Below are 57,671 nucleotides of genomic sequence, written 5' to 3'. Positions count from 1 at the left end.
GGGATGGGGGCATGCCTCACGGGAGATGGTCACGTCCGTATCCCCTCTGACCTCGCTGGCTTCAGCAGGTTCGCGTGTCAGCTGAACCCCGGGTGCCCGCTGGGTGCACCAGGGGGATGGTCCCAGGGACCAAGGGGAGAGGTTTCAGCCCCGATTGCCGGGACCTCTCCCCCTGGCCGTGCGCGAACCGCAAAACGCGCGCCGCATAGTCCCAGTTCAGAGCGTTGCCATGCAACCTGCACGCAACTCGGACGCATCCCTTCTGCGGCGAAACTTTGCGGGTTCGCCCGCCGACTCCCGCGCTCGCCTACGGTTGGCTTACGGGTAAGCCACAAGGGAGGGAGCCGGAATGTCAGAGCCGCATGGCCGCTGCAGGTGGGAGGGGCGCGGAAGCGCCATGACCAACTTCCACGACGAGGTATGGGGGCACCCCACGCACGATGATGGGAAGCTCTTTGAGCTCATGTGCATCGAGACCCAGCGCAGCGGGCTCAGCTGGTCGCTTGCGGTGAGCCGGTGGTGCGAGCTCCGCCGCGCCTACGCCGGCTTCGATCCCAACGTCCTGGCCACCTGGACCGAGAACGACGTCGACTTCGTGCTGGGCATGCCGGGCGTGATCCGCAACCGGTGGAAGGCCCGCGCCATGATCGGCAACGCCCAGGCGTTTCTGCGCGTGCAGGAGGAGAGGGGAAGCTTTGCCAACTACCTCTGGGGCTTTGCGGGCGGAGAGGTGATTGACCGCTGCCCCCAGGCCCTCCGTGACATACCGGTGCGTACGGACACATCGGACGAGCTGGCGCTGGACATGAAGCGCCGGGGCTTCAAGTACTTTGGCCCCGCCAACGCCTACTCGTACCTGCAGACCACGGGCGTGGTGAACGACCACCTGGCCTCCTGCTGCCTTCGCGAGCATGCCTAGCGAATCCTGGGCCACCCACCGCTACCGTTGCGACAGGCGGCCCGTCCCCCCTGCGGGCGGGGGGACGGGCGCCACGCCTCGTCCCCGCTCGTCTCCCCCAGCCCCTATACTTGCGTGAAAGCGAAAAGAGGGGGAGAGATGCCAGACATCCGAGACGTCGCACGTCACATGAAGCTCGAGAGCCCCGAGATGGCCTCGGTCAGCCTGCAGGTGCGCAACGACGCCCTCCTGCGCATCAAGCAGGCGCTGCAGGAGAGCAAGGAGCGAATCTTTGCCGCCAACGCCAAGGACCTTGCGGCGGCGGACGAGGCGAACGTGGCCCCGGCGGTTCGCAAGCGCCTGCTGTTTGACGAGCACAAGCTTGCCGACGTGTGTGCCGGCATTGACAGCCTGGTCTCGCTGCCCGACCCCGTTGGCCGCGTGCTGCTGCGCCGCGAGCTGGACCAGGGTCTGGTGCTCAGCCGCGTGACCTGCCCCATCGGGGTGATCGGAGTGATCTTCGAGGCGCGTCCTGACGCCATGGTCCAGATCTCCACGCTCTGCATCAAGAGCGGCAACTGCGCCATGCTCAAGGGCGGGTCAGAGACGCTCAACACCAACCGGGAGATGTTCGAGGTCATCCGTGCCGCGGCCCTCTCCGCCGGCCTTCCCGACGCCTGTCTGTACCTGGCCGAGGCACACCGCGAGGTCGACGAGCTGCTGGGCTGCTACGGCTACGTTGACCTGCTGATCCCGCGCGGGTCCAACGCCTTCGTGCGCTACATCATGGACAACACCAAGATTCCCGTCATGGGCCACGCGGACGGCATCTGCCACGTGTATGTGGACAAGGCTGCCGAGGTCCCGATGGCGGTGCGCATCTGCCTGGACGCCAAGACCCAGTACACCGCCGCCTGCAACGCCGCCGAGACCCTGCTCGTCCACCGCGACGTCGCGGCGAAGTTCCTTCCGCCCATGGCGGAGGCGTACCGCGAGGCGGGAGTGACCCTGCGCGGCGACAAGGCGGTGCGCGACCTGGTGGGCTGCGAGCCCGCCACCGAGGACGACTGGGACACCGAGTACCTTGCCCCCATCATCTCGGCCAAGGTCGTGGACAACATCGACCAGGCGATCGACCACATCAACCGCCACGGGTCTCACCACACAGACGCCATCGTGACCGACGACGACGCGGCTGCCAAGCGCTTCATGCGCCTGGTGGACTCCGCCGGCGTGTATCAGAACGCCTCGACCCGCTTTGCCGACGGCTTCCGCTACGGCTTTGGCGCCGAGGTCGGCATCTCCACGGGCAAGCTGCACGCGCGCGGTCCGGTGGGGCTGGACGGACTGGTCACCTACAAGTACGAGCTCCATGGTTCCGGCCAGGTGGTGGGCGACTACGCCGAGGGGCGCAGCCACTTCCACTTCAGGGACCTCGACTAGGGGAGAGGGACGGGCGTGCCGTTCGTGCGGCTCCCCCACGGGGCAGACAACGTGGCCGGGCTCCTGGTGGTGACCCGCGGGGCCATCGTCTCGGGTGACGCGATGCGCGCCATGGTGGCGCTGTCAATGCTGTCCGGCCAAAGGGACCGCCTCTCGTCGCGCGAGGTCATCGACCTGCTCGAGCGCTCCTGCGTCTATGGTACGGGGTCGCTCGTCTCGTGCGCCTGGGACGCCCTCGCGCCCATCCCCTATGCCGGCTGGGCGCTTGCGCTCGCCCTGAGGACGGCGCGGGAGGACGTTGCCCGCGTGCTTCTCGCCCATGGGGTGGACCTGCTCCAGGCACCGCCCAACCTGCCGGCTGGTGAGGAGGGCGCGCGCTCCCTCTCGCGTCTCGACCTCACGCGGGGCAGCGCGGGAATAATGCGCGACGCCTTCGCGCGGTCCGTCTCGAGCGAGCCCTTCGAGCCCTTTGTGGGCAACGAGCAGCTGTGCGGCGGGTCGTTCTCCACCTCCACGGACGTCGCCGCAACCTGCGAGCTCGTGGCCAGGCTCGCTGCCGACGGGCTGTTCGATCCCCTCACCTACGCGGACCTGCTGCGGGCCGCCCTCGCGTGCGCCAACGCGGTGACGCTCGATTCCGCCGCGTCTCGTCCCGGGGAGGCGGAGGCGTGCCTCTCCCTTGCGCGACGCATGGGAGAGCGGTGGAGGGAAGGAGGTGCCGGGGGAGAGGGGCGCGTGACCCAGGCGCTGGGACTCTTCCTCAGGGCAGGCGTGTGCGACGCGGTCCTGGCGGTGGTGTGCGAGCTGGCGCCCTCGCTCGTGGCGGACCAGCTTCGCGACGGCACCTGGCTGTTCCGTAACCCGCAGGTGGTCGCGGCGATGGTTCCGCACCTCGCGGGCATCCCATCGTCCCAGGCGGCGATGCTCGTGCGCTACCTGTGCCAGAACGGGATGCTCGGCCAGATGCGCGAGGTGGCGGAGTGGCCATCGTTCCTCTCCCCCTCCCTTGACCGCATGGGGCTCTCGGTCGCGTCCGCCTCGGGCCATGCGGAACTTGCCGCCTGGCTGTTGGGGAGGTCGCGCGAGCGGCAGCAGGTCCCCGACCGCCGGCGTGGGGGAGCAGATGACGACCTGGGGGAGCTGGGTGACCTCCTGTTGTAGGACAATGCGGGTGGCTGCGTAGGCGTCCGGGGCCGCATCGGCGGCGTTTCGGCAGGTTCGGGAGGGGTGGCGACCAGATGGCGGGGGATTCCGACATGGGTTCGTCGCGACTTGGCGACACTCCCAACAGGTTGGCGGCCGACACCGTACGCCTTGCCGTGAGCCGAGCGATCTCGGGCAGCTACTTCCTCTCGCAGGCGGCTGGCATGCTCACCCCAAAGCCGGCATCCGGCCTTGGCGCCCCCTTTGCGACCGACGGCCGCACGCTGTGGTACGACCCGGAGTGCATCCTGCTCGACCTGGGCCGCACGCGCGAGCCACCCGTCAGGGACTACGTGCACGTTCTAGCCCACTGCCTGCTTCTCCACCCGTTCATGGGCGGGGAGGTCGCCAAGGACCCGGCGGCGTGGCAGCTCGCTTGTGACATCGCCGCCGAGAGGATCGTGGCAGAGGTGTGCGGACCGCGCCCCGGCGAGCGCGGGCAGGCGCAGGGGGTGGTCCTCTCCCGCCTTGCGCGCGACCTGGGCGAGCCGCTCACCGCCGAGAGGATCTACCGCGCCCTCCGCGAGGGGAGGTATCGCTCCTCTCGCCGGTCTTGGCAGCGGGTGTTTCGCTGTGATGACGCGTCCGGCTGGCTCGCCGGCGCAAGCAGGGGGCGTTCGGCCGACCCCGCGGGCGGCAGGGGAGAGACCCGCGGCACCGATGTCCAGGGAGATCCCGCGGGCAGCGGCGGCACCCCGCCCCCGGACGCACCGGGTCGCGCGAGTCACGGTGACGGCGCCCCGGATGCCGGTGAGACGGGCGGCGGCGACAGGAGTCCCCTCTCCCCCCGAGAGCGAGACGAGCTCCGCAGGCGCTGGGAGCACGTTGCCAAGAGCACGGCCGTTGACCTGCGCACGCTCTCGCGCGGACGGGGGCAGGGCCTGGGCAACCTTGAGTGCCAGATCGAGGCGGCGACGCGGCACAGGGCGAGCTACGCAGACTTCATCAGGCGCTTTGCCCGCGAGCGGGAGGAGATGCGCGTCTCGCCCGACGAGTTTGACTACGCGTTCTACGAACTTGGGCTCAGCCTCTATGGCAACATGCCCCTGATCGAGAGCCTGGAGTACCGCGAGCGCCGGACCCTGCGTGACTTCGTGGTGGTCATCGACACCTCGGCGTCCGTGTCCCTGGCCATGGTCAGGCGCTTCGTCGACCTGACCTTTGGCATGCTGCGGGATGGCGGTGCCATGGGCGACAGGACCAACGTCCACGTGATCATGGCAGACGCGGGCGTGCGCAGCGACGTGTGCCTGTCGAGCGAGGACGACCTCAGGCGCTGGCAGAGCCAGGTCCGCGTGGTCGGAGGAGGGGGAACGGACTTCAGGCCGGCCTTTGACTACGTGGACCGGCTGCGCCATCAGGGCAGGCTCCGGGACCTCTCGGGGCTGGTCTACCTCACAGACGGCTGGGGCATCTATCCCAGCAGGGTCCCGGACTACCGGGTCGCCTTCGTGTTCTACGACAGGGACTTCCCCACGGCGTCAGTCCCGCCGTGGGCCATCAAGGTGGTGCTCGACCCAGACGAACTGGGGGCGGGCCAGGGCGAGGCGCAGGGAGGCGCACGGTGAACATCCAGCAGGCGGCAGGGCAGGTCGAGGGCGCGGTGCGCGCATACCTGGCAAGGGACGACGAGGGCATCTACCTCATCCCGCCCCAGATGCAGCGGCCCATCATCCTCATGGGGCCTCCTGGGGTGGGGAAGACGGCAATCGTCTCGCAGGTTGCCGAGCGGCTCGGCCTGTGCTTCGTGAGCTACTCCATCACGCACCACACGCGCCAGAGCGCCCTAGGCCTGCCCTACATCGTGGACGAGGAGTTCGAGGGCGAGAGCTACAAGGTCAGTCGCTACACCATGAGCGAGATCATCGCCTCGGTGTACGACGCCATGAGGTCGTCGGGCGGGCGAGAGGGAATCCTCTTCCTGGACGAGATTAACTGCGCGAGCGAGACGCTCATGCCCTCCATGCTGCAGTTCCTCCAATACAAGACGTTTGGCCAGCATCGGCTGCCGATGGGATGGGTCATCGTGTGCGCCGGCAACCCGCCCGAGTACAACCGCGCCGCCCGCGAGTTTGACCCCGCGATGATGGACCGCCTCAAGCGCATCGACGTGGAGCCGGACCTCGACGCGTGGATGGGATATGCCGCCGCGCACGGCGTGCACCCGGCAATCACCTCCTACCTGGACGAGAAGCCCGAGAACTTCTTCCGGGTGCGGAGCACCGTCGAGGGCACGCGCGTGGTGACCGCACGCGGCTGGGAGGACCTCTCTCGCATGCTGCAGGCCTACGAGCGCGAGGGCATCGACGTGGACCCCTACCTGGTTGGGCAGTACCTGCAGGATGACGAGGTCGCCGAGGACTTCTCGCTCTACCTCGAGCTGTTTGGGAAGTATCGCGACGACCTGGACGTGGCGCGGGTGCTCGACGGCCTCGCGGACGACGCCACGGTGGCGCGCGTCTCCGGAGCGGACCTGGACGAGCGCATGGCGGTGGTGAGCCTGTTGGAGTCGGCACTGCTCTCGGCCGTCCATGGCGTTCGGATAGAGGAGGAGGCCGTGCGCCAGGTGCGCGACATCCTCAAGACGCTGGGGGACGAGCCCCAGGCGGCAGGTGCCGTGGTGTCCGACTGCGAGATAGAGCTTGCCGGTCTGGTGTCGCGCGGCTTTGCGTCGGACCGCCGGCGCGCCGTCTGCGCCCGCAGGCTAGCCCTGCTCCGCGAGCTCTGCCCCATGATCGCAAAGGGCGGCCTGGGCGGTGCCAAGGGACGCTACAACGACGTGGTGAGGACCCTCTCCCATCGCGTCAGGCGGGTCTCCGCCCAGGTCGATCACGCCATCGACTTTGTGTCGCGCGCCTTTGGCGAGGGAGAGGAGACCCTGGTCTTCGTCACGCGTCTCTCCGTGGACCCCGAGTTCATGGGCTTCCAGGCGGCGCACGGGTCGGACTCCTTTGTGACCTGCGCCAACGCGCTCATGCTGCGGGACCGTGGCCTCGACCTCCTCGACCGGCTCGAGGCGCTCCGCAAAGGGCAGGGGTAGACGGGCACGCTGGTCTCGTCGGCAGACGAGACAACCCCCATGCCAAGGCCGTCGGGTCCCTGGCATGGGGGTCGCGTGTCTCGACCGTCTTGCCTGCTACTGATCGAGCTCGCTTCTCAGCTGGTCGGCGACCGCCAGGATGAAGTCCTCGGTGTTGAGCTTGATGGGGCTGGGGATTGTGGTGATGCGCGCAAGGTCACCCGTCATGCGGCCGCTCTCGATGGTGTCCACGGTCGCGCGCTCCAGGGCATCGGCAAAGTTGACCAGCTCGGGCAGGGAGTCAAGCTCGCCGCGCTTGCGAAGCGCCCCGGTCCAGGCAAAGATCGTGGCGACCGAGTTGGTGGACGTCTCCTCCCCGCGCAGGTGCTTGTAGTAGTGGCGCTGCACCGTGCCGTGCGCCGCCTCGTACTCGTAGTAGCCGTGGGGCGAGACCAGCACCGACGTCATCATCGCAAGGCTTCCGAAGGCGCTCGAGAGCATGTCGCTCATCACGTCGCCGTCGTAGTTCTTGCACGCCCAGATAAAGCCGCCCTCCGCCTTCATCACGCGGGCCACGGCGTCGTCGATGAGGGTGTAGAAGTAGGTAATGCCTGCCTTCTCAAACCGCTCGCGGTACTCTGCCTCGTACATCTCGGCAAAGATGTCCTTGAAGCGGTGATCGTAGGTCTTCGAGATCGTATCTTTGGTGGCAAACCACAGGTCCTGGCCCGTGGCGAGCGCGTACTCAAAGCAGCTGCGCGCAAAGCTGCTGATGGAGTCGTCTAGGTTGTGCATGCCCTGGATCACGCCGGGGCCGCTGAACTCGTGGATCAGCTCGCGGGTCTGGGTGCCATCCTCCGCCGTGAAGACCAGCTCGGCCTTGCCCGGGCCGGGCACGCGGATCTCGGCGTTCTTGTACACGTCACCGTAGGCGTGACGTGCGATGGTGATGGGCTTCTTCCAGTTGCGGACGACGGGTTCGATGCCGCGCACCACGATGGGGGCGCGGAACACGGTACCGTCGAGCATTGCGCGGATGGTGCCGTTGGGGCTCTTCCACATCTTCGACAGGTGGTACTCCTCCACGCGCTGCGCGTTGGGGGTGATGGTGGCGCACTTCACGGCGACGCCCAGGCGCTTGGTGGCGTTGGCGGAGTCCACGGTCACCTGGTCCTTAGTCGCCTCCCTGTTCTCGAGCCCCAGGTCGTAGTACTCGGTCTTGAGGTCCACAAATGGGCAGATCAGGTCATCCTTGATCATCTGCCACATGATGCGGGTCATCTCGTCGCCGTCCATCTCGACGAGCGGCGTCTTCATCTGGATCTTCGCCATGCGCTTACCTCCGTGCACGCCTTGCGGCTACAGGGCCGTTAACGACCAACCCAGTGTAGCCGTGGAAGTCTGCCGCAACGGCAGCGTAAGCGGGGCGTATCTGTTTTTTAACGAAGCGAGGTGGGTCTGCCAACCGTTCCGTCATCCCGGCGACCGATGGCGGCCGAGGCCCGATGTGAGCACCTTCCCGTCAGGGCGAGGGGCCTGGGTATCGGACCTTGTCGACGTTTCCCAGTTGGAAGGCTTTCGGTCGTCAAACGTCGCATGGCCCATGGCAACGGGGCCTGACATGAGAGCTCACGTCGGGAGCTTCTCGCCAGGGGCCTCCGTGGGAGGCCCCTGGCGCGCGACGGCACCCGTCCCTGGCAGGGAGGGGTGCCGCGGGGACGGCCGTGGTCCTGGCGCACGGAGCTGCTGAACAGCTCGGATGGTCAACGAACCGTCCCATTCCCAGCCCATCGACACCCCGTCGCAACTGTGGCTGCCCGAGGCCCGAGGCGCCTGACATCGCTTGGCCTCCCTGCGTCAGAAAGCGTCCACGTATGCACGCGCGGGACAGGGTTTTCGACGGGCGAGAGCCTTCTGGGCCTCCGCTCTCTGCCAACGCTCGCATTTCCCCAGCAGGCGGCTGTGCCCAGGCCCCCCATAGGGCCCAGGTTGACGCTCGAAACCCTAGGCAAGGACGTCCTGGGGCTGCAGCCAGGATGGCTGCTCCTCTCCCACGACCCTGGAGCAGGCGTAGGCGCGGGGGAGCGAGAGGATCGCGGTCCCCTGGTAGTTGCCAGTAGGCTGGGGCGCGAGGGCAAGGGCGCAGTCTACCTTGTCGTCGCTCACCAGGCAGAGGGGAAGCAGCAGCCGCATTGAGTCCGTCTGCGGGTCAAAGGCGGGGGCGACGGTGCGGTAGCTCGCACGAGCCCTGCGGAGGGCGAGGTCGCAGGCGTCGTCGAGGGCGCGGCCCACGCGGCGGTAGGTCCCCGGATCACCCTTGATGGCACGCGAGAGCTCGGTCTGCGCCCTCGCGTCGCCTGGGTTGGAGAGCACGCGGCCAAGGGCCTCGCTCGCAACGGAGCTCGTTCCCACCTGCTCCTGCAGGAACGCGCGGGGTAGGCGGCCGAGCTGGCGCATGACCAGTGACTCGGTGTCCAGGACCACCATCCTGCCCGGCTGGGGGAACACGTCGCCTATGCGCTCCAGGTAGCGCGCCGGCTGGGGGAGCGGGTCGAGGGATGCCACCAGGCGCGCCCCCAGCTCGCCGGAGCCAGCGGTGCAGAATCCACTGAACTGCCAGGGTATGTCTCCCCTGTGCGGCGCGAAGCAGGCGTAGATGTCCTGCCAGAACGCCGTGTGGAGCCCGGTGTCAAAGGCTGCCAGCGACCCGTCCGCCGCAATGCGCACGCCGTCGGTGGCGAGGAGGCGGTGGAACGTGACCGTAAGGTACTCGCGCAGGACGCCGTAGCGGCTCGCCTTGCCCACGCCCTCGCCGGGGTAGTTCCAGCGCTCTGGGGCCGCCATGGTCGCCAGGGCGCCCAGGAACTCGTCCCAGGAGCCTATCACGGCAAACTGGGCGAGCTCGCGCGCGGGACTCGTTGTGGGAGCCATGCCAAGGGAGGAACCGGCAAGGTCGCTCCAGGCGCCTTCGTCCTCCTTGGGCAGGCCCTCAAGCCCAACGGCCTGGTGCGTGTCTCCCGTGCCGTCGTCGCCGTCCACGTATGCCAGCGCCCAGCGCTTGCCGGCGGTCGCCTTGGAGGAGCGACGCAGCGTCACCATCACGTGCGAGGAGCCGTCCTCCTGCAGGTAGCGCAGCGGGAAGGTGACCTTGCTGCGCGTCCCGCCCAGGGATCCCGTGGATCGGGCAACGCGCCAGTCCTCGTCCAGCACGGACATCACGTCCGCGTCGATGGGCAGGGTGCGGTACAGAAGCTGGAGCAGGCGGTCGGTGCAGTGGACCTCGCTCGCGAAGTCCTGCGGCAGGTCCGCCTGTAGCCTTACGGGGGAGGGGATGTCCGGCGCCGCGACCGCGGGGGTCGCGGGCTCGGCATCGGCGGGGCTCTGCACTACGGCGTCGTGCCGAGCTGCCTTGCGCGCGTGGGTGGAGTCGTGGTGTGCGGCACCGTTGCTGCCCGATGGCTTCGTCTTCGTGTGGGGCGAGAGGGGCCGTGCGCCCTCCGCTCGGGCAACCTCGTCGGCCTCGCGCCTGGCTCCGTCCTCCGCCTCGCGCAGTGCGGCGTCCAGGTCCTCCTCCATGTCACGGTAGGGGTCGTAGGTGATGGTCAGTTTGATTGCGGGCTCGCCGTCCGCCGGGGCGGCCTCCGGGTCGCTGGTGGCGGACTTCGGTGCGGGTGCATGCTCTGCCGGGGCGGAGTTGGCATCCGCGCCCTCGTGCGAGCCGTCTGCGATGGAGGCGGCGTCCGTCTTGGCCCGAGGCTCGCTCGCCTTGGGCGTCTCGCCCGCGACATCCCCCGAGGGCTCCGCCTGCTGCCTTGCCTTGTCAGCCTGGGCTGCTGGCTGGGGCCCCTCCTGCTGTCCCGCGTCTTCAAGCTGCGTCGCCGCGACATTGGGCTTGGGCTGTGGCGATGCCTGCACCGCCTCTGTGGCGCGGTTGCCCGACTCGCTGGCTTGCACCGCCTTGGTTTCGTCGCGCACAACCGTTTCGACCGGCTCCGTCGCACTCGCCACCGACTCAGCGGCCCTCTCGTCGTCCCCGTCTGGCTGCATCGCTGCCTTCTCGGTGCCTGAGCCGCCATGCCTCTCCCTGCGGTGGCGAGGCTTCGCGGGCTTGGGATCCTTACTGCTCTTCTTGTGCTTCCATGCCTTGGCACCCGTTGCCGGAGCCTTCTTCTGGCGCTCCTCCCCGGCGCGTGCCAGCACCTGGTCCCAATCCTCCCGACGCTGCACCGTCACGTAGGCGCGGCCTTTCTTGAACACCGTGAGCTTTATGAACTCCGGCATCTGGGAGAGGAGCTGCTGAACGTCCTCGCAGCCAACGTCGGCGGGATCGACGTCCTCCTCGTCCAGCAGCTCCTCCACCTTGGGGAGGGGCGTCTGGACGCCGACCCCCAGCCGCGTGGAGAAGAGCTGGTAGAAGTACAGTCTGTTGCCGGGTGTGAGTCTGGGCATGATGGGCTCCAAGCTATGTTTGCCCGCCGCGGAGGCGGGGTTGGTGGTATTTCGAGCGCTCATAGGTTACTACCCAATGGGGACCACTCCCCGGCCCACGCGGCCACCTGCATGGCACATTGGGATTGGCGGGTTCGTCCATCTGCGCAAACAAAAGGGGCCGCCACCCGGTTCGTCCCGGGCGGCGGCCCCTTGCAAGGCCCCTGCCAAAGGATGTTGCGTCAGGCTACTCCTCGGAGTCCTCCTCGGCTGCCTCTTCCTCGGCCTCTGCCTCCGCGTCCTCCTCGGCGGCAAGCTCCTCGTCGATCTCGGCCTGCTCCGCCGCGACCTCGTCATAGCGGTCCGAGACCCGCTGGAACAGGTCGTCGTCCAGGATGTCGACCAGCTCGTAGGTCTGGTCCTCCTCGTACTCGTGGTAGCCGTACAGGTACACGTCGTCCGACCCGTCCTCGGGCAGCAGCGCGATGTACTCCTCGCCATCGAGGTCAAACACGCCCTGGACCTCGCAGCGAACCTGGGTGCCGTCGTCAAAGTCGATGTCGATGTAGTCGGTTGCCTCGTCGTTCTCGCTCATGGGATCCTCCCATCGCCGGATGTTCGCAACGTGCATAGACTGGACTCTAACAGGAAGGGACGGCCGGGTGGTGGCGCGGTCGGCAAGTTGGCAAAAACCATCGCGGGAGGTGCCGGATGGCGGACGACGCGGCGGACGGTCGGACGAGGCTGTTCCTGGCGGTGCTGCCCAACGAGCGGGTGAGAGACGAGCTCTGCCACGCGCAGCGTGAGGTTGCGCCGCTACTTGCGAAGGGGAGGCCTACCTCGCGGGGCAACCTCCACCTCACGCTCGCCTTCATTGGCATGTGCGACGCCGGAGAGCGGGAGGCGGCGGCGCGCGCCCTAAGGGTAGCCTGCGGGCAGTCTCGGCCCCTCTCCCTCGCCCTAGGAGGGATGGGCGTGTTCGAGCACGGGCGTGGCGGGGGCGTGGTGTGGCAGGGAGTCGCGGATGGTCCGGGGCTCCAGGGGCTCGCCCGCCTCCAGGCGTCCCTGGTGCAAGCCCTCGCCGACCAGGGGCTGGGTGACCGTCTCCCCGACACCGCAAGCCAGTTTTGCCCGCACATCACGCTCTTCCGCGGCGCCCGGCCAAAGGGCGGCTGGCAGCCGGTGGTGGGGGATGGGGGAGAGGGGCGCCTCTCCTCTCCCCTGGCTCATCCCGTCGGCACGCTTGAGTTTGAGGTCCGCTCGGCGAGCCTGATGTGGAGCCACCATCCCGAGGGTGGCGAGCTAACCTACGACGAGCTGCTTCGCGTGCCCCTGGGCGGCGCCTGAGCCGCACCCTCCCCGTCCGACGTGCGGTATCATCGCCCCAGCCTGCGCATGGGGTGCGGGCCAAAGGGACGGGGGTTGCCATGCCCAAGGGTCGCATGGAGGCGTTTAGCGACGGCGTCATCGCCATCATCATCACGATCATGGTGCTGGGGATATCCGCCCCGGAGGGCTCTGGGATGGCAGATCTGCTTTCGCTCGGTCCCGCCGTCATCTGCTACGCGGTCAGCTTCGTGGGCGTGGGGACGTACTGGAACAACCACCACCACCTCCTCAACCTGGTGCAGCGCACCACGGGGCGCATGCTGTGGTCCAACCTCCTGTTCCTGTTCGTGCTCTCGTTCTTCCCCCTCGCCACCGACTGGATCCAGAAGACCGACTTCGCGGCCCTGCCCACCACCTGCTACATCGTGCTCAACATGCTGGTCTCGCTCTCGTACATGAACCTGGAGCGTGTGATCCGCAACGCCGTGAGCTGCCAGCTCTCCATCAGCGGCATGAGCGAGCTGCAGCACAAGTCGCTCGCCAAGGAGCGCTGGACGCTGGGGCTCGAGGCCGTGGCGCTTGTCCTTGCCATCGCGCTCCCCACCACGCACCTGGCGTTCGTCGCGATGGTCCTCGCTTTCTCGCTGTGGGTCATCCCCGACCTCAGGATTGCGCGACTGTTCGACGCCCTGGCGACCTACGAGGACGACGAGGGGTAGCCTCTCGCCCACCCGCGTTCGTAGCGTCGCCCCCACGGCCTACAATCGTGGTTTGGCCCACGGCGCTTAGTGGGCGCTGGGGGAGAGACGAGCGGGGAGGAGTGCCCCATGCCAACCATGGAGGACGCGCGGCAGGCGCTCTCGCGCTACTTTGGCTACGAGTCGTTCAGGCCTGGGCAGGCGGAGGTCATCTCGTCCATCCTCGACGGGCGGGACAGCCTGGCGGTCATGCCCACGGGTGCCGGCAAGTCGGTGTGCTACCAGATACCGGCGACGCTCCTTGGTGGCCTCACGCTGGTGGTGTCGCCGCTCATCTCGCTCATGGGAGACCAGGTGCGCTCGCTCAAGGAGGCGGGCCTCCGGGGCTCGTACCTCAACTCAACGCTCAACCCGCGGCAGCAGGAGATCGTGATGCAGCGGGCGCTGGACGGCTGGTACGACGTCATGTACGTTGCCCCGGAGCGCCTGCGGGACGGTCGGTTCCTGGATTTTGCCAGCCGGGCGAGCGTGCCCCTGGTGGCGGTGGACGAGGCGCACTGCGTGAGCCAGTGGGGCCAGGACTTCCGCCCGGCCTACCGGGGGATTGCGGGGTTTGTGGACGCCCTGCCCAAGCGCCCGGTGGTCGCGGCGCTCACTGCCACCGCCACCGCCCGCGTGCGCGCGGACATCGTCTCTCTTCTTGGTTTGCGCGACCCAACGGTGCAGGTCAACGGGTTCGACCGCCCCAACCTCACGCTCTCCTCCTTCGAGCTCACGCCCAAGGCGCGCGAGCGGTGGGTGGTCTCGTATGCGCTGTCCCATCGTGACCAGAGCGGCATTGTGTACGCGACAACGCGAAAGAAGGTCGACGCGCTGGCGGATGCCCTGCGTGACGCCGGGGTGCGGGCCGTCGCCTACCACGCCGGCTACGACAACCAGAGTCGCTCCGCCGCCCAGGAGGCATTTGTGAGGGATGACGCCCAGGTCATGGTCGCCACCAACGCATTTGGCATGGGCATCGACAAGTCCGACGTCCGCTACGTGGTCAACGTGGGCCTGCCCCTGTCGCTCGAGGAGTACTACCAGGAGGCGGGTCGCGCGGGGCGCGACGGGGAGCCCGCCGAGTGCTTCCTGCTGTGGAGCCGCGGCGACATCCGCACCTGCCACTTCCTGATCGACAACACGGAGTTCCCGCCCGAGACCACGCGTGCGGACCGGGAGCGCCTCCTCGCCAGCCGCAACGCCCTGCTCTCCAAGATGATCGGCTACGCCATGAGCGACACCTGCCTGCGCAGGAGGGTCCTCACCTACTTTGGGCAGGCGGTCCCTCCCTCGGACGGAGGATGCGGCGGCTGTTCGGTGTGCAGGCACCTCTCGCCCGACGACTACCTGGGTGCGGTGCGTTCCCGCACCACCTTCGGCCGTGGCGCGCGCGAGCGCGAGCTTCCCAGCGAGGCGGAGGTCACCGACGAGGACGAGCGCCTGTTCCAGCGCCTGAGGGCGCTGCGAAAGTCCCTGGCCGACGAGGCGGGCGTGCCCCCGTACGTGGTCTTCTCCGATGCCACGCTCCGTGCCATGGTGCGTCGCAGGCCCACCACGCGCGACGAGCTCCTGCAGGTCTCGGGTGTGGGCAAGACCAAGCTCCGCCGCTACGGGGACGAGTTCCTGAGCGAGCTCAGGGGAGAGTAGCGCCCCCAGGCGGGGTGGCCCACCGCCGTGGCAGAACGCTTGCGGCAACGTTGTCGGGGCATGGCCCGCGCGCTGGTAGACTTGGGGTGGACGCACCGGTCGCACCAAGGCACACGGAAGGCGAGTGATCCCATGATCTACACCGTCACGCTCAACCCAGCGCTTGACAAGACCGCCCAGGTGGACGGCTTCACCCTCGATCGCGTCAACCGGATCTCGCAGCTTCGCAGCGACCCGGGCGGCAAGGGCATCAACGTCTCAAAGGTCATCCGCCAGCTGGGTGGCACCAGCGTCGCCTACGCCGTCCTGGCGGGCAACACCGGCAATACCATCGCCGCCATGCTGGCCGACCAGGGCATTGAGCTCCGCAGCTTCCAGGTCGAGGGAGAGACGCGCACCAACCTCAAGGTCGTGGACCCCACGGGAGACACCCACACCGACATCAACGAGCCCGGCCCCGAGGTGAGCGACCAGATGCTGGACGGCATGCTGGCGCAGCTCGTGGACGTCGTGAAGCCCGGCGACATCACGGTTCTCTCCGGCTCGCTCCCGCGCGGGGCAAGCCCCAGGACGTACGCCACGTGGGTCTCGGCCCTCAAGGAGGCGGGCGCCAAGGTCTTCCTCGACGCCGACGGCGACAAGCTGGTGGCGGGCATCTCCGCCGGCCCGTACCTCATCAAGCCCAACGAGATCGAGCTCGGCTTCATGCTGGGCCGCAAGCTCGACACCGACGACAAGGTCGCGGAGGCTGCGCGCGAGCTCGTGGAGAAGGGGCTGGACAACGTTGTCGTTTCCATGGGTGGCGCCGGTGCCATGTTCGTGAGCCGCGACCACGTGGTGAAGGGTGGCTCCGTCAAGGTGCCCGTGGGCTCCACGGTTGGCGCGGGCGACTCTGTGGTGGCGGCGCTCGCCTACGCGGAGGACCTGGGCATGGGGCTGGATGACACCGTCAGGCTCGCGATGGCAACCGGCGCCGCCAACGTGATGCAGTCCGGCACGCAGGCGGCCCCCCGCGACCTCGTCGACTCCCTCGTGGACAAGGTTAGCGTCACCAGGCTGTAGGCGGACCGTCGTCGTTTGCGCGATTGCCTGGGGGAGAGGTCACTCCCACCATGGCCAAAGCCCATGCAGATGGCAGCCGCCCCCGTCCCTCTTGGGAGACGGGGGCGGCGTTTGTCTCGCCCATTACCCCTCGCGCTTTCCCATTGCGCGCTTTGCCCTGAGGTTGCGCAGGTTGGTGACCGTGCCCTCCATGCCATGGGGGACGTACGACAGGTTGGTGAGGTCCTGCGGCAGGTACTCTGCCAGACTCAGTTCGGCGGTCTGCTCCACGTGCTCGGGGGCGGGTCCGGGGACTGCCTCCAGCCCAAAGACCGTGGCACCCTGTGCCGAGAGGCGCTCCTCGTACCAGCTCATGGGGTCGTCCGGACGGTCGCGGCGGGCGTCGGAGCTTCGCCACGTCAGGCGGTATCCCGCCAGGTCAAACTGCGTGAGCGAGAAGTCGAACAGCGGCTGGCTGTCCGTCTTGAGCACCACGCTCCCGCCGGGTGCGAGCACCGTGCGGTAACGCATCAGCTGGTCGAGGTGGGTCAGACGCTGCCAGGCATCGCGCTTCTTGGGAAAGGGCGTGGGAAAGTTGAGGATGATGCGGTCCACCTCGCCGGGGGAGAAGAGCTCGTCCACCGCTGACCCCAGCGCCGGCACCAGCACCAGGTTGTCCAGGCCGCCCTCAACCGCCTTCTGCGCGGCGTAGGCGATGCAGATGGGCTCGGCGTCTATCCCCACGAACAGCACGTTGGGCTCCCGAGCGGCGGACTCCGCGGCAAAGCCGCCCTTGCCGCAGCCAAGGTCCACCCTGAGCTCGCGGAACGCTTGCCTGCCGTCCAGGGGTGTGCACGCCTCGCGCCATGCGCCCGCGTACGAGCGGGGGTCGGTTTCGATGGCGTCCCGGTAGCGCTCCAGGCGCTCCTCCAGGACAAAGTGCTTGGGAAGTCGTGCGTGAAGCGCGTGCATGCGGTGCCAATCTGCGAGGTGGGCTGCGAACGGGTTCGATTCTAGGCCAGCCGAGTCCCTTCGTCGCGCGGCGGGCCATCCCGTCCGGGGTCGGCCGTATGATGGCACGGTATCCCAACGGAAGGGTCAACATGGAACAGGAACAGCCGCGCGAGTCGAGCTTCCTCGCGCTTCTCTCCAGGCTCAAGTACATCGAGCGCTGGGCGCTCATGCGCAGCTCGCGCCCAGAAAACTTGGGGGAGCACTCGCTTGAGGTCGCGATGATCGCGCACGCGCTGTGTGTGATTGGCAACCAGCGTTACGGTCGTCACCTCGACGCCGAGCGCGCCGCGCTCGTGGGCATGTACCACGATGCGTCAGAGATCATTACGGGGGACATGCCCACGCCCGTCAAGTACGCCAACGGCACGCTCCGTGAGGCGTACCGGGCCGTGGAGGACTCCGCGCAGGAGAGGCTCCTGCAGACGCTGCCAAACGACCTCCGTCCGGTCTACGAGGGAATCTTCAAGTCGGACGGGAGCGAGGGCGATGCCCTCCTCCGCCGCCTGGTGAAGGCGGCGGACAAACTCAGCGCTCTCATCAAGTGCCTGGACGAGCGGAGTGCCGGCAACACGGAGTTCGTCACCGCAGAGAGGACCACCCGTGCCGCGCTCGACCAGATGGCGACCGAGCTGCCCGAGGTCCGCGACTTCATGAACGAGTTCCTGCCATCCTACGGACACACGCTGGACCAGCTACTGTATGCCTCGCGGCCCGTCCCTCGGGGGGTGCCACCCGGTGCGACGCCCCTACGTGACGGAGGGGCTAGTTCCGGGGCCAAGGACCCCTACGGACGAAGTGCTCAAAGAAGGGGAGAGGAGCGTGTGCCACGCACGAGTCCGAGCTGACTCGCGCTGCGGCAGCAATGGTTCCGGTGGATTCCGCCCTCAGGGAGTAGGCCGTTTGCTCCATGGGGAGTCCCTGCTGATCCTGCCTCCCCTCCGGGATCTGCCTGACGGAGAAGTGCTCGCGAGGACTCGCTTAGCTACGACTCCCGCACGGGAAAAGAGCCCATGGAATGGGGGAATGGCACCTGCCGCCGGCAGCCAAAGCCCGATACGAGTGCCTCCCCGTGGAAGGACGGCCTGCGGAGCCGTACAAATCCGACGTTACCCCAGTTGAGGGGTCATCAGTGAACGCCCATCGCCCGTTCTGTGACGGCAAACTCCCAAAGTGAGCACTCACGCAGGAGTTCGTTGCCAAACGGGCCCCTCTCGGGGATTGAATGGCAGGGGGAGCCGGAAATGAGCACTCGTATCTGGAGCTAGCTGCCACAATTAAAATTATGATGTGAGTCCTACTGGGGGAACGCGATCCTCGCCCATCTCTCTGGCAGGCGTCTTTCGGCGCAAGTGCTCGCATCGGGGGACTTTTGCCAGTGGGTCCACCAAGGGGGGCAACTCGCAACGCGACTTGCACCTGGTAGGGGGGAAGGCCCTCATAGGGAGGGTCATGCTGCCTGGCGCCTACGGGGGCCAGCTTGTCCAGGAGGTGGATGATCCGTCCCATTCTTAGCCTATTGATGTCCCGCGGTTACCGTGGTGGCGTGGGACTCAGGGGGCTGTGCCATCTCTTGAGCCGCCCCGTGTCAGAAGGTACGTCCCGTGTGTACGCGTGGGACGAGATTTTCGACGGAGGAGGGGCTCCCAGCCTCTGAGAGATGGACCCTACGTCAGAAACCTTATCCCGTGTGTACACACACTGCGAGGGTTTTGGCAGATGGGGCTCTCCCGGCACCGCGAATGTCAGAAGCTCCGTAGCGTGTGTACGCACGGGACGTACCTTCTGACAAAGAGGGGGCGCCCCGCGTGGGACGCCCCCTCCTGGTTCGCTCGTATAGTCCTTGCGACTAGTCCTCCTGCACGTCCTGCAGCGTGTTCATGAGGGCGGGCGTGACCTGCTTCTTGCGGCTCACCACGCCCGGCAGCGTCGCGATGCCGTCGACGGGCTGCACGTTGAAGGCGCGCGCGACGATGTCCTCGGCGCCCTCGCCGTAGTACAGCATCTCGGTGGTCTGGCTCTTCACGTCCGTGAACATGTAGAACACCAGAGGCAGCTCGTCGTTTGCCGCGCCCTCCTTGAGGTACGGGCCAACCAGTGCCTCCGCCGCCTTGCGGCTGTTCTCGGTCATGAAGCTGCCCTGGCCCACGCCAAAGCGGGCGTTGCCACGGGAGAAGATCTTGAAGTCCTGGTGGAAGACCTCCTCCGCCGTGCGCCCGGTCAGCTCTGCGCCGGCGTCGAACATCTGGTCCGCGTACTCGTCCACGTCCTCGCCGCAGATCTTGGCGAGCGCGCGGCCTGCCTTCTCGTCAAAGGGCGTGCAGGTGGGGGAGCGGAAGCACAGGGTGTCGGAGAGGATGGCGCTCATCATCAGGCCGGCGATGCTCTTGGGGATCTCAACGTCCTGCTCGTTGTACATCTTGTACAGGATGGTGCAGGTGCAGCCAACGGGCTCGTTGCGGAACATCGCGGGCGCGGAGGTCTCGATGGAGCCGATGCGGTGGTGGTCCACGATCTCCATGATCACGGCCTGCTCAAGGCCGTCGACCGCCTGGGAGCGCTCGTTGTGGTCCACGAGGATGATGTGCTTCTTGTTCACGTTGAGCAGGTTGGGGGTGCTCACCAGTCCTGCGTAGCGACCGTCCTCGTCCAGCACGGGGAAGAAGCGGTGGCGCGACTGCGTGATGGTCTTGCGGGCGTCGTCCACGGTGGAGTTGACCGAGAAGCTCAGGACGTCCTTTGCGGGGAGCATCTTGGCGCGCACGGGCGTGGACATGCTGATCAGGCGAGCGGCCGCATACGTTGAGTAGGGCGTGGTGATGACCGAGCAGCCGTTCCTCTCCGCCGCCTCCTGCACCACGTGCGAGAGCTCGGCGCCGTTGCACACGATGAGGCAGCTCGCGCCGCTCTCCACGGCAAAGCGCTGGGTCTCGTAGCGGTTGGTCACCAGGACGATGTCGCCCTTCAGGATGTTGCCCTCCATCATCTCGGGCGTGGTGCCCACAACGACGTTGCCGCTCTCCACACAGGCGCCCTCGTCGCCCATGACCATCTCGCCCTTGAGCGTCTCGACGATGTTGGCGTACCTGGTCTTGGACTCCGAGACCACCGTGGTGTCAAACACGTCCATGTTGGCATTGGCGATGTCCTTCACCGCGATGATGCCCTCAAGGCCACCCTTCTCGTCGGTGATGGGGAGCGTGTCAGTCTTGGTCTCGCCCATGAGGTTCCAGGCGGAGAACAGGCTGGTCTCTCGGTCGATGCCCGCCATGTGCTGGATCTGGATGTCCTTGATCTGCGGGCGAACGCTGGTGATGAGCTGGGGCTCGGGCACGCCAAAGTGCTTGAGCACAAACGCGGTCTCGCGGTTGATGGTGCCTGCGCGGCGCGGCTCGTACTCGATGTCGCTCGTCTGGTTCTTGAGGTATGCAAGGGCTATCGCGCTGCAGATGCTGTCGGTGTCAGGGTGCAGGTGACCGATGATGTTGACCTTGCGGATTGCCTCGGGCATGTGACTCTCCTTGTCTCGCCGCCAGTGGGGGCCGGTGGCACAGTGTTGGTGATACAAGGATTGTGCCACGTGCGCTGGCGCATTTCCCAAAAAAGCCCGCTTGCCGCGTCGGGGGAGAGGGGCGACGGCACAAATGCACGTAGGATGCACATTTGGGCGACAGCTCCCCGCGGGCCAAAGGTCCGTGCGGTTCTGCCGGCATCGTCTGCGCCCAGCGCTGGCAGACGTGGGGCTCCCACGCTGCGATTGATGCCGTAATCTGGCTTTCCTAGGTGTAATATGATGAAAATATGGTGAAACCGTGTGCTATGCTTTCTCGGTTTGCACGATGCGTTTCTCAAACACCAATAAACATGACTCAAACGTAGCAGGGAGGTCAGATGAGGTACATGGGCTCGGGCGGCAGGCCAATCGTCCAGTCGTTCCTCGGCGTCGTCTCCCTGGTGGTTCTGGTCGTGAGCATCGTCGTCCTCGCCGCAGCCATCGCCCATTTCGCATTTGGCCTCGACGTCCTGGGCGGCTTGGGCAACGTGCTGTTTGGCGGCAAAGGAGTCCTGGACGCGGGGGCTCCGGCAGTGGCTCTCGTCTTTGTCGTCAACCTGATCGCCGCCGCCGTCTCGGGAGCCCTGGGGCTGCGAGCCTCGCGCCGTCGCAGGTTTGCCCTCCCCGCCGCGGTCTCTGCGGCAGCTTGGCTCACGCTCTCCGTCGTGGGCATTGGATTCACCGTCTTCGTGGGCGGAATCGTGGGGAGCGTCCCGGCGTACGTGTGCAATATCGCCGCCGCCATCCTGTGCGTGTTCCTCGGCCTTGCGGTCAACGCGGAGGCATAGCGGGGGTTAGCGCGGCATGCGGTCGTGGTTGACGGGGCGGTAGAACAACTCGCGCGTCTCGTCCGCGTCTCTCGCCTGCCCCAGCGCCCACATGGTCTTTGCCACCAGCGCCTCGGTGGTCATGTCGTCTCCCTTGAGGATGCCCGGGTGCTCGGCGTAGTCGTGGCCCACCTCGTAGACCCCCAGGTCCATGCCCTCCTCGTTCACCTGCGTGGTCAGCACCAGCGTGCGACCTGACCCCACCCAGTCAAAGATTGCGCGCTTCCACGAGCCGCCCTCGTACTCGGGGATGCCCCCAATGCCAAAGGTCTCGAGGATGACCGCCTGGTAGTCGCGGGAGAGAAGGTCCAGGATGCTCGGCTGTAGCTCGGGCGTCAGGCGCAGCACCACCACGCGCTCGTCCAGGCAGCGGTAGAAGGTGGGGCGAGAGGAGCCGTCCCCATTGGGTAGGGGCTCGTCCTCCTGTCTCGTGATCGACATTCCCATGGCGACGTCCCGCACCACGCGGTTGCCACGGATGACCGCGGGAAGCGGGTAGTTCACGCTGGTGAAGGCGTTGTAGCTCATGGTGCGCTGCTTGTGGGCGCGCGTCCCGGCGATGACCTTGCCGCCAAAGACCACGCTCACGTCGCGCGAGCCGGGCGTCGTCGCATACAGCACCGAGTGGTACAGGTTGAGCTTGGCGTCGGTGAACGGGTTTGCCATGGGCTGCTGGGAGCCCGTGAGCACGATGGGCTTGGGGCTGTCCTGCACCAGGTAGCTCAGCGCCGCCGCCGTGTATGCCATGGTATCCGTGCCGTGCAGGACCACAAAGCCGTCGTAGTCGTCGTAGGCGTCCTCTATAACGTCGCGTATGCGCAGCCAGTCGGTGGGGCGCATGTTGGTGCTGTCTATGTTCATGGGCTGAACAAAGCCCACCTCTGCCACGTCTGCCAGCTGCGGCACGTAAGCAGCTATCTCGGCGCCGGTCAGCTGGGGCGAGAGGCCCCGATCGTCCTGCATCGAGGCGATCGTGCCGCCCGTGGCGATGATGAGGACCCTCCTCATGCGCGCCCCCGCCCTGCAAGGGCCTCGACCTTGAGCGCGATGCCCTGTGCCGTCTCGCGCGTGGCGACCACCTTGTCGGCAACGCACAGGATGACCGCCTCGCGGCAGGTGGGCGGCGTTGGCGTGAGGGGGAACATGTGGTGACGGACCATGTTCTGCTCCACCGGCCCTATGCCAAAGTCGCGGACGGCGTTGCTGCAGGCGGTGCCGGGGTGCGTGAAGCCGTGGAGCCGGTGGCTGGGGTCGCTCACGTGCCAGTCGTACAGAAAGTAGTCGTGGAGAAGCGCCCCGCGCACGAGGGCACGCTCGTCCACGGGCAGCCGTGTTGCCTGCGCCATGCGCACGCAGGCGCGCGTCACCGCCAGCGAGTGGGCGCACACGCTCGTGGTCCCGTGCTGGATGCAGTGCCTCTCCACGTCCATTCCCGCCGAAGCGAGAATGTCCTCGCCGTGGCGGGCGATCAGCTCCGTTGGCGTCGCCTCGCGCTGTATGGGCAGCCTTGCGTCCCCGTGCCCCATGCGGCCTCCTCTCCTCTCCTTGCGGCGTCCATTGTATGCGACGGTACCCGTGGCGCCCGGTCGCGCGTCAGGAGGTGAGGGCACACGCCCCGCGGGGAGGGTCGGAACCACATCGCCCTCACATCTCGCCCGCCCGCACACCGTAGAATGTCCCCTGGATCCATCACCGAGCCCCGCAAAGGAGCAGCATGGCAGAGTTCATTTACCAGATGTACAAGGCCCGCAAGGCGTTTGACGACAAGGTCGTGCTCGACGACGTCACCATGGGCTTCTTCCCCGGCGCCAAGATCGGCGTGGTGGGCCCCAACGGCATGGGCAAGTCGACCCTGCTCAAGATCATGGCCGGCATGGAGGAGGTCTCCAACGGCGAGGCGCGCCTCTCGCCCGGCTACTCGGTGGGCATCCTGCTGCAGGAGCCCCCTCTGGACGAGGACAAGACCGTGGGCGAGAACATCCGCGAGGCCTTTGGCGACGTCCTTGCCAAGGTCGACCGCTTCAACCAGATCGGCGAGGAGATGGCCGACCCCGACGCCGACTACGACGCCCTCATGGCCGAGATGGGACGCCTTCAGGACGAGATTGACGCGGCCAACGGCTGGGACGTCGACAGCCAGCTTTCGCAGGCGATGGACGCCCTTCAGTGCCCCGACCCCGACGAGCCGGTGACCCACCTCTCCGGCGGCGAGCGCCGTCGCGTCGCGCTGTGCAGGCTGCTGCTGCAGGCGCCCGACCTGCTGCTGCTGGACGAGCCCACCAACCACCTGGACGCCGAGAGCGTTCTGTGGCTGGAGCAGTTTCTCAAGAACTACCAGGGAGCCGTCCTGGCAGTGACGCACGACCGCTACTTCCTCAACAACGTCGCCGAGTGGATCTGCGAGGTCGACCGCGGCACGCTCTACCCGTACAAGGGCAACTACTCCACCTACCTCGAGACCAAGTCCGCGCGCATGGAGGCGGAGTCCAAGCAGAGCGCCAAGCTCGCCAAGAAGATGAAGAGCGAGCTGGAGTGGGTGCGCAGCTCCCAGAAGGCGCGCCAGGCAAAGAGCAAGGCCCGTCTCGCCGCCTACGAGCAGATGGAGGCCGAGGCGCAGCGCGTGACCAAGGTCGACTACACCGACATCCACATCCCCGTCGGTCCCAGGCTGGGATCCAAGGTGCTGGAGGCCAAGGGGCTCTGCAAGTCGTTTGGCGACCGCGTGCTGATGCACGACCTCAGCTTCACCCTGCCCCGCAACGGCATCGTGGGCGTCATCGGCCCCAACGGCGTGGGCAAGTCCACGCTGTTCAAGATGATCGTGGGGCAGGAGGCACCCACCTCCGGCGAGCTCGACCTGGGCGAGACGGTCAAGATCAGCTACGTTGACCAGAACCGCGAGGGGATCGACCCGCAGAAGAACGTGTGGGAGGTCGTCTCCGGTGGCAACGACTACATCCAGGTGGGCGACCAGGAGATTCCCAGCCGCGCGTACGTGAGCGCCTTCGGCTTCAAGGGGACCGACCAGCAGAAGCGAGCTGGCGTGCTCTCGGGAGGCGAGAGGAACCGCCTCAACCTGGCCCTGACCCTTCGCCAGGGCGGCAACCTGCTGCTGCTGGACGAGCCTACCAACGACCTGGACACCGAGACCCTGGAGAGCCTGGAGGAGGCACTCCTCGCCTTCCCCGGCTGCGCGGTCATCACCAGCCACGACCGCTGGTTCATGGACCGCATCGCCACGCACATCCTGGCATGGGAGGGCACGGACGAGGACCCCGGCAGCTGGCGCTGGTTTGAGGGCAACTTCGAGGACTACCAGCGCGACCGCGAGAAGAGGCTGGGGCCGGACCTCTCCAAGCCGCACCGGCTGCACCGCAAGCTCACCAGGGACTAGCGCCAAGGCAGCCGCGGCGGGGAACGTCTCCCGCCGCGGTTTTTCTGCCCCTACGACGAGGACGCCGCGGCGAGCCCCTCTGCGAGGGGACGCGACAGATCGAGGTCCATGTCCACCGAGGTCGAGATGCCCGCCACCTGGCCCGTGGACGCGTACTGCCAGATGGCGAACGCCATGTCGAGCGTGGGCGCAGAGGTGTACGAGGCATACCAGTACCCGTACGTGTAGAGGGATGCCGCGTCCATCCGGGCGAGGTCCGACTGGTTCCCGTATACGATCGCCGTGCGCCCGCTGGCCTCGATCGTCTGGCAGAAGGCGTCGGCAACGGCGCGCATCTGGTCCTTGGACAGGGTGTAGATGCGCGACCCCTGGTTGCCCGTGGGCTCGTAGTCAAAGGCGACGGGGTACGAGAGGGACACGCCCCGCAGCTTCTGCAGCACGTACTGGGCCTCCTCGACGGCCTCGGCCTCGGTCGTTGCCTGCGAGTAGAAGTATGCGCCCAACTCCACGCCCGCCGCCTGCGCACCCGCCACGTTCTGCTCGAACTTGGCGTCCTCCACGATGGTGCCGTTGCTCGATCCGCGGTAGCCCACGCGCACGAAGGCAAAGCCGATCCCGTCTGCCCTCACCGACCCCCAGTCGATGTCTCCCTGGTGCTCGGAGACGTCGATGCCCACGCGGCTCTCGGTCACGCCGTCCACCACGTAGCGCGGCCGGCCGTCCAGGCCAAACGAGAGGCTGGACCAGTCGAAGGGGTTGGTATAGGCCACCGACGAGCTGGGGAGGGCCGAGCCGGCGAAGCTGCCGGCGGAGGATTCGGAGACCAGGACCCTGGAGACCGCCAGGACCACGATGCAGGCGATGGCGGCGATTATCATGATGCGCCCGATGATTCGGGCGGCTCCCGACGGTCGTGCGGAGTGCCTGCCAGCATGCGAGGACCCGCGTGACGCCTTCTTCTTTGGTGCCGTCTTGGTGCCGTGCGAGGTCGTCTTGCCGGCGTGCTTGGACGAGTGCCTCCCGCCGCCGGTCGTGGCCTTCTTTGTACCCTTCGAGGCCTGCGGGCCCTTCGATGAGCCAGACGAGGAGGCCCCATGCCCCGCTGCGCCGGCCTTCGCCTTGCCTCCCCGCCTGACCTTGGCTGCCATGGGCCTCTCCCTCGCTCGCGTCTGACTACGTATACCACGATGGCGGGGCGCCGCGGCCTGCGTCCCCTGCCCTCCGCGTCACCTCCTCGGGACGGTGCGACGTATCATGTCCTCGTGCGGGGAAGGCCCCGAGGCCAAGAGTGGGGGAGGAACGATGTCTGGTGACGCCCTGACCAACACGCCCAAGCTGGGGTTTGGGCTCATGCGACTTCCAAGGCTCAAGAGCGGCAAGATCGACGTGGAGCAGACCTCCCAGATGGTCGACATGTTCCTCGATGCCGGGCTCACCTACTTTGACACGGCGTACGTGTACGAGGGCTCCGAGGAGGCGACAAGGAAGGCCCTGGTGGAGCGCCATCCCCGTGACTCGTTCACGCTGGCGAGCAAGATCAACGCGCGCCTGGGGTGCGTAGACGCCAAGACGTGCAAGGCGCAGCTCCAAGAGTCGCTCCGTCGCACGGGCGCGGGCTACCTCGATTTCTACCTGCTCCACGCGCTCCAGTCGTCCAACCGCGATAACTACGACCGCTACGGCATCTGGGACTTCGTACGCGAGCAGAAGAAGCGCGGAGTCGTCCGTCACGTTGGGTTCTCGTTCCACGACTCGCCGCAGATGCTGGACGAGCTGCTCACCCTCCATCCGGAGGTCGACTTCGTGCAGCTGCAGATCAACTACGCCGACTGGGAGAGCCCCACGGTCTTCTCGCGCGAGAACTACGAGGTGGCCCGCAGCCACGGCAAGCCGGTGGTGATCATGGAGCCCGTCAAGGGCGGCAGGCTCGCCAACCCTCCGAGGGAGGTTGCGCAGATCCTTCGCCATGCCAATCCCGACGCGTCCCTAGCCAGCTGGGCCATTCGCTTCGCTGCCTCGCTCGACGGCGTCATGACCGTCCTGAGCGGCATGTCCACGCTGGACCAGGTGAGGGACAACGTGGGTTACATGGGGGACTTCCGCCCACTCGACCAGGGGGAGCGCGAGGCGGTTGAGCGCGCCCGGCAGGCGCTTGCGGGCGTGGAGCAGGTTCCCTGCACTGCCTGCCGCTACTGCGTGGAGGGGTGCCCCAGGGACATCCCCATCCCAGACGTGTTCGAGGCCTTGAACCAGGAGCTCCTGTGGGGCAATCCCACGCGTGCGCGCAAGGAGTACGCGGAGGCAGTTCGCGGACATGGTGGGGCAGGGGACTGCATAGGGTGCCGTCGCTGCGAGGGCACCTGCCCACAGCACATCGAGGTCACATCGTGGCTCCGCAGGGCGGCCCGGGACCTGGCGTAGGCTCGTCTGGCATGGCCGTCGAGCACGGGCATCACGTGGGCGCCCGTGGCTTGTGGCGAGTGTCGTCTCGTCCGGCGGCTAGTCGCTGCCGGACGACGAGGGTGCCGCCTTCGCGTCCTCGCCGCTCCTGGTGACCGAGATCGCGTCATTGGCGGCGGAGAGGTCCAGGTCGATGTCGACGTTGCCCTCGATGCCGTCCACGGTTCCCTCGTCGGTGTACTGCCACAGCACAAAGTTGAGGTCCATCGTGGGATGCGAGCCGTACTCCGCGTACCAGAAGCCATACTTGGCGAGGTCGCCTAGGTTGTACAGCGACAGGTCCGCGGAGTTGCCGTAGATGATCGTTGAGTAGCCGCTGCTCCAGATCCTGTTGCAAAACGCCTTTGCCACCTTCGTCATCTGGTCGGCGGAGAGGTTCGAGACCCTCGTGCCGCTGGAGTCGTTGGTCGGCTCAAAGTCGAAGGCGACGGGATAGTCGAGCGATGTCCCATCGAGCATCTGGAGCGTGAGGTCCGCCTCCTCGCGGGCCTCCTCCTCGGTTGTTGCCTGGGAGTAGAAGTACACGCCCACCTTGAGCCCCGCCGCCTTGGCGTCGCTCAGGTTCTGCTTGAAGTTGGAGTCGGCGCGCACCTTTGCCCCAATCGACTCCCGGTAGCCCACGCGGAGGTACACAAACTGTATTCCGGCGGCCTTGACCTTCTCCCAGTCGATGTCACCCTGATGCTGGCTCACGTCGATGCCCAGAACCGACTTGGTGCTTCCGTCCACGGCGTAGCTGTAGTAGGAGCCGCTGGTGTCCAGGTTGGTCCAGTCGTACGGCTGCTTCAGAAGGGTCGGGCTGTCTGCGGCTGCAAACTGCAGGCCAACGAGGCCGTTGGGCTGCGAGATGTCCGCGTTCTGATCCTGTGCAGAGGAGTCCTCGACCAACGTATCGTCCTGTGGCGCCAGGAGCGAGGGATGTGTCACGGCCAGCGCAACCACGGCGACGATTGCCGCGGAGACCAGGGCAATGGGGAGAAGGAGCTTCCTCCTGCGCTCGCGGCGCATCTGCTCCCTCTGGTTGGGCCGTTGGTTTGCGATGGCCTCGTTCGCCGTGCGCATGGCGCGGTCCTCGCTCGACCTGCGCGCGTACGGCTGCTCCCTCCTGCGCTCGGGGCGCTGCTGCGTGCGACGGGGCTCTCCAGGTGCGCGCGTCGGACGGGGACGCGGCCGCTCCTCGCGAATCCTACGCGGAGCCTCGCGGGGCGTGGCAGTCCTCCGCGATGGACGTGCGGCGGAACGGGCGGTGCCCCTGACCTCGGAGCGGTCGGTGCCCCGCCCGCCGGAGGATTGGCGCTCGCCGTACGGGCGCGCGGCTCCCCTTGGGCGAGAGCCCGCCGACCTCCCCCGGGGCGTCCCGGACGAGCGTCGCCTGTCCCTGTCCTGGTCGCGTGGCGTCACTAGATCACCACTCCGTCGCAGTGGTCGATCTCGTGTTGAATCGCCTCGGCCTCAAGGCCCTCAAACCGACCCGTCCTCGCCCGCATGGACGAGTCCTGGTACTCCACGGCGATGCGGCGCCACCTGGTGGCCGGCCTGGTTCCCTCAAGGCAGAGGCAGCCCTCCTCCGTCTGATAGGGGCCCTCGTGCCAGACGATGCTGGGGTTGTACATCACGCGTGGCCTTCCATTGCGGTCGAGAACCGCGATGATGCACACACGTTCCCCAATCATGTTGGCCGCCATGCCCACGCAGCCGTCCGAGTGGGCGGCGAGCGTGTCGGCGAGGTCTGCGCCTATCGCCAGGTCGTCTGCGGTTGCCTGCCGGGAGGAGCGGGCGAGCAGGATGCGCGAGCGCACGATGTCACGAACCAAGGTCCCTCCCGTCTTCGCATGCGGATTCCCCCATTCTCCCAGAAGAGGATAGCGAACCCATGGAGAAGGGGCCGTCTCGCATGCCGTTGCCGGCGGCCTGCCGCCTTGAGCGCCTTCAGCCACTCTTGGCCAGCTTGCGGCACGAAGCACCTATTGTCCGGGGTCGAGGGTATACTGCAAAATACCTCGTACCTCGCACTATGAAAGGAGCGACGATGTCGGCGCGACCGCTTCACGGAGTCAACCTCACGGGCTGGCTTACGCTCGAGCCGTGGGTGACCCCCTCGCTTTTCGTCGACTCCGGGGTGCTCGACGAGGCGGCACTCGTCAGCTCCATCGGTCGCGAGGACTACCAGGGGCTCGTCCGCGCCCATCGCGCGGACTTCATGTCTCAGTCGGACTTCCTGCAGATCGCCTCGCGCGGGTTCAACGCAGTGCGCCTCCCCGTCCCCTGGTACGTCTTTGGGGACGACGGTCCCACGCCCGGTCCCTTCGTCGGCTGCATCGAGCTGGTGGACGACGCCTTTGATTGGGCGGACGAGATTGGCCTCAAAATCGTGCTCGACCTCTGCATCAACCCGGGCGTGCGGGGGGCGGAGGGCGAGCTCGTGCGCAACCACGGGGACTTCGCCTCGTATCGCGAGGACATGCTCGATGTCATCGGGATGCTCTGCGACCGCTACGGCACGCGTGCCGCGCTCGCGGGCATCGAGGTCGCGGACGACCCCAACCCGCAGGTTCGGCGCGGCCTCACGCTCAGCGACGGCGTCCCGCTCCACGTGCTGCGCAACTACTACCGCGACGCGTACGACCGCATCCGCGCCTGCGCGGGGGACGACGTGCTGGTCATCGTCCCCGATGCCGGGCAGCATGGCGCGTGGGGGCGCTTCATGGCGCAGCGTCGCTACCACAACGCGTGGCTCGACTGCCACCTGTACCGCTACTTCGACAACGTGGGTTCCATCGGGCCCACCGCCATACGCAAGCTCGCCGACCGGTCGCGCAAGGAGCTCGACCAGGCGCGCCGCAGTGGCCTTCCCGTGATGGTGGGCAAGTGGTCCGGGTCGCTGCCGTTCGCCGACTCCTCCACCACGCCCGAGGGGCGCATCGCCCTGGAGCGCGTCTTCATCTCCGAGCAGATCTCCATGTTCTCCGGCTGCCCCGCCTGGTTCTTCCAGACCTGGAAGACAGAGGGGCGCCTCGCGGGCTGGGACGCCCGCGTCTCGCTCGCAACCTTCGAGCGGGGGATGCTGTGCTAGGGGAGGGCGGCGCCACGTGGGGCGCGGGACTCCTCTCCATGGTGGGGACGCCTATCGGCAACCTGGACGACGCCTCCCCGCGTGCCCTGCGAACGCTTGCGGAGGCGGACCTCCTGCTGTGCGAGGACACGCGCGTCACGGGCAGGCTCCTCTCCCACTTTGACATCCGGGTGCCGCTGGAGCGGTGCGACCAGAACGTGATCGCCGACCGCGTGGAGAGGGTCCTCTCCCTGCTGGGCGAGGGCGCTCGCGTGGCATTTGCCTCCGATGCCGGCATGCCCGGCGTGTCCGACCCAGGCCAGCAGCTGGTCGACGCGGCGCTGGACGCCGGCCATCGCGTCGAGGTCGTGCCCGGCCCGTCCGCGGTCACCTGCGCCCTCGTGGCGTCGGGCCTCCCCATGGAGCACTTCTTCTTCGAGGGCTTTCTCCCCCGCAGGAGGGGAGACCAGGTGCGTCGCCTGGGGGAGCTGGCGGCGGTTCCCGGCGCCATCGTGCTGTACGAGTCTCCCCACAGGGTCGCGGCGACCCTCGCAAACGTGGCGGAGGTCATGCCGTCGCGCCGCGTCGCCCTGGTCCGCGAGCTCACCAAGCTGCACGAGGAAGTCGTCCGCGACTTTGCTCCAGCCCTTGCCCGCGAGGTCGCGGAGCGCGAGGGGCTGCGAGGCGAGTGCGTGGTCGTCATAGCCCCGCCGGGGGCGGACGAGCTTCGAGACGCCCGGTCGGCGTCCGCCGAGCTCCCAACACTCGAGGAGGCGATCGCGCAGGGTCTCGCGTCCGGCGAGCCCAAGAGTGCCCTCGCCAAGGCGCTCGCAAAGCGGTATGGGGTCCCACGCGCCCAGGTGTACGAGCGCGTCCTCCGGGCTGCCAACGGGTCCTAGCTGCGTTGCCGTTGCCCCGCCCCTCTCCCCCGGTGCCAAAACCATGTCGTGCGGTGGGTGTTTTTTCGATTGGAGTCGCCTCCCGCGGGTCTCCATCGCTCCCAGAGTACAATTGCCCCCGTTGTACGTTCCGCCATCAGGAATCGGGAGACCCCATGAGCGACAAGCCGTCCTTCTTCATCACCACCCCCATCTACTACGTCAACGCAGCCCCCCACCTGGGGACTGCCTACTCCACGATCCTCTGCGACGTCCAGGCGCGCTACCGCCGCGCCGCGGGGTACGACGTCAAGTTCCTCACGGGGATGGACGAGCACGGCGAGAAGGTGGAGGAGGCCGCGCGCAGCCACGGCATGACCCCGCAGGAGTGGTGTGACAGCCAGGCGCCGCTCTTCAAGGACCTGTGGCGCGAGCTCGAGATCTCCAACGACGACTTCATCCGCACCACCGAGCCCCGCCAGGTGCATGCGGTGCAGTACCTGTGGGATCGCATGAGGGATTCCGGATACCTGTACAAGGGCAGCTACGACGGCTGGTACTGCGTGCCCGAGGAGACCTACTTCACCGAGACCCAGGTTTCGAAGGCAGACGAGGAGCGCCACACCGAGGGCCAGCACCTGTGCCCCGACTGCGGCCGTCCCCTGGAGCGCGTGCAGGAGGAGTCCTACTTCTTCAAGCTCTCCGCGTTCCAGGACCGCCTGCTCAAGCTGTACGACGAGCATCCCGACTTCGTCCAGCCCGACTTCCGCATGAACGAGGTCCGCAGCTTCGTCGAGGGTGGCCTCCAGGACCTCTCGGTCTCGCGCACGAGCTTTGACTGGGGCATCCCCGTTCCGTTCGACGACAAGCACGTCACCTACGTGTGGTTTGACGCCCTCCTCAACTACATGACAGCCGTTGGGTATGGCGTCGACACCCCCGAGGCCAAGGCAGAGTTCGCCCGCCGCTGGCCGGCCCAGTACCACATCGTGGGCAAGGACATCATCCGCTTCCACTGCGTCATCTGGCCCGCCATGCTCATGGCCATTAACGAGGCGCTGCCCGAGCACGTCTTTGCGCACGGCTTCCTCATGGTGCGCAACGAGGAGACCGGCAAGGGAGAGAAGATGTCCAAGTCGCGCGGCAACGCCATCGCGCCGCGCGAGGTCATCGACATGCTGGGCGTGGAGGGGTACCGCTACTACTTCATGACCGACTGCGTGCCGGGCGAGGACGGCGCCATCAGCTTCAACCGCATGGAGCAGGTCTACAACGCCGACCTGGCCAACAGCTGGGGCAACCTGGTGTCCCGCTCCCTCAACATGAGCGCCAAGTACTTTGATGGCAAGACCCCAGCGCTCGCGGACGGCTGGGCGGAGAGGGACAACCCGCTCCGCAGCATCGCCCTGGGCATCGAGGGGCGCTACGCGGAGCACATGGACAAGCTCGAGTACGTGGCAGCCAAGGACGTGGTGATGGAGCTCGTGCACGCAGCCAACCACTACATCGAGGACTCCGCGCCCTGGGCAGTCGCCAAGGATCCCGCACGCGCGCAGGAGCTCGCGGACATCATCACCAACCTGCTCGAGTCCATCCGCATCTGCGCCCACCTGCTGGCGCCCTTCATGCCCAGCACCTCGGCGGAGGTCCTGCGTCGCATGAGCCTTGGTGGAGAGGCCCAGACGGACGACCTCGCGGCCGTCTGCCAGTGGGGCGGCCTCGCCTCCTCCGTCCCCGTCACCAAGGGAGACGCGCTGTTCCCCCGTCTCCAGGCCAAGAGGGACTAGCACGGTGGCAGGCTCCGGCGACAAGGCCTGCTCGTGGCTCGCCAACCCGCGCCAGACCCGTCTGGTGCTGGAGGAGTTTGGCCATGGGGCCAAGCATCGGCTTGGCCAGAACTTCCTGGTGAGCGACTCGGTCATCGCCTCGATCCTGGACCTCGCCGAGCTGGGCGAGGACGACGTGGTCTTTGAGGTGGGGCCGGGCATCGGCACCCTCACCGTGGCGCTGCTCCCGCTTGCGGGTGCGGTGTGCTCGGTGGAGGCGGACCGGTCGCTCGAGCCCGTGCTCCAGAGCACCTGCGCCCGCGACTCTGAGCGGTTCGCCCTCCTCATGGGCGACGCCCTGGGGGTGGGGGAGGACGACCTCGCCCAGGCGGTCTCCCGGCTGGGCAGGCCCCTTCCCTCCCCAAGGCCAACCAAGCTCGTGAGCAACCTCCCGTACCAGGTCGCCGCCACCATCATCCTGCGCACGCTCCAGGCCATGCCCCACGTGCACCGCGAGGTCGTGATGGTGCAGGCAGAGGTCGCCGACCGCATCGCCGCGACCCCGGGCGGGCGCGACTACGGTGCCTACACCGCCAAGCTTGGGCTGTACGGCACGGTCACGGGGCGCTTTGAGGTGGGTCCGGGCAACTTCCTCCCGCCCCCGCACGTGCAGAGCGCCGTGGTGCGGATCGACCGCAGGCCGGCCGTTGACCCGCAGACGGGGGAGCCCCTCTCGCCTGGCCAGCTCGAGGCGACCGCGCACGTGATCGATGCCGCCTTCGCGCAGCGCCGCAAGACCATCCGCAACTCCATGTCCTCGTCTGGCTTCGACAAGGCCGCCCTCGACGAGGCGTTCGCACGGGTTGGCATCGAGCCGACCGTGCGCGCCGAGCGCCTCTCCACCGAGGACTTTGTGAACCTTGCCCGCGAGCTCGGCGAGGGGGCGCTCGCATGAGCGGGAGGCACTCCCTCAGCTCCTCCCAGCTCGACGCGCTCACCTGGGAGGACGGCTCGCTGTTCCACGACGTGCGCGGCAGGGCCGTGGAGTTCCCCGCACCCCTTGCGCCGCTTGCCGATACCCATGGGCACCTCACGGTGTTCCGCGAGCACCAGGCGGCCAACGTCCTGGCAAGGGCCGCCCTCGCGGGGGTGCGCCTCCTTGTGGTCCCGGTCGACCCGGCGGACGACGTCCGGGACGTCCCGAGGTTCCTGGACTGGTTCGAGTCCAAGGTGGATGAGGCCCGCGGATTGCTTGACAGGTACGCCTCCATCGGACTGGTCCCGCCAGAGTTCCCCGACCGGCCCGGCCTGCCCCCGCTCCTCGACAACGTGTGGATCGTCGCGGGGGTCCACCCGTATGGGGCCGTCGACTATCTGGGCGACCTGTCGGTGGGGGAGAGGCTCTCGCTCCTGCTCGACTCCCCGCGCTGCGTTGGCGTAGGCGAGATAGGCGTGGACCTCGGCCCGTACTCTGACGTCCCACTCGATGCCCAGGAATGTGCCCTTCGCGACCAGCTCCGCGTGGCACGTGAGCGTGACCTACCCGTCGAGCTGCACGTTCGCGACGCCCGGGACGACGAGGCGGCCTCGGCGCACGCCCTTGTCGAGCGCGTCCTGCGGGAGGAGGGCGTCCCGCGACGCGGCTGCGACCTGCACTGCTTCACGCAGGGCCCCGAGGTCATGGCCCCGTTCGTGGAGCTTGGCTCGCACGTCGCCTTTGGAGGCGCCGAGACGTTCCGCTCGAGTGACGACGTACGACAGGCGGCAGTCGAGTGCCCCGAGCGGCTGATTCTCTCGGAGACGGACTCGCCCTACATGGCCCCCGTCCCCCTGCGCGGGGAGGAGTGCGAGGAGGCCATGGTTGCCTTCTCCGCCGCAAGCCTCGCCCAGGTGAGGGAGGACGCTGGGATTGCCTCCCGCCAGCGCACGTACGATGCGCTCTGGGATAACGCGAGGGCGCTCTTCTCGCTTTAGACGTCGGTGGCGACGAAGGTCACGGCGCCCTGATTGCGTCCGCCGAGAGTGACTGCGAACCTGAATGGCATCAAACTGTGAAGCTGCAATACAGTTTTGTGGTGTCTCGCGCAAGTCGTCACGGACCGGAGGTGCCCATGGAGGACCGCAAGGAGTTCGTCAAAATCAGCCAGATGGCCGCCCTCAACGGCATCTCGCGCCAGACGCTCATCCTGTACGACAAGAACGGTCTGCTCAAGCCTGCGTACGTGAGCGAGTCGGGCTACCGCTACTACAGCATCGGCCAGATTCCGCAGCTCAGGCTCATCTGCCTGCTCAAGGAGATGGGTGTCCCCCTCGCCCAGATAGGCGCCTTCATGCGCAACCGCTCGGTCGACGGCGTCATAGAGCTCCTCCGCCAGCGTGAGGATGCCATCCAGTCCCAGATCGAGCGGCTCCAGGAGCAGCTGAGTGAGGTGCGTCAGTTGGGCGAGCTCTTCTCCCACTCCGCGACCAAGGCTCGGTCGGTCGACCTGCCCCGGGTGGAGTGGCTCCCGCAGCGCAAGGCTATCTTCTCGCCCTATCCCGAGGGGGACATGGACGTGATGAAGCTGCATCTTGCCCTCATGGGCGCCTGGGGGAAGCTGCTCGACGCGGGGATGCTTCCCTCCATGGGGTTTGGGTCCGTCCTGCGTGCAGAGAGCCAGGGAACGCCGCGTCCCCTCGACGGGGCGGGAAGCATCGTGCTGGTCCCCAACGGGCAGGACGTCCCCGGGGCAACCATGGTCACCCTGCCCGAGGGCGAGTACGTGACCATGTACAAGGTTGCGATGCCCTACGACTGGAAGCCGGTCCGGCGGCTCCTCGACTGGATGGGGGAGAGGGGCCTCGTTCCGTGTGGCGACGTCTTTGACCTCTGCATCCTCGACTCCGCCTTCTACAATGAGGAGCACCACGCCGACCTCTGCAGGCTCGAGATTCCCGTGATGCCAGAGGGATAGGCCGCTGGCGCGCCTGCCCGCGTCCCTCTCGCCAGACAATTCCAAGCCATTTGTGAAAATTGTGCTTGACCTGATAGCAGGAACACACTTCTACCCTCGTGCCGAAACGGGGGCGGGGAATCCCTCTCCGCCCACATGCGACGTGCAGGAGGGACAACATGGCAGAGATTCACGACCTGAGAAGCGCGCTCGAGTTCCTTGAGGGAGAGCAGGGCCAGCTGCTGACCACGGACACCGAGGTCGACCCCGACGCGGAGGTCTCCGGCGTCTACCGCTACGTTGGTGCAGGCGGAACGGTCATGCGCCCGACCAAGGAGGGCCCCGCGATGCTCTTCAACAACGTGAAGGGCTTCCCCGACGCCAAGGTCGTGATCGGCATGCTCGCGAGCCGCAAGCGCGTCTCGAAGCTCATCGGCATGGACGAGGAGCACCTGGGCCTCGAGATGGGCAAGAAGCTGCAGCACACCATCCCGCCCGTGATGATCGAGGAGGGCAAGCACATCGACTGCCAGGAGGTCGTGCACAAGGCCACCGACCACGACTTTGACCTGCGCACGCTCGTTCCCGCGCCCACCAACACCCCCGAGGACGCCGGCCCCTACATCACCATGGGCCTGTGCATGGGGCATGACCCCGAGAACGGCACCTCCGATGTAACGATCCACCGCCTCTGCATCGAGTCCAAGGACGAGCTGGGCATGTGGATCACCCCGGGCAGCCGTCACCTGGGGGCGTTCTTCGACCGCTGGAAGGCTGAGGGCAAGGACATGCCCATCTCCATCTCCATCGGACTGGACCCCGCGGTCTACATGTCCGCAGGCTTCGAGGCTCCCACGACGCCGCTCGGCTACAACGAGCTGCAGATCGCCGGCGCCATCCGCAACCGTCCCGTTGAGCTGGCAAACTGCCTCACCGTCCCCGAGAAGTGCATCGCCAACGCCGAGTACGTGCTCGAGGGCTACCTGCTGCACGACAAGACCATCCGCGAGGACATCAACTCCAACACCGGCAAGGCCATGCCCGAGTTCCCGGGCTACACCGGCGACGCCAAGCCCGCGCTGCCCGTGATCAAGATCACCGCCGTCACGCATCGCGAGCACCCCATCATGCAGTCCTGCATCGGGCCGTCCCACGAGCACGTCTCGATGGCGGGCATCCCCACCGAGGCGTCCATCTACAAGATGGTCGAGACCGCCATCCCCGGCCGCCTGCTCAACGTCCACGCGGCACCCTGCGGCGGTGGCAAGTTCGTCGCGATCCTGCAGTTCAAGAAGAGCAGCAAGAACGATGAGGGCCGCCAGCGCAACGCCGCCCTGCTTGCGTTCTCGGCATTCAGCGAGCTCAAGCACGTGTTCCTGGTCGACGAGGACATCGACATCTTTGACATGAACGACGTCATGTGGGCCATGACCACGCGCTTCCAGGCCGACCGTGACCTCATCACGATCCCCGGCTGCCACTGCCACGTGCTCGACCCCTCCAACGACCCCGCGATGGACCCCTCAATCCGCTTCCACGGCATCGCGTGCAAGGCGATCTTCGACTGCACGGTGCCCTTCGACCTCAAGGACAACTTCCAGCGCAGCAAGTTCCTCGAGATCGACAAGCAGAAGTGGGCCAAGGAGCTCCAGGCCTAGTACCCGCAAGCCTCGACGTGGCGCGGGCGCATCCCGCCCGCGCCCCAAGGGAAGGATTGGTTCGTGAAACTCAACAAGAAGACCGTCGGTTTGTTCGCCGGCCTCGTCGTCCTCGCGATCGTGTGGGTCGCGCCCCTGAGCGCGCTCGGCGAGATTAGCGCGCAGGGCCAGCACTGCCTCGCCCTCACGCTCATGACCGTCGTGTGGTGGGCCTGTGGCGTCGCCCAGCCCGCGTACGTCTCGGCAATCTATCTCTCGCTCCTCATCCTCACCGGCACCTCTGACGCCGAGACGGTATTTGCCTCGTGGACCAAGATGCAGATGTGGATGGTCATCGGCGCCTACCTCATCGCGGCTGCGGTCAAGGAGTCGGGCCTGGGCGAGAGGATTGCCTACTGGTTCGCGATCAAGTTCGTGCGCGACTGGAAGTCGCTCGTGATCAGCATCTTCGCACTCACCTTCATCCTCTCGCTGATCATCCCGCATCCCTTCCCGCGCGCGTTCATGATCCTCGCGGTCATGATCGCCATCTGCGACGCCGCCAAGATGTCCAAGGCAGACAAGGTCAAGGTCGGCTTCCTCACCTTCGCAGCCGCCGCTCCGGGATCCATGTTCTTCCTCACTGGTGACGCCACGCTCAACCCCCTCGTCGCCTCGTACGCCAAGGATGGGGTCTCGTTCATCCAGTGGTTCTTCTACATGTCGGTGCCCATGCTCATCGCTACGCTCTGCACGCTCTTCCTGGGCCTTCGCCTCTTCAAGCCCGAGCGTGAGATGACCATCGACTTCGACGAGGTCAGGGAGCGCCAGGAGGCACTCGGTCCCGTCAGCACCAAGGAGAAGCGCGTCGTCGTGTGGCTCGTCATTGCCATCGCGCTCTGGCTCACCGAGTCCATTACCGGCTTCAACATCGGCTTTGTGACCCTCATCGTGGGCGCCGCCATGGCACTGCCCGTCATCGGCGAGGTCCTCACCCCGTCCACCTGGAACTCCGTGCCCATCAACACGCTCGTGTTCCTCACTGCTGCCATGGGCATCGGCACCGTGGGCAGCGCAACGGGCATGAACCAGTGGATCGCCAACGTGGTCCTTCCCAGCTCCGTCCCCAGCAACATCTTCGTTCTCGCGCTCCTGATCGCCGCCATCACCGTGATCATCCACATGTTCATGGGCTCGGTCATGGCCGTCCTGGGCATCTGCGTCCCGGCGTTCCTGGCGTTCACCTCGGGTACGTCCATCAGCCCCATCGCCGTGAGCATGATGGTCTTCTCCGCCATCAACATCCACTACATCCTGCCCTTCCACAACCTTGCGATCCTGGTTGGCGAGGGCGAGGACGCCGCCGGCTACAGCTCCAAGGAGGCCATGCGCATGGGTATCCCCCTCACCGTCGTGGTCTTCATCGTCGTGCTCGTGGAGGCCGCCTGGTTCCATATGCTCGGCCTGATGTAACAGAGTTCCCTCGGGAGCCGTCCGCCCTGGGCGGACGGCCCCGCGGGACTGCGGGGTCCCGGGCTGCATTCCAGCCGTGGGGCCCCGCTCCATTTGTAATTGGCTTTCATACGGACCGAGGAGTCCATATGCGCAAGATCATCGTCGGCATCAGCGGCGCCACGGGCGTCCAGATTGGGTATCGGGTCCTGCAGGCGCTTGCGGGGGTGGAGGACGTCCAGACCCACCTGGTCGTGAGCGAGGGGGCCAAGGTCATCTTCGGCAGGGAGACCGACCTCTCCATAAAACAGGTCGAGGCCCTCGCGGACGTGACCTACGACAACCGCGACCTGGCCGCACCCATCTCGAGCGGCTCGTACCGGACAGACGGCATGATCGTTGCCCCGTGCAGCATGAAGAGCCTCTCTGCCATGGTCAACTCGTACGACGACGATCTCCTCGTGAGGGCAGCCGACGTATGTATGAAGGAGGGCAGGCGGGTCGTCCTGGTCCCGCGCGAGATGCCCCTCAACCGCAGCCACTGCCGCAACCTCCTGCAGGCTGCCGAGGACGGCTATTCCATCGTCCCACCCATGCTCACCTTCTACAATGGGTGCGAGACAACGCAGCATCAGGTCGACCACGTGGTCGGCAAGGTGCTCATGCAGTTTGGCATCGACTACGACCGCTTCGTCCCCTGGCAGGGGTAGGGCAGGGATTGCCCGGGCGGCCACGACGGGAGGTGGGACCATGGCAGGGGGAGACGACCTCCTGGTCCTGGTAGACGTCCTCGACCGACCGGTGGGTCAGGCGGAGAAGCTCGACTGCCATCGCCGTCACCTCCTCCACCGGGCGTTCTCCGTGTTCCTCTGGCGCCGCGTGGGCGGGAGGATTCAGGTGCTCCTCCAGAGGAGGGCGCTAGGGAAGTACCACTCCGGCGGGCTGTGGGCCAACTCGTGCTGCTCCCACCCGCGTGTGGGCGAGTCTCTCCCCCAGGCTGTGGAGCGGCGCCTTGCCCAGGAGCTGGGGGTCACGGGCGTCGACTGCCACGAGGTGGGGTCGTTCGTGTACTACGCGCCCTTTGCCAACGGCCTAGCCGAGTACGAGTACGACCACGTGATGGTCGGGGAGTACGACGGCGAGGTGCTGCCCGACCCCGACGAGGTCATGGACGTGCGCTGGGTATCCGCCGACGACCTCTCGGCGGAGCTTGCTCGCGACCCCGATTCGTTTGCGGCGTGGTTCATAACCGCCGCCCCCATGGTGCTGGCCCGTCTCGCCTAGCGGCGCTAAGCATCGCGCTACCTGATGCTCGGGCAGGGGGCGGGGAAGGTTGGGCGAATCAGGGGCGCATGCCCCCAGGTGCTGAAGAATCTTGAGTTGTGGCAATCCGAGGGCTCGAACCACTGAGGAATCTTGAGTCCCGGGCAATCATCGCGGCACTTTTACTGCCACAGGTCGCATTTCCTCAGCAGAATCCGCCCGCAGTGACGCGAGGGCCCATCTCCGATTGCCACAGCTCGCATTTTCTCAGCAGGTGGTTGCGGCAAGCGCCTCCAGGCCGCAAGGGCAGGGTCTTCCAGTGCCTGGCCACCTCGAGTCTGCCTGCGTCGCACTCTGCAAGTTCCCGACGGGACTTGTCAGCTGCCTTCCCAGACCAATTGACACCATCTCTCGTGGGTACGCCCGGGCCCTCCCCGTGCTTGCATGGCTCGGTTATTCCCTGGTAGCGTCGGTCGCAACCCAACGCGCCCCCACGCACGAGCTCGTGCGAGGAGATGCCCATGCCAAGTTCCCCTGCCCCGGCGTCGTGCGCGCCAGGGCGCTCCGGGTCGCCGCTGCGAGGTCTCCTGTCAGACGTGGGCGAGTTGATGTGGCCCACGCGCTGCCTGGGCTGCGGGCTTCCGGGTGAGCTGCTGTGCCCCGACTGCCGCGCCCGTCTCCCCTGGATAGACCAGTGCTACGCCTGCCCCGTGTGCGGCGCCCCCTTTGGCTGGCTCACCTGCACGGAGTGCAAGGGGGACTGGGAGGCGGGCACGACCGTCTGCGCCCTCCCGTTCTCGGGTGTCGCGGCGCGCATGGTCTGCGCCTTGAAGGATTCGCATGAGCTCCGTGCCGCCGGGGTGATTGCCGCCGCCATGGCGACCGCGCTGGACGATGCGTCCTCATGGCGCGCGTGCAGGGAAGGCGCCGGGTGGCTTGAGCCGGACGTCGTCTGCTTTGTCCCCGCCACGCCCGAGGCGTACCTGCGGCGCGGCTTCGACCACATGGAGCTCGTCTCCCGCGAGCTCTGTCGCCTCAGCGGCATCCCGCTGCTGGATGCACTCGGCCGTCGCGGCGCGCGCGACCAGCGCGAGCTGGGGAGGGACGAGCGCGCCCGCAACCTAAGCGGGACGGTCGACGTCGTGGAAGACGTCCGCGGCCTCAGGGTCCTGCTGGCGGACGACGTGGTGACCACCGGCGCCACCATGAGGGAGTGCACGAGGGCACTCCTCGCGCGCGGCGCCTCCGAGGTCACCTGCTGCGCGCTCGCCCGCGTGTGGTGAGGTCCCAAGGTCTCAAAACCGGTTCGCGGTGGCGTCACGTGACCCCTCGTTGGAAGATTGCAACCGTTTATGCAATGGGGGAGCCGTATCCATGCGGGTCCGCAATCTCCGAGAGGTGCTTGCTGGTATACTCTGACTCGCTTTACCCAGGTCTGTGGTTGCGGGCGCCCTCGTGGCTCCCTAGTCCATGGCAGACGAGGTCAAAAGGATCCACGTAAGCGCGTGCGTGCGCGTGCGCGCGAGCATGGCTCGTCCTAGAGGTAAGTCGCACCGCCCGTCTACACATGGGGCATGGGGCCTCGCGGGCGAGAGGGCCTCCAGTCGGGACACCGCGGTGCGCCCGGCAAAAGCCCCTGTGCGCGAGTGTGGGGTCAAATACCAGGTCAGCTGGGTAGGGCATTGGAATGGTGACGGACGCGCGGGGTGTTGAGAGCATGAAGAGCAGGGTGGCCAGCAGGGCGGTCGCGGCGGGGATTGCGACATTCGTTTCGTTCTCGTTGTGCGCCTGCTCCGTTCCGTCCATCTCTGGCCTCCCCAAGGCAAGCTACCCCTCCGTCGCGGAGGCCACGGCCTCCCTCTCGTCCGGCAAGACGGCGACGGTGGACGACTCCGCGCTCGTCTCGCCCGGGACCCTCACCGTGGGCGTTCGAACTGGTGCGGTCTCCGCCCCGGTGCTCGTTGAGACGCAGGACGGCTCGCTAAGCGGTCTGGACGTGGACCTCGCCTCGGCAATCGCCGACGAGATGGGACTCAAGGTCCGCTTTGTGAGCGTCGCTACGGTGAACGACTCGCTGGGCAAGACCTGCGACATCGTGATGGACCTCTCCGACGGCGAGGCGTCATCCGTAAAGGTCGTGGGCACCTACGCAGAGTCCGCGACCGCCTTCTTCCACAAGGGGGACACCGGCATCGCCAAGGTGGGTGACCTCTCGTCCAAGACCGTCGGCCTGCAGGATGGCTCCATGTCGCAGAAGGCGCTCGAGAGCACCGGCCTCGTGATGAGCGAGAAGACCTATTCCAACCTCAACGACGCGTTCACCGCCCTGGAGGGTGGCCAGATCGACTACGTGCTGTGCGACGCGTGCTCCGGAGCCTACCTCGCGTGTCGGTACGACGACATCGCCTTCGTGGGGACGCTCGACGCGGCGAAGACCTATGGCATCGGTGTCTCGAGTTCCAACACACAGCTCGTGGATGCAGCGCAGTCCGCCTACGACTCCCTCTCGTCCAATGGCCTGTACGACCTGGTCCGTTCGCGTTGGCTGGGCGGCATGGCGCAGCTGGGGACCCAGAACCAGATCCAGGACGTCCCCGAGTCCTCCGGCGACACGCCCTCGGACGCGTCCTCCTCGACGTCGCAGGCATCCCTCACGAGCGTTGGCACGGGAGCCGTGAGCGTCGCCAATCTGTGACCGCTTGTCGAATCCGCCTGTAACCCAAGAGCCCAAAGGGGTATCTAAAGGGGCACAGTAGTAGGTTCTCTCCTACGAAGATCAAACGCGACAAGAGGAGGTACTGATGGTCGACATCAAGATCTCGGGACGCAAGGTCTCCGTCACCGATGGCATGCGCCAGCGCGTAAACGAGAAGATAGGGGACGCCCTCAAGGTCTTCGACATCAAGCCAATGTCGTGCGATGTGGTGCTGCGCGTTGACAAGAACCGCTCCAACCCAGAGCGCAAGATGTGCGAGGTCACCGTGTTCGTCCGCGACAACGTGGTGCGCGTCGAGGCGGCGGATGAGGACATGTATGTGGCCATCGACACCGCGGCGGACAAGGTCACCCGGCAGCTGCGCAAGTACAAGACCAAGGTGGTCGACCGCAAGCAGCGTTCCACGCAGACCATCCGCGAGGGTGCCAAGATCGACGACCTGGGCGACCTCATCGAGGAGGACGACGACCAGCTGGTCCGCGAGAAGTACATCGACCTCAAGCCCATGACCGAGGAGGAGGCACTGGTGCAGACCGACCTCCTGGGCCACGATTTCTATGTTTTCGAGAATGCGACCACCGGCCTCGTCAATGTCATCTACCACCGCCATAATGGTGGCTATGGAATCCTGAAGCCCAGGATCGAGACGGAAGACGGCGAGGCATAGGAGCCTGATGTCCGAGAACAAGTCAGAGCCACAGAACCTCACCCCGGCCGACGTCGAGCGCGTCGGCCGGGCCTATCATCAGAAGAGGAACGTCCGCATCATCGTGGACTCCACGGCAGACTACGCCCCCGGCGTGGCGGAGCAGCTGGGAGTGGAGGTCATCCCCTTCCACTACGTCGACCCCGAGGGCGTAGAGCACGTGGACGACATGTGGAAGTCGCGCGACCCGCACGAGTTCTACGAGTTCATGCGCAAGAACCCCGAGGCGCACTTCCATACTGCGGCGGTCACGCCGGGCAACTACTACGAGGTGTTCGCCCGCGCGGCGAAGGAGGGCATGCCCACCATCTACCTCGGTCTCACGGCGGGGCTCTCCAGCTCCATCGACTTGGCGCGTCAGGCGGCGCAGATGGTGCGGGACGAGTTCCCAGGGTTCGAGATCTATGTGGTGGACACCTGCTGCGACTCGGCGGCGGGGGAGCTCCTGGCAATCGAGGTCTGCCGTCAGGCGTCCAATGGGCTCAGCGCGCGCGAGCTCGTCGAGTGGGCCGAGGACGCACGCTACTTCATCCACGGCTACTTCACGCTCGAGAGCTTCGACGCCCTCGCTGCCGGCGGTCGCATCCCGCCCGCAGCGGCAAACGTGGGGGGCAAGCTCGACATCAAGCCCGAGCTGTCGTACGACCTCAACGGCGCGCTCACCCTGCGTGGGATGTGCCGTGGGCGCAAGAAGGCGCTCCGTGCCATTCTGCAGGACTTCCGCGACAACTATGCGCACGACACGTCTCTTCCGCTCGCCATCGTGAGCACCGACGCCAAGAAGGACGCCGACTGGCTTGACGCCCAGGTCCGCAAGGAGAAGGGCTGCGAGGACGTCACCATCATCCACAGCACAGTCTCGCCCATCTTGGGATCGCACGTGGGGCCTGGCATGGTCGCCCTCGTCTTCTGGGGCACCGACCGAAGGGAGAAGGTCTCCCTCACGGACCGAATAGCCCGCAAGGTCAGGAAGGGTACCGCCGGCAGGGCGGAGTAAGGCAGGAGGATCTGGGGGCCGTCCGGCGAGCAGCGGGGCGGCCCTTCAGTCTGGAGAGGAGCCAGCACATGGCCCTAGGCAACAGCGCCAAGGTGGCATTCATCGGCACCGGTATCATGGGAGCCCCCATCGCCGGTCACATCATGGACGCCGGGTACGACGTCACGGTCTATAACAGGACAAAGTCAAAGGCGGATGGCCTGGTGGAGAGGGGCGCCCACTGGGCGGACGACGTAGCCTCGGCGGTCGAGGGAGCCGACGTGGTGTTCACCATGCTCGGCTACCCAACCGACGTGGAGGACGTGTACCTCTCGACCAACGGGATCCTGCGCTCGTCCAAGGAGGGCGCTTTTCTCATCGACCTCACCACGAGCTCTCCCGACCTCGCGCGTGACATCCACGGCGCCGCGGAGGTCGACGACCGCCATGCCTTCGACTGCCCGGTCACCGGCGGCGAGGAGGGCGCCAAGGCGGGCACGCTCACGCTCTTCGTGGGCGCCACACCCAAGGAGGCTGAGCCCGTGCTTCCGCTGCTCCAGTGCTTCTCGTCCAAGATCACCTACTTTGACCAGGCGGGCGCGGGCCAGACGGTCAAGCTCTGCAACCAGGTGTCGCTCGCCTCGTGCATGATGGGATACGCCGAGGCCATGGCTCTCGCCGAGGCGTCGGGCGTGGACGTCGCCCGCATGCTCCAGGCGGTATCGAGCGGCATGGGCGGCTCGGTCGCCCTTTCGAGGCTCGCCCCCAAGTCGCTCGAGGGAGACTACCGTCCCGGCTTCCTCTCCGAGCATCTCCTCAAGGATGTGACGCTCTCGCTCGATGCCGCCGACGAGCTGGGCATCGGGATGCCCTCCACCGCCACGGCCGAGAACCTGTACAAGCTCCTGTGCCAGGTGGGCGGCGCACGGCTGGGCACCCAGGCCATCTCGCTCCTCTACGCTCCCGCCGAGGTGGGGGAGAAGGCCGGGCTCGACTGGAGCAAGGCCAAGGTCGAGGACGAGGACGGCGACGGCTGCTGTGGCGGTCACGGGGATGGCTGCTGCGGTGGCCACGGCGACGGAGAGGGTCACGAGTGCCACTGTCACCACCACAACGGGGGCGATGAGTAGGTGTCCGCGTTCTCCATGGCCATCGTCGCCCTCCTGCTGTTCCTCTTTGGCATCGTGATGGGGAGCAAGATCGGCGCGGAGATGGCCAAGAACGTCGTCACCACCAGGGAGTACTGGCTCGCCAACCTCAAGATCGTCGTGGTGGGCGTCCTCGCAAGCATGGTCATAGGGCTCACGGGGTTCTCGCTTCTCGCCGGCGTCGCCATCGGCGGCATGGGCGGCGCCATCGCGGGTCTTAAGATGGAGTTTGGCGAGAGCAGCGGCCCCTGGAAGTTCATCGACCGCTCCCTGGGCGTCAACAAGGACCAGCTGCGCCGTGCCGGGGATAAAAACGCCGAGGCGGTCAGGCGCGCCCGCCGCGACGGCACCCCCATGCCCGAGTACATGAGCGTCTCCCAGGACGATGCGGAGGGGGAGAAGGGCGCGTCCGACGGGGCTGGCGCCTCCCCCAAGGGCTTCAGGACTCGTCGGGGAGACCGGAAAGGGTAGTCTGCGGACGGGTTGTCTCGGGACATGCGCCTTTTACGCGAGGGGCGGTCGTCGGAAGATTCCGGCGGCCGCCCCTTGCGGCGTTTCCTTACTGCCGGGTCCGTCGGGGAATGATTCTCCCGGCGGCCTTCACGAAGGCACCGAGCCGCAGGTTGACCTCCTCGATGGGAATGTTGCCGTACTCGCCGTCCATCCATGCGCGGTAGGTGCGCAGGACCCCACCCACCAGGTAGTCGGACAGCATGAGCTGGGTGGTTGGATCGTCCACGTTCTGCGCGTCGATCCAGCCGTGGACCTTCTTCTCGAACATGCCCCCCAGCGACTTCACGAAGATGTCCGAGCTCGCCGAGTTGAGCACGCGGCCATAGAGGCCGTAGCTCTCGCTCATGTACTTTCCCAGCTGCTCCAGGATGGGCAGGGGGTTCTCCAGGAAGTCAGTGTCAAACGACTGCTGCAGCAGCTCCGACGCCCGCTCCACCACCTCGTCGATGACCTGGTGCAGGAGGTCGTCCATATCGTCGAAATGTGCATAGAAGGTCCCCCGGTTGAGGCCCGCCTCCCGCGTCACGTCGGTGACGGTGATCTTCTCGTAGGGCTCCGTGGCAAGGAGCTCGAGGAAGGCCTCCTTGATGAGTCGAATCGATCGGAGTGCGTTTCGGTTCTTCTTCTCTGCCATCGTTTCTCACAATCCAAACAAAACACGTCACTTGTGACTGACAACAAACACCAAACGTCGACATTGATGATTGATGCCGTTCTCCCCTTAACAATAATTGAATGCGGGTAGAAAACAACAGATGTTCAAAGACCAACAGTAGTACAGAAACGGTAAGTGGTGAGAGGGGAGCTGGACTATCGATGGAAGGGTTCTTCAGGGGGGTACTGAGGCACAGGAAGCTGGTGACGGCCATCTTTGTGGTCCTCACCGCCATCAGCCTGGCGTGCGTCCCCATGGTGAAGATCGACGCAAACATGAGCGACTACCTGCCGCCAAGCGCAAAGTCGTCGCAGGACCTGACCGAGATGAAGCGCGTCTATGGCAACGACATCACCAACGCGCGCGTGTACGTCACGGGCATCTCCAAGACCGAGGCGCAGAAGTTCGATGACAGCCTGAAGGGGCTCGACGACGTTGTCTCTGTCACCTGGCTTGGTGACGAGGTCAACATGGACGAGCCGCTCGAGGTCCAGGATCAGGGCACCATCTCGGACTGGTATGACGGAAAGGGCTACCTGTTCCAGGTGGTTCTGGCGAGTGGCACCGATCAAGCCCAGGTTGACCAGATCCGCTCGATGGCAAAGTCGCTCTCGGGTGCCAAGACGGTCGCCATCGACGGCTCTGCGGTGGACGACGCGGCAAACCTCGCGACCATCAACACCGACATGGCTAAGATCATGACCATCGCCGTGATCACCGTGTTCGTGATGGTACTCCTCAACACCACCAGCTACCTGCACCCCGTGGTGATGCTCCTCACCATCGGCGTCGCCATCATCCTCAACATGGGGACCAACATCTTCAGGGGGACCATCTCGTCCATCACCCAGCTGGTTGCCTCGGTGCTCCAGCTTGCGGTGTCGATGGACTACTCCATCGTCCTCCTCACCAACTTCGGCAGGTTCCGTGAGAAGACCGACGACCAGTTCGAGGCCATGGTCATGGCCATGAGCAAGTCGCTCCCCGTGATTCTGTCGTCTGCCGCCGTCACGTTCTTTGGGTTCCTCTCGCTCGCCGCGATGCAGTTCCTGATCGGTGCCGACATGGGCATCGCCCTTGCCAAGGGCATCGTGTGCTCGTTCCTCTCCATCACGCTCCTCATGCCCTGCATCCTCTATGGCATGCGCAACGCGGTGGCAAAGACCTCCCACAAGCCGTTCTTCAAGAGCTTCCATAAGATGGCGAGCTTCTGCCACAAGGGTGCGATTCCCGCGTTCGTGATCGCGCTGGTGCTTGCGGTGCCGTGCCTCATCGCGTCCGGCCGCGTGAGCTTCACCTATGGCTCCGCAGCCAACGAGTCCCCCACGTCGCAGGTCAAGATGGACGGGGACATCATCAACAAGGCGTTTGGCGAGTCGCAGACCTGGGCGATCATGATCCCGGAGGGGGAGTGGAGCGAGGAGACCGAGCTCGTGGACGAGCTCAAGGCGCTTCCCACCACCAAGCAGGTGCTCTCGTACTCCACCATCGCGGGTTCGGCGCTGCCCACCCAGCTGGGTGACAAGAGCGACGTGAGCCAGCTCCTGAGCGGGGGCTACAGCAGGATCGTTCTCACGTCGAGCATCCCCGACGAGTCCAAGGGAGCCTTCGACCTCGTGGAGAAGGTCCGCTCCATCTGCCAGAAGCACTACGGCGATAAGTACCGCCTGGTGGGCAATGCCGTCTCGTACTACGACATCCGCTCCGTCACCTCGTCGGACTCCACGACGGTCAAGCTGGCGTCAATCCTCGCCATCGGCGCGGTGCTTCTCGTCATGTTCAAGTCCATCTCGATCCCCATCATCCTGCTCATGGCAATCGAGGTGTCGATCTGGATCAACGAGGCGGTCCCGTACTTCACGGGCGAGACGATCAACTTCGTGGCCTTCCTGGTGATAGACGCGGTGCAGCTTGGCGCCGCCGTGGACTACGCGATCATCTTCACGGAGGAGTACCTGGCCAGGCGCAGGCGCATGCCCAAGGCGGAGGCCTCAATCCAGTCGGTGGAGAAGACGGCACAGCCCATCATCACGTCGAGCTCCATCCTCATCCTGGCGTGTCTCGGCATCTACTTTGCCGTGTCGAGCCCCATGATCCAGCAGGTGGGCATGCTCATCGCTCGTGGTGCGCTCATCTCGGTGATCGAGATCTTCTTCGTCCTGCCCCTGCTCTTTACGGGCGGCGACGGCTTCGTGCGCCACACCAGCTACAAGCTCGGGTTCTACCAGGGCAAGGGTGAAGGTGGCAATGTCTCGGAGGCACCTGCGGAGGCGAATGGCAACGAGGCGTGACCCCTTCAAGAAACAGGAAACGTCGACTGACTGAATATGGAGTGACTGAAAATGAGCAAGAGCACTAGGCGGTACGAGAGCGGAGACCTCCCCGGGAGGGGTGGCATGGGGCGCGGCAAGCGGCTCATGGCAGGTGCCATGAGCGCGGTCCTGAGCATCTCGATGTCAATCCCCTTTGGGGCAGTGCAGGCCATGGCGGACGAGGCGAACGGCGAAGGTGCGGAGCCCGACTCCACCGAGCAGAAGGGGGCCTCCCAGACCGCGAAGAAGGAGATCGTCTACGCAAAGACGGACGCGGCGGGCAAGAAGAGTGGCGTCTATGTGGTGAACTACTGGGATACCGACTCCGCGCAGGACGTGAGCGACCCCGGCTCCTACACCAAGCTGCAGAACCTCACAACCTCGCAGAAGCTGGATGACGATGGGGGCAAGGTGGACGTGACCACGCTTGCCGGCAAGCCCTTCTACTACCAGGGTGACCTCGACGCCTCGACCCAGCTCCCCTGGAACGTCTCGGTGACCTACCGCCTGGATGGCAAGGAGGTCTCGCCCTCTGACCTCGCGGGCAAGGACGGCGACCTGGACATCGAGCTCAAGATCGACGGGCTCTCGGACGACAGTAGCACGGCCGACTTCGCCAAGAGCTTCATGCTCCAGGCGCAGGGCACCTTCGACAACGGCAGCTTCTCCCTCGGCGAGGCCAAGGACGCCACCATCGCCACCGTGGGCAACAAGACCACGGTCACCTACCTGCTGCTGCCTGGCACCAACGGGGACTGGCACATCAAGGGCAAGGCGAGCGACTTCACCTACTCGGGCTGGCAGATTGCGGCGATGCCTATCTCGCTCGACACCAATGTGAGCGACTACGACACCTCCAAGCTCACCGACGCCACGTCCGAGCTCCAGGGCGGCGTCGACCAGCTCGACCAGGGCGGCAAGTCCCTTGCCGCCGGCCTGTACCAGCTCAGCATCGGCGCCGACAGTGCCGTTGCGGGTGCGGCCAAGCTTGGTGCCGGTGCCACGCGGCTGGCATCGGGGTCTGACCAGCTTGCGTCCGGAGCGGGAAGGGCGGACACTGGCTCCGCGGAGCTCGCTGACGGGGCAAGCGAGCTTGCCGACGGCGTGGGCAGGCTTCAGCGAGAGGGGACCAGCGCGGTCTCTTCCGGCGCAAACCAGCTGGCAGACGGTACGTCGCAGGCGGTTGCGGGGACGCAGCAGGCCGCGGAGGGCGGGCGCCAGGTCGCCGAGGGGGCGAGCCAGCTCTCGAGCGGAGTCTCTGCCCTGCAGTTCCAGGGGACCAGCCAGGTCGCGGGAGGTGCCTCCGCGCTCCAGTCCGCCCTGGCTGCAAAGTCGGGCGACCTCACGCGGCTCAAGTCTGGCTCCGCCCAGGTCGCAGGCGGCGTGAGCCAGCTGCAGACCGAGCTCACCAGCACGCTTCCCGGCATGCTCACGCAGGCCAACACGCAGCTCGACTCCCTTCAGGCGCAGATTGCCCAGATTCAGGGCGAGGTGGATGGCATCAATTCGTCCGCCCAGCAGCTCACGCCGCTCGCGCAGAAGACCGAGTCTGACGGTCAGAGGGTGGCGGATGACCTCAAGTCTGTTCAGTCACAGCTCGGTGGTCTGAAGGAGGGGCTCTCCACGGCGGGTACCGGCGCGGCGACGGCGGCCCAGCAGGGTGCGACCGCTGCCCAGTCCGCCGGCTCGGCAGCCCAGAAGGCGCAGTCCGCGGCATCCAGCGCCCAGTCCGCCTCGGGCGACGCCTCATCCGCGGCGAGCGAGCTCTCGGGCCTGCTGGGTGACCCGAGCCTCACCGACGCCCAGAAGGCGACCATCTCGGACGCGATGAACAAGGCGAACAGTGCGGCAACCTCTGCGGGAACCGCCGCGCAGGGTGCAGGCGACGCGGCGTCTGATGCCGGCAGTGCCGCCGGGAGCGCTGGGGATGCCGCCAAGAGCGCCCAGTCTGCGGCGCAGGCAATTCAGGGGGTCGCGGCTGCCGCGCAGGGGGTCGACACCCAGACCCTTTCGGGCGACGCCCAGACCCTTGCGGGCGACCTCGTCGCCATCCAGAAGGGAGCCGGCAGCCTTACCACCAGCGCGAGCGGCGTGCTGGACGAGTCCGGCAAGGTCCTCGACAGCTCCAAGCAGCTCGTCTCCGGCACCCAGCAGCAGCTGGCGGGGATGCAGGGGCAGCTCGACCAGCTGAGCGTGCTCGCAGGTGGCGCGCAGAGCGTCGCCGACGGCACGAGCGAGCTGGTTGACAGCCTCACCACAGAGGGGACGGACGCCTCGGGCAACCCCACGCTCCTCAGCGCGGCGGAGCAGCTCTCCGCAGGTGCCGCCGCCGTGGACCAGAACGCCTCCGCCGCCGCCTCGGGCGCCAAGCGAGTCTCCGATGGCGCAGCCCAGCTCGAGCAGGGGCTGGACACGCTACACAGCGGGTCGACCAAGCTTGACGCCGGCGCGAGGCGCCTTGCGAGCGGCGCCAAGACCGTGGACGACAACGCCAAGACGGCAGCCTCTGGCGCGCGTACGCTCGCGGGTGGCGCCTCCACGCTCAAGCAGGGGCTCGACACCCTGAGCAGTGGCACCACCGCCCTCAGGACCGGAGCCTGGCAGCTTGCCTCCGGCGCCGGCACGCTCGAGGATGGGCTCGGGACCCTCGCTGGTGGCACCGATACCGCGTACAGCGGATCCGAGGAGCTCTCGAGCGGTCTCGATACGCTCGCCGAGTCCGTGGACGGCATGGACCAGAAGGTCCTCGACCAGGTGCAGCAGGCCATCGACGAGCGCCTGGGGACCAGCTACGCGCTGCACTCCTTCGTCGACCCCAGCAACTCCAACGTCAAGGAGGTTCAGTTCGTCTACGTGGTCAGCGGAGTCAAGAAGGACGACTCCTCCAGCAAGGGCAAGGACGACGACTCCTCCAGCACCCAGGACGAGTCGTTCACGCAGCGTCTGACCGACCTCTTCTCCGAGAAGAAGGACGAGTAGAGAAAAGCACGTACCGTACCGACTGCAGAGCATGCAAGACAGGGCCCGGATTCGCGGTGGGGAGAGACCCCGGAATCCGGGCCCCTTGCGTTTTGCCATGGCAACGCGAGGTCGCGCGTTCCTCTCGCCTAGGTTCGAAATCCCCTCGTTTGGGTACGAAACCTCCGTATGTTCTGATATAAGCTCTCGCGGGGGCGAGGATTGCCCCGCCGGATTCCCGCAGGAAAGGAACGCACCACCAATGAGCGACACCAACCAGAGCTCGATGGCGGTTCTCATAGACTACGAGAACCTCGCCCTCGGGACTGGCAAGCGTCGGCGCAACGGGCACCAGGACCCCGGTCCGCGCCCGGACGTCAAGCGCATCCTCGAGAGGCTGGTCGACAAGGGCCGCATCACCGCAAAGCGCGCCTACTGCGACTGGCAGCGGTTTGAGGACGCCATCACGCCACTCCACGAGCTCGGCATCGAGCTCATCGAGATACCCGACCGCGCCTACACCGGCAAGAACTCGGCCGACATCCGCCTTGCCGTCGATGCCATGGAGATGTGCCTCACCAAGGACCACATCGACACCTTTGCTATCCTGTCCGGAGACTCGGACTTCTCTCCCCTCGTCGCCAAGCTCAAGGAGTTTGGCAAGACGGTCATTGGCGTGGGGACCAAGGAGGCAACGAGCACCCTGCTTGCCGAGAACTGCGACGAGTTCATCTTTTACGAGGACATCGTCAAGACGGGCGGGATCCCGGACTACGCGGCAAAGGTTCCCAAGGAGAAGCACGAGTGCTACCAGCTCCTGTTCGAGACCATCGACGCGCTGCAGGGCGAGAGCGACAGTGCCGTGCTCGCCTCGCGCCTCAAGGACACGATGCGGCGCAAGCGCCCGCAGTTCTCCGAGAGGAGCTTTGGCTACCGGTCGTTCAGCAACCTGCTGCGAGAGGCGTCAAAGCTGGGGTTCATCACCATCCACCAGGATCCGAAGAGCGGCACCGTCATGGTAGACGGCTTCTGCGAGTAACGAGAGGGGATACACGCAATGGCAGACCAGGACAGCAAGGACCGGGCGGCGCTGGACGTCCTCATGGGGCAGCTCTCGGGTGCCGGGAGGAGGGGGCGCCAGGAGGCGGCCCACACCATCGAGGCCATCGCAAAGGCGAGCCCCGACGCGCTCGTTCCCTATGCCCCCAAGCTCATCGATGCGCTCGGCCGTCCCGAGGCGCAGACCCGCTGGGAGGTCCTCTCGGCCCTCTCAGAAATCGCCAAGGTAGATGCCTCTTCTGTGGTGGATGCCTTTGACGGCGCCGAAGCCTCGCTCTTCGACGAGACGTCCGCGGCCGTGAGGCTCCAGGCGTTCAGGTTCATCGCCCAGTACGGAGCCACCTCCGAGCAGCGCTCCGAGGAGTCCTGGCCGCTCCTCGACGAGGCCATCCAGTGCTACCACGGCGACCCCGAGTACCGCGACATGCTGGTCTGCCTGCAGGAATTCGTGCAGGGTAGCATCTCCGACAAGGTGCGGGCCGCGGTCGGCGCCCGTGTGGGCTTTGATGCCCAGAATGGGCGCGGCTACACCAAGACGTTCTCAAAGCAGATCCTGGAGGAGTGCTCCCGCAAGTAGCGAGAGGCATTGGCATCGTGGCGAGCGGCCCTCCCCGCAGCCCAGACGGCGGGGGAGAGGGGCGTTCCGCGCCAAGGTGCTACCATCTTCCGACGTTGGCACTATTGGCAGGTGCGCCCCAACTCGGCGCGCCACTGCAAGAGGGGGAGTCGATGGCAGACACCATCAACGACAACGAGGACGAGAAGCCGGAGGAGGTCCAGTCCGCAGCCGACGACGCCACCCAGGTGGAGTCCCAGGCCGGGCAGGGCGATGCGGCCGCAAAGGGGGACGACCAGCCCGCCGACGAGGGCGACAAGCCCAAGAAGGCCGACGACAAGGCGCTCGCCAGGGAGAAGAGGGCTGCCGAGAAGGCGGCGAAGAAGGCGGCGCGCGAGAAGGAGAAGAAGGCCAAGGGCAAGTCCAAGGCAAAGGGGCGCCGCGGCATCCCCACCTTCGTCTGGGTCATCATCGCCGTCGTGTGCCTTGCCGGCGGAATCGCCATCGGCAAGTTCTTCCTGGGCGGCGTGACGTCCGCGAGCGGCAAGACCACCGTCTCCGAGGGCCAGCTCGACACCGTGGTCGCCACCTACACCTACAACGGCAAGACCACCAACCTCACCGCGCGCGAGGTCATCCAGATGAACTCCACGCTCGACAACGCCAAGGACAGCGACGGCAACTACACGCTGCCCACGGCCGACGCGATCCTCTCTGCCGCCCGCTCCCAGATCATCCAGCAGGAGGCTGAGGCCCAGGGCGTCACCGTGTCGGACGACGACGTCAAGTCCTACGCCAAGGAGCAGCTGGGCACCGACGACTTCGACACCATCGCGTCCAACTACGGCATGGACTCCGACACCGTGAAGACGATCCTCAAGCAGTCCGCCGAGATGAGCAAGCTCAAGAACAAGGTCGTGGGCGCCACCTCCACGCAGCCAACCGCGCCGACCGCCCCCAGCGACGGCAACGACCAGACCGCGTCCGCAGACTACGCCAAGTACATCATCGACCTCGCTGGCGACGAGTGGGACTCCGACAAGGGCACCTGGGCGTCCACCGACGGCGACTACTACAAGGCGCTCTCCAAGTACACCATCACCAACGACTCCGCCACGTACGAGGCGGCCGAGGCGGCGTACTACGTGGCCTACCAAAAGTACTCCACCGAGGCCTCCGAGGCGTCGACGCAGTGGACCAACTACATCGACGGCATCCTCTGCAACGCCTCCATCTCCATCTCCAGCCTCGCCGCGTAGGCAAGATCCGGAGGCATAGCGTCCCAAGGGGCGGGTCGGGCATTGCGTCCGGCCCGCCCCTCTCGCTTCTTGCGACGTGTGCCCTCCCGTTTGCCGCCTCGTCCGTTATGCGTGTCCAAAACGGGGGAGAAGAGCCCCGTGCAAGCCGTTCCCGTTTTCGCCGGCTGGGGGAGAGGACCGTCCCCCGCGGCCCAGAGGTGGTGCCCGTGAAGGTCATCGTGAGCCAGTGCCTGCGCGGCGTCGCCTGCCGCTACGACGGAGGTGCCAAGCCCAACGACGCCGTTCGCAGATTGTGCTCCCGCGTGGAGGCGGTGGGCGTGTGCCCCGAGTCGGCGAGCGGCCTCCCGGTTCCGCGCCCTCCCGCCGAGCAGCGTGATGGCCACGTTCTTCTCCGGGATGGGACTGACGTCACGGAGGACTTCGAGAGGGGGGCGAGGCTCTCGCTCGAACGCGTTCGCGCGTCGGGAGCCCTTGGCTGCGTCGCGCCGCTCGCCGTGTTGAAGGCCAAGAGCCCCTCTTGTGGCTCGGGCGTCATCTACGATGGAACGTACACAGGAAGTCTCACCAAGGGGGACGGGGCGTTTGCCCGCCTCCTCAAGAGGGAAGGAGTCTGCGTGGTTACCGAAGACGTCGTGAGGAGCTGCTCCCCGTCCGTCGAGCATCCCGTCGCAATAGTGCTTGGTTCCGGCCTCGGTCACCTTGCATCGCTCGTGAAGCCCGTCCGCAGGATCGACTACCACGACATCGAGGGCTTCCCCGAGGACGCCCGCCCGGTCCAAGGTCACAGCTTCGAGGCGACCGTGGGCACGATCGACGACGTCCCCGTGGTCGTCTACCCAGGGAGGATCCACCTGTACCAGGGGTATGACCCCGCCGAGGTCACCGCCCTCGTCCGCCACGCGCATCACCTGGGGTGCCGCGACATCATCTTTGCCTGCGCAACCGGCGCCGTCCCGGGCAACGCCAACATCGGCCTGGGCATCCTCACCGACCAGATCAACCTCACCGGGCGCAATCCGCTCGCAGGTCGTGACGTCCGCGACCTTGACACCCCGTTCGTCGGAATGTCCGACGCCTACACGCCCTACCTCAGGACGCTCGCTCGCGGCGTTGCGGACGACCTGGGCATCACCGTCGAGGAGGGTGTCTACGCCGGCGTGCTCGGGCCCTCGTTCGAGACCCCGGCGGAGGTGGCCGCCATGCGCGCCATGGGCGTCTCGTACGTGGGCATGTCCACGGTCCTCGAGGTCATCATGGCGCATGCCCTGGGCATGAACGTGCTGGGGCTCACGCTCGCTGCCAACGAGTGCGGTGACCCCTCGGTCACCCACCAGAGCGTTCTCGAGGAGGCCGGCCGCCACGCGGATGACTTCGAGCGCCTGGTGCGTGGCATCATCCGCCTGCTGTAGCAATCACCGCCACCTTGGCGTCACCTCCGACGTGGCACCAGGGGAGAGGAGCGACACACCATGAAGATTCCCGTGATCGGCGTCGAGGCCTGGCTCAACGACTGGGATCGCCTGGCAAAGTGGGACATCAGCGAGTCGACCATCGCATCCCTCACCATGGACGAGATACGCCAGCTGGACGGCGAGGGTGGCGCGACGCTCGACGAGGAGGTCGCCAAGGCCACCATGGACTACGGCTGGATCGAGGGGTCGGCCGCGTTCAAGGACGAGGTCCGCAAGCTCTACACCACCGACATCGCGCCTAGCAGGATCCTCCAGACCAACGGGTGCACGGGCGCCAACCTCAACGCGCTCCTCTCCGTCGTGGAGCCCGGCGACCACGTGATCGCCGAGTACCCAACTTACGCCCCGCTCTACGAGATCCCTCGCATGCTGGGCGCCGAGGTCGAGTACTGGCACATCCGCGAGGACCTGGGCTGGCGCCCCGACATGGCGGAGCTCCGAAGGCTCGTGAGACCTGACACCAAGCTCATCTGCATCAACAACGCCTCCAACCCCACCGGCACGGTCCTCTCGGCAGACACGATTCGCGAGATCGCCGACATCGCCCGGTCGGTGGGCGCCTACGTCCTCTGCGACGAGGTCTACCTCCCCATGGAGAACACCGAGGACTACGTGTCCCTGGCAGACGTCTACGAGAAGGCCATCGTCACCAACTCGATCTCTAAGACCTACTCAACGCCGGGTGCCCGCATTGGCTGGGTCATCGCAGACGACCAGATCGCCGACCGCATCCGCCACTACCGTGACTACACCATGATCTGCGGCGGCGTGTTCAACGACACGCTTGCGACCTACGTGCTGCGGCATCGCGACAAGGTGCTGGAGCGCAACCGCAAGATCATCTTTGGCAACCGCGACATCGCGCAGGAGTGGATAGATGCGCAGCCCAGGGTCTCGTGGATTCCGCCCAAGGGCGTATCGACCTCTTTCGTGCGCTTTGACATTCCCGTGGATGACGAGGAGTTCTGCCTGCACCTGATCAAGGACACGGGCGTCCTCCTGGTGCCGGGCTCGCGCTTCGACATGCCCAAGGGGGCGCGCCTGGGGTACTGCGCAAGGCCCGAGGTCCTGCGCGAGGGGCTCAGGATTCTGGGCGAGGAACTCGCAAAGTTCGACTAGACACAACGTTGGGGGAGAGGAGCCATGGCGACGGCTCCTCTCCCCCTTCCTCATAAAGCAGCGTTTACCTGCGAATATCCGGTTCTCTCTCATCCTGGTGAGAGGAAAGGATATTCAGCTATGTGTGCGTCTCGTGGAGGCGCGGAAGCCCGGCCCCGTCGGGCGCGGCGCCGCGTATAGTTGTTCCTCGCGCCGCACGGGGGCCTCGGGCCCGGCGGGCGGCGGCGAACCTTGAGAACCGGATACTG

General features: G+C 66.4%; 47 protein-coding genes. 36 read left to right on the top strand and 11 right to left on the bottom strand.

The window, feature by feature from the left end; translation table 11 throughout:
- Positions 1–349 precede the first annotated feature (349 nt).
- The 5 genes from FYJ68_RS06940 (at position 350) to FYJ68_RS06920 (ending at position 6,584) form a co-directional block, all read left to right on the top strand.
- The gene (locus FYJ68_RS06940; protein ID WP_154435386.1) at positions 350–919 is read left to right on the top strand and encodes a DNA-3-methyladenine glycosylase I; all 570 of its coding nucleotides are present in this window, start codon (positions 350–352) and stop codon (positions 917–919) included.
- Between the two features lie 27 nt (positions 920–946).
- Positions 947–2,341 (top strand): glutamate-5-semialdehyde dehydrogenase, encoded by a 1,395-nt coding sequence (locus FYJ68_RS06935; protein ID WP_154435384.1) that lies wholly within the window; start codon positions 947–949, stop codon positions 2,339–2,341.
- Positions 2,342–2,356: 15 nt separating this feature from the next.
- A complete protein-coding gene (locus FYJ68_RS06930) occupies positions 2,357–3,502 on the top strand; it encodes a hypothetical protein (protein WP_154435382.1) in 1,146 nt (381 codons plus the stop codon).
- A 95-nt stretch (positions 3,503–3,597) separates the two neighbouring features.
- The gene (locus FYJ68_RS06925) at positions 3,598–5,112 is read left to right on the top strand and encodes a vWA domain-containing protein (protein ID WP_195837749.1); all 1,515 of its coding nucleotides are present in this window, start codon (positions 3,598–3,600) and stop codon (positions 5,110–5,112) included.
- On the top strand, positions 5,109–6,584 hold the full coding sequence (locus tag FYJ68_RS06920) for an ATP-binding protein (protein ID WP_326832259.1): 1,476 nt from the start codon (positions 5,109–5,111) through the stop codon (positions 6,582–6,584). The genes FYJ68_RS06925 and FYJ68_RS06920 overlap by 4 nt, the downstream gene beginning before the upstream one ends.
- A 96-nt stretch (positions 6,585–6,680) precedes the next feature.
- Here FYJ68_RS06920 and FYJ68_RS06915 read toward each other — a convergent pair whose 3' ends face one another.
- The 3 genes from FYJ68_RS06915 to FYJ68_RS10365 all read right to left on the bottom strand — a co-directional run bounded on the left by FYJ68_RS06915 (position 6,681) and on the right by FYJ68_RS10365 (position 11,586).
- Positions 6,681–7,895 carry an NADP-dependent isocitrate dehydrogenase gene (locus tag FYJ68_RS06915; protein WP_154435378.1) on the bottom strand — a complete coding sequence of 405 codons (1,215 nt, stop codon included), beginning with the start codon at positions 7,893–7,895 and terminating at the stop codon, positions 6,681–6,683.
- Between the two features lie 672 nt (positions 7,896–8,567).
- Complete coding sequence (locus FYJ68_RS06910) at positions 8,568–11,012, bottom strand: DUF3825 domain-containing protein (RefSeq protein ID WP_195837748.1); 2,445 nt, start codon at positions 11,010–11,012, stop codon at positions 8,568–8,570.
- A gap of 226 nt (positions 11,013–11,238) precedes the next feature.
- On the bottom strand, positions 11,239–11,586 hold the full coding sequence (locus FYJ68_RS10365; protein ID WP_154435374.1) for a DUF1292 domain-containing protein: 348 nt from the start codon (positions 11,584–11,586) through the stop codon (positions 11,239–11,241).
- Positions 11,587–11,702: 116 nt separating this feature from the next.
- Here FYJ68_RS10365 and thpR point away from each other — a divergent pair, with 116 nt between their 5' ends.
- From thpR to pfkB, 4 genes are all read left to right on the top strand, one after another.
- Positions 11,703–12,338: an RNA 2',3'-cyclic phosphodiesterase gene (gene thpR, locus FYJ68_RS06900; protein WP_154435372.1), complete on the top strand. Its 636-nt coding sequence runs from the start codon at positions 11,703–11,705 to the stop codon at positions 12,336–12,338.
- Positions 12,339–12,433: 95 nt separating this feature from the next.
- Entirely contained in the window at positions 12,434–13,039 is a 606-nt protein-coding gene (locus FYJ68_RS06895; protein WP_229772106.1) for a TMEM175 family protein, read from the top strand.
- 108 nt (positions 13,040–13,147) lie between these two features.
- Positions 13,148–14,707, top strand: coding sequence for a RecQ family ATP-dependent DNA helicase (locus tag FYJ68_RS06890; RefSeq protein WP_154435368.1), 1,560 nt, complete (start codon positions 13,148–13,150; stop codon positions 14,705–14,707).
- Between the two features lie 132 nt (positions 14,708–14,839).
- Complete coding sequence (pfkB, locus tag FYJ68_RS06885; RefSeq protein WP_154435366.1) at positions 14,840–15,769, top strand: 1-phosphofructokinase; 930 nt, start codon at positions 14,840–14,842, stop codon at positions 15,767–15,769.
- Between the two features lie 123 nt (positions 15,770–15,892).
- Here the strand turns inward: pfkB and trmB are convergent, their stop codons facing one another.
- Positions 15,893–16,720, bottom strand: coding sequence for a tRNA (guanine(46)-N(7))-methyltransferase TrmB (trmB, locus tag FYJ68_RS06880; protein ID WP_154435364.1), 828 nt, complete (start codon positions 16,718–16,720; stop codon positions 15,893–15,895).
- Positions 16,721–16,851: 131 nt separating this feature from the next.
- Between trmB and yfbR the strand changes: the two genes are divergently transcribed.
- The gene (gene yfbR / locus FYJ68_RS06875) at positions 16,852–17,607 is read left to right on the top strand and encodes a 5'-deoxynucleotidase (protein WP_154435362.1); all 756 of its coding nucleotides are present in this window, start codon (positions 16,852–16,854) and stop codon (positions 17,605–17,607) included.
- A 1,001-nt stretch (positions 17,608–18,608) separates the two neighbouring features.
- Here yfbR and FYJ68_RS06870 read toward each other — a convergent pair.
- Positions 18,609–20,270 carry a putative manganese-dependent inorganic diphosphatase gene (locus FYJ68_RS06870; RefSeq protein ID WP_154435360.1) on the bottom strand — a complete coding sequence of 554 codons (1,662 nt, stop codon included), beginning with the start codon at positions 20,268–20,270 and terminating at the stop codon, positions 18,609–18,611.
- A gap of 380 nt (positions 20,271–20,650) precedes the next feature.
- On the opposite strand from FYJ68_RS06870, the gene FYJ68_RS06865 reads away from it, so the two are divergent.
- The gene (locus FYJ68_RS06865) at positions 20,651–21,100 is read left to right on the top strand and encodes a hypothetical protein (protein ID WP_154435358.1); all 450 of its coding nucleotides are present in this window, start codon (positions 20,651–20,653) and stop codon (positions 21,098–21,100) included.
- Between the two features lie 6 nt (positions 21,101–21,106).
- Here the strand turns inward: FYJ68_RS06865 and FYJ68_RS06860 are convergent, their stop codons facing one another.
- Together FYJ68_RS06860 and FYJ68_RS06855 are read right to left on the bottom strand one after the other, a co-directional pair.
- Entirely contained in the window at positions 21,107–22,147 is a 1,041-nt protein-coding gene (locus FYJ68_RS06860) for an asparaginase (protein ID WP_154435356.1), read from the bottom strand.
- Positions 22,144–22,665 carry an HD domain-containing protein gene (locus FYJ68_RS06855; protein WP_229772105.1) on the bottom strand — a complete coding sequence of 174 codons (522 nt, stop codon included), beginning with the start codon at positions 22,663–22,665 and terminating at the stop codon, positions 22,144–22,146. Before FYJ68_RS06855 ends, FYJ68_RS06860 begins: the two co-directional genes overlap by 4 nt.
- Before the next feature lie 188 nt (positions 22,666–22,853).
- Here FYJ68_RS06855 and ettA point away from each other — a divergent pair, with 188 nt between their 5' ends.
- Entirely contained in the window at positions 22,854–24,533 is a 1,680-nt protein-coding gene (gene ettA, locus FYJ68_RS06850; protein WP_154435354.1) for an energy-dependent translational throttle protein EttA, read from the top strand.
- Between the two features lie 50 nt (positions 24,534–24,583).
- Here ettA and FYJ68_RS06845 read toward each other — a convergent pair whose 3' ends face one another.
- Positions 24,584–25,681 carry a glycoside hydrolase family 25 protein gene (locus tag FYJ68_RS06845; RefSeq protein ID WP_154435352.1) on the bottom strand — a complete coding sequence of 366 codons (1,098 nt, stop codon included), beginning with the start codon at positions 25,679–25,681 and terminating at the stop codon, positions 24,584–24,586.
- A 154-nt stretch (positions 25,682–25,835) separates the two neighbouring features.
- Between FYJ68_RS06845 and FYJ68_RS06840 the strand changes: the two genes are divergently transcribed.
- Complete coding sequence (locus tag FYJ68_RS06840) at positions 25,836–26,954, top strand: aldo/keto reductase (protein WP_154435350.1); 1,119 nt, start codon at positions 25,836–25,838, stop codon at positions 26,952–26,954.
- A gap of 78 nt (positions 26,955–27,032) precedes the next feature.
- On the opposite strand, the gene FYJ68_RS06835 is transcribed toward FYJ68_RS06840, so the two are convergent.
- Positions 27,033–28,394 carry a glycoside hydrolase family 25 protein gene (locus FYJ68_RS06835; RefSeq protein WP_154435348.1) on the bottom strand — a complete coding sequence of 454 codons (1,362 nt, stop codon included), beginning with the start codon at positions 28,392–28,394 and terminating at the stop codon, positions 27,033–27,035.
- Positions 28,394–28,807: a peptide deformylase gene (locus FYJ68_RS06830; RefSeq protein WP_154435346.1), complete on the bottom strand. Its 414-nt coding sequence runs from the start codon at positions 28,805–28,807 to the stop codon at positions 28,394–28,396. Before FYJ68_RS06830 ends, FYJ68_RS06835 begins: the two co-directional genes overlap by 1 nt.
- Positions 28,808–29,022: 215 nt before the next feature.
- Here FYJ68_RS06830 and FYJ68_RS06825 point away from each other — a divergent pair, with 215 nt between their 5' ends.
- The 16 genes from FYJ68_RS06825 (at position 29,023) to FYJ68_RS06750 (ending at position 45,991) form a co-directional block, all read left to right on the top strand.
- The gene (locus FYJ68_RS06825; RefSeq protein WP_154435344.1) at positions 29,023–30,066 is read left to right on the top strand and encodes a glycoside hydrolase family 5 protein; all 1,044 of its coding nucleotides are present in this window, start codon (positions 29,023–29,025) and stop codon (positions 30,064–30,066) included.
- A gap of 38 nt (positions 30,067–30,104) precedes the next feature.
- The gene (gene rsmI / locus FYJ68_RS06820; RefSeq protein ID WP_154435615.1) at positions 30,105–30,944 is read left to right on the top strand and encodes a 16S rRNA (cytidine(1402)-2'-O)-methyltransferase; all 840 of its coding nucleotides are present in this window, start codon (positions 30,105–30,107) and stop codon (positions 30,942–30,944) included.
- A 155-nt stretch (positions 30,945–31,099) separates the two neighbouring features.
- Entirely contained in the window at positions 31,100–32,710 is a 1,611-nt protein-coding gene (gene metG / locus FYJ68_RS06815) for a methionine--tRNA ligase (RefSeq protein WP_154435342.1), read from the top strand.
- Positions 32,711–32,714: 4 nt separating this feature from the next.
- Positions 32,715–33,644 carry a 16S rRNA (adenine(1518)-N(6)/adenine(1519)-N(6))-dimethyltransferase RsmA gene (rsmA, locus tag FYJ68_RS06810; RefSeq protein WP_195837762.1) on the top strand — a complete coding sequence of 310 codons (930 nt, stop codon included), beginning with the start codon at positions 32,715–32,717 and terminating at the stop codon, positions 33,642–33,644.
- Positions 33,641–34,663, top strand: coding sequence for a TatD family hydrolase (locus FYJ68_RS06805; RefSeq protein WP_154435338.1), 1,023 nt, complete (start codon positions 33,641–33,643; stop codon positions 34,661–34,663). Before rsmA ends, FYJ68_RS06805 begins: the two co-directional genes overlap by 4 nt.
- Positions 34,664–34,800: 137 nt before the next feature.
- Complete coding sequence (locus FYJ68_RS06800; RefSeq protein ID WP_154435336.1) at positions 34,801–35,643, top strand: MerR family transcriptional regulator; 843 nt, start codon at positions 34,801–34,803, stop codon at positions 35,641–35,643.
- A gap of 158 nt (positions 35,644–35,801) precedes the next feature.
- Positions 35,802–37,280: a UbiD family decarboxylase gene (locus FYJ68_RS06795; protein ID WP_154435334.1), complete on the top strand. Its 1,479-nt coding sequence runs from the start codon at positions 35,802–35,804 to the stop codon at positions 37,278–37,280.
- Between the two features lie 63 nt (positions 37,281–37,343).
- Positions 37,344–38,732, top strand: coding sequence for an SLC13 family permease (locus FYJ68_RS06790; protein ID WP_326832258.1), 1,389 nt, complete (start codon positions 37,344–37,346; stop codon positions 38,730–38,732).
- Between the two features lie 128 nt (positions 38,733–38,860).
- A complete protein-coding gene (locus FYJ68_RS06785; RefSeq protein WP_154435332.1) occupies positions 38,861–39,421 on the top strand; it encodes a UbiX family flavin prenyltransferase in 561 nt (186 codons plus the stop codon).
- A 40-nt stretch (positions 39,422–39,461) separates the two neighbouring features.
- On the top strand, positions 39,462–39,995 hold the full coding sequence (gene idi / locus FYJ68_RS06780) for an isopentenyl-diphosphate Delta-isomerase (protein WP_154435330.1): 534 nt from the start codon (positions 39,462–39,464) through the stop codon (positions 39,993–39,995).
- A gap of 500 nt (positions 39,996–40,495) precedes the next feature.
- Positions 40,496–41,257, top strand: a complete 762-nt coding sequence (locus FYJ68_RS06775) for a ComF family protein (RefSeq protein WP_229772104.1) — start codon at positions 40,496–40,498, stop codon at positions 41,255–41,257.
- A 434-nt stretch (positions 41,258–41,691) separates the two neighbouring features.
- Positions 41,692–42,669 carry a substrate-binding periplasmic protein gene (locus tag FYJ68_RS06770; RefSeq protein WP_195837747.1) on the top strand — a complete coding sequence of 326 codons (978 nt, stop codon included), beginning with the start codon at positions 41,692–41,694 and terminating at the stop codon, positions 42,667–42,669.
- A 106-nt stretch (positions 42,670–42,775) separates the two neighbouring features.
- On the top strand, positions 42,776–43,357 hold the full coding sequence (gene hpf / locus FYJ68_RS06765) for a ribosome hibernation-promoting factor, HPF/YfiA family (protein ID WP_154435324.1): 582 nt from the start codon (positions 42,776–42,778) through the stop codon (positions 43,355–43,357).
- A gap of 7 nt (positions 43,358–43,364) precedes the next feature.
- A complete protein-coding gene (locus tag FYJ68_RS06760) occupies positions 43,365–44,393 on the top strand; it encodes a DegV family protein (RefSeq protein WP_154435322.1) in 1,029 nt (342 codons plus the stop codon).
- A 68-nt stretch (positions 44,394–44,461) separates the two neighbouring features.
- A complete protein-coding gene (locus FYJ68_RS06755) occupies positions 44,462–45,502 on the top strand; it encodes an NAD(P)-dependent oxidoreductase (protein ID WP_154435320.1) in 1,041 nt (346 codons plus the stop codon).
- 15 nt (positions 45,503–45,517) lie between these two features.
- Entirely contained in the window at positions 45,518–45,991 is a 474-nt protein-coding gene (locus FYJ68_RS06750; RefSeq protein ID WP_229772103.1) for a hypothetical protein, read from the top strand.
- An 88-nt stretch (positions 45,992–46,079) separates the two neighbouring features.
- Here the strand turns inward: FYJ68_RS06750 and FYJ68_RS06745 are convergent, their stop codons facing one another.
- Complete coding sequence (locus FYJ68_RS06745; RefSeq protein ID WP_154435318.1) at positions 46,080–46,667, bottom strand: TetR/AcrR family transcriptional regulator; 588 nt, start codon at positions 46,665–46,667, stop codon at positions 46,080–46,082.
- A 182-nt stretch (positions 46,668–46,849) separates the two neighbouring features.
- Here FYJ68_RS06745 and FYJ68_RS06740 point away from each other — a divergent pair, with 182 nt between their 5' ends.
- The 7 genes from FYJ68_RS06740 to FYJ68_RS06710 all read left to right on the top strand — a co-directional run bounded on the left by FYJ68_RS06740 (position 46,850) and on the right by FYJ68_RS06710 (position 57,423).
- The gene (locus FYJ68_RS06740) at positions 46,850–48,979 is read left to right on the top strand and encodes an efflux RND transporter permease subunit (protein WP_195837745.1); all 2,130 of its coding nucleotides are present in this window, start codon (positions 46,850–46,852) and stop codon (positions 48,977–48,979) included.
- Between the two features lie 51 nt (positions 48,980–49,030).
- Positions 49,031–51,979: a YhgE/Pip domain-containing protein gene (locus FYJ68_RS06735; protein WP_154435314.1), complete on the top strand. Its 2,949-nt coding sequence runs from the start codon at positions 49,031–49,033 to the stop codon at positions 51,977–51,979.
- Positions 51,980–52,220: 241 nt separating this feature from the next.
- Positions 52,221–52,997, top strand: a complete 777-nt coding sequence (locus FYJ68_RS06730; RefSeq protein ID WP_154435312.1) for an NYN domain-containing protein — start codon at positions 52,221–52,223, stop codon at positions 52,995–52,997.
- 18 nt (positions 52,998–53,015) lie between these two features.
- Positions 53,016–53,594: a hypothetical protein gene (locus FYJ68_RS06725; RefSeq protein WP_154435310.1), complete on the top strand. Its 579-nt coding sequence runs from the start codon at positions 53,016–53,018 to the stop codon at positions 53,592–53,594.
- 152 nt (positions 53,595–53,746) lie between these two features.
- Complete coding sequence (locus tag FYJ68_RS06720; protein ID WP_154435308.1) at positions 53,747–54,832, top strand: SurA N-terminal domain-containing protein; 1,086 nt, start codon at positions 53,747–53,749, stop codon at positions 54,830–54,832.
- Positions 54,833–55,038: 206 nt separating this feature from the next.
- Complete coding sequence (locus FYJ68_RS06715; RefSeq protein WP_326832257.1) at positions 55,039–56,241, top strand: purine-nucleoside phosphorylase; 1,203 nt, start codon at positions 55,039–55,041, stop codon at positions 56,239–56,241.
- 60 nt (positions 56,242–56,301) lie between these two features.
- Positions 56,302–57,423, top strand: coding sequence for an aminotransferase (locus FYJ68_RS06710; RefSeq protein ID WP_154435304.1), 1,122 nt, complete (start codon positions 56,302–56,304; stop codon positions 57,421–57,423).
- The last annotated feature ends 248 nt before the right edge of the window (positions 57,424–57,671 follow it).

The sequence above is a fragment of the Olsenella porci genome (genome assembly GCF_009695875.1).
Lineage (GTDB): Bacteria > Actinomycetota > Coriobacteriia > Coriobacteriales > Atopobiaceae > Olsenella_H > Olsenella_H porci.
The sequence above is the reverse complement of the archived record's forward strand: the minus strand, read 5'-3'. Positions and strand labels throughout refer to the sequence as shown.

Coding starts and splice junctions, on each gene's coding strand:
- FYJ68_RS06845 (WP_154435352.1), bottom strand. CDS start 25,681: ATGGCAGCCAAGGTCAGGCGGGGAGGCAAGGCGAAGGCCGGCGCAGCG.
- FYJ68_RS06940 (WP_154435386.1), top strand. CDS start 350: ATGTCAGAGCCGCATGGCCGCTGCAGGTGGGAGGGGCGCGGAAGCGCC.
- FYJ68_RS06840 (WP_154435350.1), top strand. CDS start 25,836: ATGTCTGGTGACGCCCTGACCAACACGCCCAAGCTGGGGTTTGGGCTC.
- FYJ68_RS06730 (WP_154435312.1), top strand. CDS start 52,221: ATGAGCGACACCAACCAGAGCTCGATGGCGGTTCTCATAGACTACGAG.
- FYJ68_RS06825 (WP_154435344.1), top strand. CDS start 29,023: ATGTCGGCGCGACCGCTTCACGGAGTCAACCTCACGGGCTGGCTTACG.
- rsmI (WP_154435615.1), top strand. CDS start 30,105: ATGGTGGGGACGCCTATCGGCAACCTGGACGACGCCTCCCCGCGTGCC.
- idi (WP_154435330.1), top strand. CDS start 39,462: ATGGCAGGGGGAGACGACCTCCTGGTCCTGGTAGACGTCCTCGACCGA.
- FYJ68_RS06890 (WP_154435368.1), top strand. CDS start 13,148: ATGCCAACCATGGAGGACGCGCGGCAGGCGCTCTCGCGCTACTTTGGC.
- FYJ68_RS06925 (WP_195837749.1), top strand. CDS start 3,598: ATGGGTTCGTCGCGACTTGGCGACACTCCCAACAGGTTGGCGGCCGAC.
- FYJ68_RS06785 (WP_154435332.1), top strand. CDS start 38,861: ATGCGCAAGATCATCGTCGGCATCAGCGGCGCCACGGGCGTCCAGATT.
- FYJ68_RS06750 (WP_229772103.1), top strand. CDS start 45,518: ATGGCCATCGTCGCCCTCCTGCTGTTCCTCTTTGGCATCGTGATGGGG.
- FYJ68_RS06740 (WP_195837745.1), top strand. CDS start 46,850: ATGGAAGGGTTCTTCAGGGGGGTACTGAGGCACAGGAAGCTGGTGACG.
- FYJ68_RS06800 (WP_154435336.1), top strand. CDS start 34,801: ATGGAGGACCGCAAGGAGTTCGTCAAAATCAGCCAGATGGCCGCCCTC.
- FYJ68_RS06755 (WP_154435320.1), top strand. CDS start 44,462: ATGGCCCTAGGCAACAGCGCCAAGGTGGCATTCATCGGCACCGGTATC.
- trmB (WP_154435364.1), bottom strand. CDS start 16,720: ATGCACGCGCTTCACGCACGACTTCCCAAGCACTTTGTCCTGGAGGAG.
- FYJ68_RS06760 (WP_154435322.1), top strand. CDS start 43,365: ATGTCCGAGAACAAGTCAGAGCCACAGAACCTCACCCCGGCCGACGTC.
- thpR (WP_154435372.1), top strand. CDS start 11,703: ATGGCGGACGACGCGGCGGACGGTCGGACGAGGCTGTTCCTGGCGGTG.
- pfkB (WP_154435366.1), top strand. CDS start 14,840: ATGATCTACACCGTCACGCTCAACCCAGCGCTTGACAAGACCGCCCAG.
- FYJ68_RS06910 (WP_195837748.1), bottom strand. CDS start 11,012: ATGCCCAGACTCACACCCGGCAACAGACTGTACTTCTACCAGCTCTTC.
- FYJ68_RS06895 (WP_229772106.1), top strand. CDS start 12,434: ATGGAGGCGTTTAGCGACGGCGTCATCGCCATCATCATCACGATCATG.
- FYJ68_RS06870 (WP_154435360.1), bottom strand. CDS start 20,270: ATGCCCGAGGCAATCCGCAAGGTCAACATCATCGGTCACCTGCACCCT.
- yfbR (WP_154435362.1), top strand. CDS start 16,852: ATGGAACAGGAACAGCCGCGCGAGTCGAGCTTCCTCGCGCTTCTCTCC.
- hpf (WP_154435324.1), top strand. CDS start 42,776: ATGGTCGACATCAAGATCTCGGGACGCAAGGTCTCCGTCACCGATGGC.
- FYJ68_RS06775 (WP_229772104.1), top strand. CDS start 40,496: ATGCCAAGTTCCCCTGCCCCGGCGTCGTGCGCGCCAGGGCGCTCCGGG.
- FYJ68_RS10365 (WP_154435374.1), bottom strand. CDS start 11,586: ATGAGCGAGAACGACGAGGCAACCGACTACATCGACATCGACTTTGAC.
- FYJ68_RS06720 (WP_154435308.1), top strand. CDS start 53,747: ATGGCAGACACCATCAACGACAACGAGGACGAGAAGCCGGAGGAGGTC.
- FYJ68_RS06860 (WP_154435356.1), bottom strand. CDS start 22,147: ATGAGGAGGGTCCTCATCATCGCCACGGGCGGCACGATCGCCTCGATG.
- FYJ68_RS06725 (WP_154435310.1), top strand. CDS start 53,016: ATGGCAGACCAGGACAGCAAGGACCGGGCGGCGCTGGACGTCCTCATG.
- FYJ68_RS06805 (WP_154435338.1), top strand. CDS start 33,641: ATGAGCGGGAGGCACTCCCTCAGCTCCTCCCAGCTCGACGCGCTCACC.
- FYJ68_RS06710 (WP_154435304.1), top strand. CDS start 56,302: ATGAAGATTCCCGTGATCGGCGTCGAGGCCTGGCTCAACGACTGGGAT.
- FYJ68_RS06855 (WP_229772105.1), bottom strand. CDS start 22,665: ATGGGGCACGGGGACGCAAGGCTGCCCATACAGCGCGAGGCGACGCCA.
- FYJ68_RS06745 (WP_154435318.1), bottom strand. CDS start 46,667: ATGGCAGAGAAGAAGAACCGAAACGCACTCCGATCGATTCGACTCATC.
- ettA (WP_154435354.1), top strand. CDS start 22,854: ATGGCAGAGTTCATTTACCAGATGTACAAGGCCCGCAAGGCGTTTGAC.
- metG (WP_154435342.1), top strand. CDS start 31,100: ATGAGCGACAAGCCGTCCTTCTTCATCACCACCCCCATCTACTACGTC.
- FYJ68_RS06770 (WP_195837747.1), top strand. CDS start 41,692: ATGAAGAGCAGGGTGGCCAGCAGGGCGGTCGCGGCGGGGATTGCGACA.
- FYJ68_RS06735 (WP_154435314.1), top strand. CDS start 49,031: ATGAGCAAGAGCACTAGGCGGTACGAGAGCGGAGACCTCCCCGGGAGG.
- FYJ68_RS06915 (WP_154435378.1), bottom strand. CDS start 7,895: ATGGCGAAGATCCAGATGAAGACGCCGCTCGTCGAGATGGACGGCGAC.
- FYJ68_RS06795 (WP_154435334.1), top strand. CDS start 35,802: ATGGCAGAGATTCACGACCTGAGAAGCGCGCTCGAGTTCCTTGAGGGA.
- FYJ68_RS06865 (WP_154435358.1), top strand. CDS start 20,651: ATGAGGTACATGGGCTCGGGCGGCAGGCCAATCGTCCAGTCGTTCCTC.